General features: G+C 57.1%; 52 protein-coding genes and 1 other annotated feature (1 of these 53 running past the window's edge). Of the genes, 19 read left to right on the top strand and 33 right to left on the bottom strand.

Annotated features, from left to right (window positions below; genetic code table 11):
• The 6 genes from dapB to ribF form a co-directional block, all read right to left on the bottom strand.
• Positions 1 to 152, bottom strand: the beginning of a protein-coding gene (gene dapB, locus N1689_RS13640; RefSeq protein WP_161731682.1) for a 4-hydroxy-tetrahydrodipicolinate reductase. 664 nt of this gene lie to the left of the window's left edge; the window shows 152 of its 816 coding nt (coding positions 1–152); the start codon lies at positions 150 to 152; its stop codon lies beyond the left edge, outside the window.
• Positions 153 to 375: 223 nt separating this feature from the next.
• Complete coding sequence (gene ispH / locus N1689_RS13635; protein WP_003854823.1) at positions 376 to 1,329, bottom strand: 4-hydroxy-3-methylbut-2-enyl diphosphate reductase; 954 nt, start codon at positions 1,327 to 1,329, stop codon at positions 376 to 378.
• Positions 1,310 to 1,780: an FKBP-type peptidyl-prolyl cis-trans isomerase gene (gene fkpB, locus N1689_RS13630; protein ID WP_161731685.1), complete on the bottom strand. Its 471-nt coding sequence runs from the start codon at positions 1,778 to 1,780 to the stop codon at positions 1,310 to 1,312. Before fkpB ends, ispH begins: the two co-directional genes overlap by 20 nt.
• Before the next feature lie 3 nt (positions 1,781 to 1,783).
• Entirely contained in the window at positions 1,784 to 2,290 is a 507-nt protein-coding gene (lspA, locus tag N1689_RS13625) for a signal peptidase II (protein ID WP_003854827.1), read from the bottom strand.
• The gene (gene ileS, locus N1689_RS13620; RefSeq protein WP_161731687.1) at positions 2,290 to 5,106 is read right to left on the bottom strand and encodes an isoleucine--tRNA ligase; all 2,817 of its coding nucleotides are present in this window, start codon (positions 5,104 to 5,106) and stop codon (positions 2,290 to 2,292) included. Before ileS ends, lspA begins: the two co-directional genes overlap by 1 nt.
• A gap of 29 nt (positions 5,107 to 5,135) precedes the next feature.
• Positions 5,136 to 6,065 carry a bifunctional riboflavin kinase/FAD synthetase gene (gene ribF / locus N1689_RS13615; RefSeq protein ID WP_013356724.1) on the bottom strand — a complete coding sequence of 310 codons (930 nt, stop codon included), beginning with the start codon at positions 6,063 to 6,065 and terminating at the stop codon, positions 5,136 to 5,138.
• Positions 6,066 to 6,371: 306 nt separating this feature from the next.
• Between ribF and rpsT the strand changes: the two genes are divergently transcribed.
• Entirely contained in the window at positions 6,372 to 6,635 is a 264-nt protein-coding gene (gene rpsT, locus N1689_RS13610; RefSeq protein WP_008925553.1) for a 30S ribosomal protein S20, read from the top strand.
• Between the two features lie 36 nt (positions 6,636 to 6,671).
• Here rpsT and nhaR read toward each other — a convergent pair whose 3' ends face one another.
• From nhaR to dnaK, 4 genes are all read right to left on the bottom strand, one after another.
• A complete protein-coding gene (gene nhaR, locus N1689_RS13605; protein ID WP_161731688.1) occupies positions 6,672 to 7,580 on the bottom strand; it encodes a transcriptional activator NhaR in 909 nt (302 codons plus the stop codon).
• A gap of 8 nt (positions 7,581 to 7,588) precedes the next feature.
• Positions 7,589 to 8,761, bottom strand: a complete 1,173-nt coding sequence (nhaA, locus tag N1689_RS13600) for a Na+/H+ antiporter NhaA (protein ID WP_260059154.1) — start codon at positions 8,759 to 8,761, stop codon at positions 7,589 to 7,591.
• A 164-nt stretch (positions 8,762 to 8,925) separates the two neighbouring features.
• Positions 8,926 to 10,071: a molecular chaperone DnaJ gene (dnaJ, locus tag N1689_RS13595; protein WP_135910149.1), complete on the bottom strand. Its 1,146-nt coding sequence runs from the start codon at positions 10,069 to 10,071 to the stop codon at positions 8,926 to 8,928.
• Positions 10,072 to 10,175: 104 nt separating this feature from the next.
• Complete coding sequence (dnaK, locus tag N1689_RS13590) at positions 10,176 to 12,086, bottom strand: molecular chaperone DnaK (protein WP_013356720.1); 1,911 nt, start codon at positions 12,084 to 12,086, stop codon at positions 10,176 to 10,178.
• A 303-nt stretch (positions 12,087 to 12,389) separates the two neighbouring features.
• On the opposite strand from dnaK, the gene satP reads away from it, so the two are divergent.
• On the top strand, positions 12,390 to 12,959 hold the full coding sequence (gene satP / locus N1689_RS13585) for an acetate uptake transporter (protein ID WP_260059151.1): 570 nt from the start codon (positions 12,390 to 12,392) through the stop codon (positions 12,957 to 12,959).
• Between the two features lie 51 nt (positions 12,960 to 13,010).
• Here the strand turns inward: satP and N1689_RS13580 are convergent, their stop codons facing one another.
• The 3 genes from N1689_RS13580 to tal form a co-directional block, all read right to left on the bottom strand.
• Positions 13,011 to 14,318 (bottom strand): MFS transporter, encoded by a 1,308-nt coding sequence (locus tag N1689_RS13580; RefSeq protein WP_222924587.1) that lies wholly within the window; start codon positions 14,316 to 14,318, stop codon positions 13,011 to 13,013.
• Positions 14,319 to 14,424: 106 nt separating this feature from the next.
• The gene (gene mog / locus N1689_RS13575; RefSeq protein ID WP_161731695.1) at positions 14,425 to 15,012 is read right to left on the bottom strand and encodes a molybdopterin adenylyltransferase; all 588 of its coding nucleotides are present in this window, start codon (positions 15,010 to 15,012) and stop codon (positions 14,425 to 14,427) included.
• 125 nt (positions 15,013 to 15,137) lie between these two features.
• Entirely contained in the window at positions 15,138 to 16,091 is a 954-nt protein-coding gene (gene tal / locus N1689_RS13570; RefSeq protein WP_013356716.1) for a transaldolase, read from the bottom strand.
• A 209-nt stretch (positions 16,092 to 16,300) separates the two neighbouring features.
• Here tal and yaaA point away from each other — a divergent pair, with 209 nt between their 5' ends.
• Positions 16,301 to 17,074 (top strand): peroxide stress protein YaaA, encoded by a 774-nt coding sequence (gene yaaA / locus N1689_RS13565; protein ID WP_260059148.1) that lies wholly within the window; start codon positions 16,301 to 16,303, stop codon positions 17,072 to 17,074.
• A gap of 62 nt (positions 17,075 to 17,136) precedes the next feature.
• Here the strand turns inward: yaaA and thrC are convergent, their stop codons facing one another.
• The 5 genes from thrC to N1689_RS13540 all read right to left on the bottom strand — a co-directional run bounded on the left by thrC (position 17,137) and on the right by N1689_RS13540 (position 22,863).
• A complete protein-coding gene (thrC, locus tag N1689_RS13560) occupies positions 17,137 to 18,420 on the bottom strand; it encodes a threonine synthase (protein ID WP_260059146.1) in 1,284 nt (427 codons plus the stop codon).
• A gap of 3 nt (positions 18,421 to 18,423) precedes the next feature.
• Positions 18,424 to 19,353, bottom strand: coding sequence for a homoserine kinase (gene thrB, locus N1689_RS13555; protein ID WP_161731700.1), 930 nt, complete (start codon positions 19,351 to 19,353; stop codon positions 18,424 to 18,426).
• 2 nt (positions 19,354 to 19,355) lie between these two features.
• Positions 19,356 to 21,818, bottom strand: coding sequence for a bifunctional aspartate kinase/homoserine dehydrogenase I (gene thrA, locus N1689_RS13550; protein ID WP_161731702.1), 2,463 nt, complete (start codon positions 21,816 to 21,818; stop codon positions 19,356 to 19,358).
• Between the two features lie 26 nt (positions 21,819 to 21,844).
• Positions 21,845 to 21,963: a sequence feature (Thr leader region), on the bottom strand.
• On the bottom strand, positions 21,902 to 21,970 hold the full coding sequence (thrL, locus tag N1689_RS13545) for a thr operon leader peptide (RefSeq protein WP_071822204.1): 69 nt from the start codon (positions 21,968 to 21,970) through the stop codon (positions 21,902 to 21,904). (Overlaps the previous feature by 62 nt.)
• A gap of 188 nt (positions 21,971 to 22,158) precedes the next feature.
• Positions 22,159 to 22,863, bottom strand: coding sequence for a tRNA/rRNA methyltransferase (locus tag N1689_RS13540; protein WP_161731704.1), 705 nt, complete (start codon positions 22,861 to 22,863; stop codon positions 22,159 to 22,161).
• A 609-nt stretch (positions 22,864 to 23,472) separates the two neighbouring features.
• Here N1689_RS13540 and arcA point away from each other — a divergent pair.
• A complete protein-coding gene (gene arcA, locus N1689_RS13535) occupies positions 23,473 to 24,189 on the top strand; it encodes a two-component system response regulator ArcA (RefSeq protein ID WP_010253677.1) in 717 nt (238 codons plus the stop codon).
• Positions 24,190 to 24,260: 71 nt separating this feature from the next.
• On the opposite strand, the gene creA is transcribed toward arcA, so the two are convergent.
• Positions 24,261 to 24,734 (bottom strand): protein CreA, encoded by a 474-nt coding sequence (gene creA / locus N1689_RS13530; protein WP_161731706.1) that lies wholly within the window; start codon positions 24,732 to 24,734, stop codon positions 24,261 to 24,263.
• A gap of 194 nt (positions 24,735 to 24,928) precedes the next feature.
• On the opposite strand from creA, the gene robA reads away from it, so the two are divergent.
• Entirely contained in the window at positions 24,929 to 25,810 is an 882-nt protein-coding gene (gene robA, locus N1689_RS13525) for an MDR efflux pump AcrAB transcriptional activator RobA (RefSeq protein ID WP_161731708.1), read from the top strand.
• 39 nt (positions 25,811 to 25,849) lie between these two features.
• Here the strand turns inward: robA and gpmB are convergent, their stop codons facing one another.
• Positions 25,850 to 26,497: a 2,3-diphosphoglycerate-dependent phosphoglycerate mutase GpmB gene (gene gpmB, locus N1689_RS13520; RefSeq protein ID WP_161731710.1), complete on the bottom strand. Its 648-nt coding sequence runs from the start codon at positions 26,495 to 26,497 to the stop codon at positions 25,850 to 25,852.
• Positions 26,498 to 26,701: 204 nt separating this feature from the next.
• Between gpmB and yjjX the strand changes: the two genes are divergently transcribed.
• Positions 26,702 to 27,220: an inosine/xanthosine triphosphatase gene (yjjX, locus tag N1689_RS13515; RefSeq protein WP_161731712.1), complete on the top strand. Its 519-nt coding sequence runs from the start codon at positions 26,702 to 26,704 to the stop codon at positions 27,218 to 27,220.
• On the opposite strand, the gene trpR is transcribed toward yjjX, so the two are convergent.
• Together trpR and sltY are read right to left on the bottom strand one after the other, a co-directional pair.
• The gene (gene trpR / locus N1689_RS13510; RefSeq protein WP_222924588.1) at positions 27,221 to 27,541 is read right to left on the bottom strand and encodes a trp operon repressor; all 321 of its coding nucleotides are present in this window, start codon (positions 27,539 to 27,541) and stop codon (positions 27,221 to 27,223) included.
• 45 nt (positions 27,542 to 27,586) lie between these two features.
• Complete coding sequence (sltY, locus tag N1689_RS13505; protein WP_260059142.1) at positions 27,587 to 29,506, bottom strand: murein transglycosylase; 1,920 nt, start codon at positions 29,504 to 29,506, stop codon at positions 27,587 to 27,589.
• A gap of 271 nt (positions 29,507 to 29,777) precedes the next feature.
• Between sltY and atzF the strand changes: the two genes are divergently transcribed.
• From atzF to urtE, 8 genes are all read left to right on the top strand, one after another.
• On the top strand, positions 29,778 to 31,574 hold the full coding sequence (gene atzF / locus N1689_RS13500; RefSeq protein WP_161731718.1) for an allophanate hydrolase: 1,797 nt from the start codon (positions 29,778 to 29,780) through the stop codon (positions 31,572 to 31,574).
• A gap of 2 nt (positions 31,575 to 31,576) precedes the next feature.
• Positions 31,577 to 35,194, top strand: coding sequence for an urea carboxylase (uca, locus tag N1689_RS13495; RefSeq protein ID WP_260059141.1), 3,618 nt, complete (start codon positions 31,577 to 31,579; stop codon positions 35,192 to 35,194).
• Positions 35,195 to 35,203: 9 nt separating this feature from the next.
• A complete protein-coding gene (locus tag N1689_RS13490; protein ID WP_260059140.1) occupies positions 35,204 to 35,905 on the top strand; it encodes a GntR family transcriptional regulator in 702 nt (233 codons plus the stop codon).
• Positions 35,906 to 35,932: 27 nt separating this feature from the next.
• The gene (gene urtA, locus N1689_RS13485; RefSeq protein ID WP_161731743.1) at positions 35,933 to 37,201 is read left to right on the top strand and encodes an urea ABC transporter substrate-binding protein; all 1,269 of its coding nucleotides are present in this window, start codon (positions 35,933 to 35,935) and stop codon (positions 37,199 to 37,201) included.
• Between the two features lie 99 nt (positions 37,202 to 37,300).
• A complete protein-coding gene (urtB, locus tag N1689_RS13480) occupies positions 37,301 to 38,866 on the top strand; it encodes an urea ABC transporter permease subunit UrtB (RefSeq protein ID WP_260059139.1) in 1,566 nt (521 codons plus the stop codon).
• Positions 38,866 to 39,939: an urea ABC transporter permease subunit UrtC gene (urtC, locus tag N1689_RS13475; RefSeq protein WP_161731726.1), complete on the top strand. Its 1,074-nt coding sequence runs from the start codon at positions 38,866 to 38,868 to the stop codon at positions 39,937 to 39,939. Before urtB ends, urtC begins: the two co-directional genes overlap by 1 nt.
• A complete protein-coding gene (urtD, locus tag N1689_RS13470; RefSeq protein WP_260059138.1) occupies positions 39,936 to 40,727 on the top strand; it encodes an urea ABC transporter ATP-binding protein UrtD in 792 nt (263 codons plus the stop codon). The genes urtC and urtD overlap by 4 nt, the downstream gene beginning before the upstream one ends.
• A gap of 1 nt (position 40,728) precedes the next feature.
• The gene (gene urtE, locus N1689_RS13465) at positions 40,729 to 41,427 is read left to right on the top strand and encodes an urea ABC transporter ATP-binding subunit UrtE (protein WP_033769607.1); all 699 of its coding nucleotides are present in this window, start codon (positions 40,729 to 40,731) and stop codon (positions 41,425 to 41,427) included.
• A 7-nt stretch (positions 41,428 to 41,434) separates the two neighbouring features.
• Here the strand turns inward: urtE and N1689_RS13460 are convergent, their stop codons facing one another.
• From N1689_RS13460 to rbsK, 3 genes are read right to left on the bottom strand one after another with little or no spacing between them, the layout of a single operon-like run.
• Positions 41,435 to 42,448, bottom strand: a complete 1,014-nt coding sequence (locus N1689_RS13460; RefSeq protein WP_260059137.1) for an aldose 1-epimerase family protein — start codon at positions 42,446 to 42,448, stop codon at positions 41,435 to 41,437.
• The gene (fucP, locus tag N1689_RS13455; protein ID WP_161731731.1) at positions 42,445 to 43,770 is read right to left on the bottom strand and encodes an L-fucose:H+ symporter permease; all 1,326 of its coding nucleotides are present in this window, start codon (positions 43,768 to 43,770) and stop codon (positions 42,445 to 42,447) included. The genes N1689_RS13460 and fucP overlap by 4 nt, the downstream gene beginning before the upstream one ends.
• 9 nt (positions 43,771 to 43,779) lie before the next feature.
• Complete coding sequence (gene rbsK / locus N1689_RS13450; RefSeq protein ID WP_161731733.1) at positions 43,780 to 44,697, bottom strand: ribokinase; 918 nt, start codon at positions 44,695 to 44,697, stop codon at positions 43,780 to 43,782.
• Positions 44,698 to 45,076: 379 nt separating this feature from the next.
• On the opposite strand from rbsK, the gene deoR reads away from it, so the two are divergent.
• Positions 45,077 to 45,841, top strand: a complete 765-nt coding sequence (deoR, locus tag N1689_RS13445; RefSeq protein ID WP_161731745.1) for a DNA-binding transcriptional repressor DeoR — start codon at positions 45,077 to 45,079, stop codon at positions 45,839 to 45,841.
• 180 nt (positions 45,842 to 46,021) lie between these two features.
• The gene (gene ettA, locus N1689_RS13440) at positions 46,022 to 47,689 is read left to right on the top strand and encodes an energy-dependent translational throttle protein EttA (RefSeq protein WP_013356691.1); all 1,668 of its coding nucleotides are present in this window, start codon (positions 46,022 to 46,024) and stop codon (positions 47,687 to 47,689) included.
• Positions 47,690 to 47,743: 54 nt separating this feature from the next.
• On the opposite strand, the gene N1689_RS13435 is transcribed toward ettA, so the two are convergent.
• Both N1689_RS13435 and N1689_RS13430 read right to left on the bottom strand, forming a co-directional pair.
• Complete coding sequence (locus N1689_RS13435) at positions 47,744 to 48,121, bottom strand: type II restriction endonuclease (protein WP_260059136.1); 378 nt, start codon at positions 48,119 to 48,121, stop codon at positions 47,744 to 47,746.
• A 112-nt stretch (positions 48,122 to 48,233) separates the two neighbouring features.
• Positions 48,234 to 49,130, bottom strand: coding sequence for a LysR family transcriptional regulator (locus N1689_RS13430; RefSeq protein ID WP_135910184.1), 897 nt, complete (start codon positions 49,128 to 49,130; stop codon positions 48,234 to 48,236).
• Between the two features lie 95 nt (positions 49,131 to 49,225).
• Here N1689_RS13430 and N1689_RS13425 point away from each other — a divergent pair, with 95 nt between their 5' ends.
• Positions 49,226 to 50,227 (top strand): zinc-binding alcohol dehydrogenase family protein, encoded by a 1,002-nt coding sequence (locus tag N1689_RS13425; protein WP_161735974.1) that lies wholly within the window; start codon positions 49,226 to 49,228, stop codon positions 50,225 to 50,227.
• 45 nt (positions 50,228 to 50,272) lie between these two features.
• On the opposite strand, the gene nadR is transcribed toward N1689_RS13425, so the two are convergent.
• From nadR to serB, 3 genes are all read right to left on the bottom strand, one after another.
• Entirely contained in the window at positions 50,273 to 51,514 is a 1,242-nt protein-coding gene (gene nadR, locus N1689_RS13420; protein WP_260059134.1) for a multifunctional transcriptional regulator/nicotinamide-nucleotide adenylyltransferase/ribosylnicotinamide kinase NadR, read from the bottom strand.
• 75 nt (positions 51,515 to 51,589) lie between these two features.
• Entirely contained in the window at positions 51,590 to 52,972 is a 1,383-nt protein-coding gene (gene radA / locus N1689_RS13415) for a DNA repair protein RadA (RefSeq protein WP_010253610.1), read from the bottom strand.
• Between the two features lie 13 nt (positions 52,973 to 52,985).
• Entirely contained in the window at positions 52,986 to 53,963 is a 978-nt protein-coding gene (gene serB / locus N1689_RS13410) for a phosphoserine phosphatase (protein WP_161735972.1), read from the bottom strand.
• A 107-nt stretch (positions 53,964 to 54,070) separates the two neighbouring features.
• Between serB and N1689_RS13405 the strand changes: the two genes are divergently transcribed.
• Positions 54,071 to 54,721, top strand: a complete 651-nt coding sequence (locus tag N1689_RS13405) for a YtjB family periplasmic protein (RefSeq protein ID WP_095706238.1) — start codon at positions 54,071 to 54,073, stop codon at positions 54,719 to 54,721.
• Positions 54,722 to 54,812: 91 nt separating this feature from the next.
• Here the strand turns inward: N1689_RS13405 and yjjG are convergent, their stop codons facing one another.
• The 3 genes from yjjG to N1689_RS13390 are packed head-to-tail and all read right to left on the bottom strand — an operon-like array spanning position 54,813 to position 56,334.
• Positions 54,813 to 55,493, bottom strand: a complete 681-nt coding sequence (gene yjjG / locus N1689_RS13400; protein WP_253421013.1) for a pyrimidine 5'-nucleotidase — start codon at positions 55,491 to 55,493, stop codon at positions 54,813 to 54,815.
• 18 nt (positions 55,494 to 55,511) lie between these two features.
• On the bottom strand, positions 55,512 to 55,952 hold the full coding sequence (gene rimI / locus N1689_RS13395) for a ribosomal protein S18-alanine N-acetyltransferase (protein ID WP_161735970.1): 441 nt from the start codon (positions 55,950 to 55,952) through the stop codon (positions 55,512 to 55,514).
• Positions 55,924 to 56,334 (bottom strand): DNA polymerase III subunit psi, encoded by a 411-nt coding sequence (locus tag N1689_RS13390; RefSeq protein WP_161735969.1) that lies wholly within the window; start codon positions 56,332 to 56,334, stop codon positions 55,924 to 55,926. The genes rimI and N1689_RS13390 overlap by 29 nt, the downstream gene beginning before the upstream one ends.
• 106 nt (positions 56,335 to 56,440) lie before the next feature.
• On the opposite strand from N1689_RS13390, the gene rsmC reads away from it, so the two are divergent.
• Entirely contained in the window at positions 56,441 to 57,472 is a 1,032-nt protein-coding gene (gene rsmC, locus N1689_RS13385) for a 16S rRNA (guanine(1207)-N(2))-methyltransferase RsmC (RefSeq protein WP_033731428.1), read from the top strand.
• Positions 57,473 to 57,671 lie beyond the last annotated feature (199 nt).

Here is a 57,671-nt window from a genome sequence, read left to right as displayed (position 1 = left end):
GCTAATTCACCAGCGTCGCTGCCCGTCAGCGATGAACCCGGGCGTACCAGTGCTGCACCCAGTTCTACGCCCTCTGCCTGCTGTGTCGCCTGAATCAGATTACGGCCCATTCGGCCCGGCGCGCCCACAATAGCAATCCGGATAGTGTTCATATTTATTCATTCCTAAAGCAAATCTATGCATACAAAGCGTCATCAGGTTAACGACGAGTTAACAGTCACGCCACTATTAATCCGTGATAATAAGAATTTTATGCCAGCCGCCTGTGATTATCAGTAAAAGCAATTACGCCCGCAAACAACAGTCTTTTCTGTCTGACCAAAAAAACAAAAAAGGCCGAACAGAGTCGGCCTTTTTAGCAGATAAATCAGAACGCTACTGCACGTTGCGTACGTCGACACGTAGCTCTTTTGGCACTTCGAAGACGATATTCTCTTCACGACCAATCAGCTCAATCGCCGCTTCGCCACCCAGCTCACGCAGTCGCTGGATCACCTGCTGCACCAGAATATCGGGGGCCGAGGCACCCGCGGTTACACCAATACAGGCTACGCCTTTTACCCACTCTTCCTGAATATCATCCGCAGAGTCGATCAGCTTCGCCAGCTTACCGGCACGCTGTGCCAGTTCGGCCAGACGGTTGGAGTTCGAGGAGTTCTTCGACCCTACCACCAGCACCACTTCCGCATCTTTCGCCAGCGTACGAACGGCTTCCTGACGGTTGGTGGTGGCGTAGCAGATATCATCTTTACGCGGCCCGATAATCGCCGGGAAGCGCTGGCGCAAAGCATCAATGATGTCAGAGGTGTCATCCACCGACAGCGTGGTCTGCGTCATGAAGCTCAGATTGTTTTCGTCTTTGACGGTCAGTCTGAAGACATCTTCCGGTGACTCCACCAGATACATGCCGCCATTAGGGTTGTTGTACTGCCCCATGGTGCCTTCGACTTCCGGATGCCCCGCATGACCAATCAGTATTGCCTCAACGCCTTTACGGCTGGCGCGTGCCACTTCCATATGCACCTTGGTCACCAGCGGACAGGTGGCGTCGAACAGCATAGTCAGATTGCGCGCTTTAGCTTCGGCACGCACTGCCTGAGAAACACCGTGCGCGGAGAAGATCAGAATCGCGTTATCCGGCACTTCACTGATCTCTTCAATGAAGATGGCACCGCGCTCACGCAGGCTGTTTACCACATAACGGTTATGCACCACTTCGTGACGGACGTAGATGGGCGCGCCATACATCTCCAGCGCGCGCTCAACAATACTGATGGCACGATCAACGCCAGCGCAGAAGCCGCGCGGATTAGCTAACAGGATTTGCATCGTTGGCCTCCAGTGCGGGATCGATTTCCAGCACCTCTACATCAAACTGAATACGACGACCTGCCAGCGGATGGTTGAAATCCACAGTGATAGAGTCACCGGAGATTTCACGGATCACGCCAGGCATTTCACTGCCGCCCATGCCGCTGAACAGCATGATGGCTCCCACTTCCGGCTCACCCGCATCGATAAAGTCCCGACGCGAGAAATACTGGATCAGGTCAGGGCTGACGCCGCCAAAGGCGTCGTCCGGTTCCAGGGTAAACTGTTTAGTTTCACCCGCTTTCAGCCCCAGCAGTGCCTGCTCAAGTGCTGCAGAGAGGCTGCCATCACCGAGACGGAACAGCGCGGGCTTGCCGTTTGCACGGGTCGATTCCGCCGTCGAGCCATCTTCCAGCTTCAGCGTAAAATGCACCAACACCGCGCTTTCGCGCTGTACGCACTCAGTCATCACTTACCCTTTCTGTTTAGCCTGTTTGCCGTTCGGGCTGAAAAAGCCCTCCAGCACCACCAATGCCGCACCGATACAGATGCCGCAGTCAGCGATATTAAATGTAGCGAAGTGCCAGTTACCGACATAGAAATCGATAAAATCGACCACAAAGCCATGGTATGAGCGATCGAACAAATTGCCTATCGCGCCGCCGATGATCAGAGCATAGGCGATGTTAGCCATCTTCTGGCTGGCGTGATTGCGGTACATCATCACCACCAGCGAGATCACGATAGCCAGCGCAATACCGGCAAAGAACCAGCGCTGCCAGCCGCCTTTGTCCGCCAGGAAACTGAACGCCGCGCCGTAGTTGTGCGCGTAGAACAGATTCAGATAAGGCATCAGCGGCTGGGTTTCATGCAGCATCATGTTGTTCATCACCCACTGCTTACTGGCGAAGTCGACAACAATCACCACCAGCACCAGCCACAGCCAGCGCAATCCGGTTGATAAAATAGGTTTACGCATCAGGCAAATTCACGCTGTTCGCCGTCACCGGCTACGTTAGTGTAACAACGACCACAGACCTCAGCATGCTCAGGATTCTGTCCGACGTCGGTAGTGTAATGCCAGCAGCGCTGACATTTCTCGCCTTCCGCCTTGTGCAGCGCGATTTTCAGACCTTTCAGCAGCTCACTCTGCTGCGCTTCGTCATTCGCCAGTGCGTAATCCGCTACCTGTGCGCCAGAGGTCAGCAGCACAAAACGCAGCTCATTGCCCAGCGCCTGCAGCTTAGCAGCCAGTTCCGGATCGGCATAGAGCGTCACCGTCGCTTCCAGTGCGCCACCGATACGTTTATCCGCACGCGCCTGCTCGATCACCTTGTTCACTTCGCCACGCACTTTCAGCAGCTCAGCCCAGTAGGCGTCATTCAGCGCTTCATCTTCTGCCAGGCCAAACAGACCCTGATACCACTCTTCGGTGAAGACATACTGTGCACGTTCGCCTGGCAGGTAGCCCCAGATCTCATCCGCTGTAAAGGACATGATCGGTGCCATCCAGCGTACCAGCGCTTCGACGATATGCCACAGCGCGGTCTGACAGCTGCGACGCGCCAGGCCATCGCCTTTCGCGGTGTACTGACGATCCTTGATGATGTCGAGATAGAAGCTGCCCATCTCAATTGAGCAGAACTGCATCAGACGCTGGATCACTTCGTGGAAATCGTAGTTCTCGTAAGAGGCAACGATATCGGCCTGTGCCGCCTGTGCGCGACCCACTGCCCAGCGATCCACCACCACCATCTCTTCCGGTTTCACCAGATCGGTGGCCGGGTTGAAGCCGCTGAGGTTAGCCAGCAGGAAACGCGCGGTGTTACGGATACGACGATAGGCATCGGCAGAGCGCTTGAGGATCTCATCGGAGACCGCCATTTCACCCGAGTAGTCGGTTGAGGCCACCCACAGACGCAGAATATCGGCGCCCAGTTTGTTCATCACATCCTGCGGTGCAACGGTGTTGCCGATCGACTTCGACATCTTGCGGCCCTGACCATCCACGGTGAAACCGTGCGTCAGTACCTGACGATAAGGCGCTTTGCCCTTCATCGCCGTGGAGATCATCAGCGAGGACATAAACCAGCCGCGATGCTGATCGGAGCCTTCCAGATAGAGATCAGGCGCATGTCCGCCAAATTCAGGACGCGCATCCACCACGGAGTAGCTGGTAGAACCGGAGTCAAACCAGACATCCAGCGTATCCGGCACTTTAACGTAATGATCGGCATCGTCGCCCATCAGTTCGCGCGGGTCGAGATCCCACCAGGCCTGAATGCCATCCTGCTCAACGCGCTGCGCCACTTTCTCCATCAGCGCCAGCGTGTCCGGGTGCAGCTCTTCGCTCTCTTTATGAACGAACAGCGCCATTGGGACGCCCCACGTACGCTGACGGGAGATACACCAGTCAGGACGGTTCGCTACCATCGATTCGATACGCGCCTGGCCCCAGTCCGGGATCCACTGTACGCCTTTGATCTCTTTCAGCGACTGCGCACGCAGTCCTTTCTGATCCATGCTGATGAACCATTGCGGCGTGGCGCGGAAGATGATCGGCGTTTTATGGCGCCAGCAGTGCGGGTAGCTGTGCAGCAGTTTCTCAACGTGCAGCAGCGCGCCCTTCTCTTTCAGCAGCTCAACGATCATGTCGTTAGCTTTAAAGACGTTAATCCCATCCAGCGTCGGATATGTGCCTGGCAGATAAGTGCCATCCGGTCCGACCGGATTCGCCGTTTCGATGCCATATTTCTGACCGATGACATAGTCATCCGGACCGTGGCCTGGAGCGGTGTGAACTGCACCAGTACCCGCGTCCAGCGTCACGTGATCGCCCAGCACCACCAGCGACGCCAGCGCCAGGAACGGATGCTGGAATTTCTGCAGCTCCAGCGCAGCGCCCTGACATTCGCCCAGTACCTGCCATTCGCTGACACCGGCGCGCTTCATGACGCTCTCAACCAGCTCTTTCGCCAGGATCAGGGCACGGCCCTCGATCTGGATCAACTGGTACTCAAATTCAGGATGCAGAGAGATGGCGCGGTTAGCTGGTAATGTCCACGGCGTCGTTGTCCAGATCACCAGTGAGATTGGGCCATTGACCTGTGCTACGCCAAATGCCTGACGCACCGCGTCGGCATCGATGGCGTTGAACATCACATCAATTGACGGTGACGTTTTGTCGTAATACTCGACTTCCGCTTCTGCTAAGGCTGAACGGCAATCCAGGCACCAGTGCACTGGCTTCGCGCCTTTATGCAGGTGGCCGTTGCCGATGATTTTACCCAGCGCACGGATGATGTTGGCTTCGGTGCCGAAATCCATGGTCAGGTAAGGACGATCCCAGTCGCCCAGCACGCCCAGGCGGATAAAGTCGGCCTTCTGGCCTTCAACCTGTTCAGCAGCGTACTTGCGGCACGCGGCACGGAATTCAGCGGCGGTGACTTTCTCGCCTGGCTTGCCGATCATCTGCTCAACTTTGTGTTCGATTGGCAGACCGTGACAGTCCCAGCCCGGCACATATGGCGAGTCATAACCCGCCATGCCTTTCGACTTAACGATAATGTCTTTCAGAATCTTGTTAACAGAGTGACCAATATGAATGCTGCCGTTCGCATACGGAGGGCCATCATGCAGGATAAAGGTTTTTTTCCCTTTTTTGGCTTCGCGGATGATGCCGTACAGGTTGTCGGCATACCAGCGTTGCAACATTCCCGGTTCGCGTTTGGCCAGATCGCCACGCATCGGGAATCCCGTTTCCGGCAAATTCAGGGTAGATTTATAGTCACTCATCAGATTCTCGATTCCGTTTTTCGCTCAGGTTAAAGCAGCCCAAAGAACTGCCGGGCCGTTACCACATCGTTCGCAATTTGTTCTTTCAACGCCTCCAGTGAGGCAAAGCGCTGCTCGTTTCGTATTTTCTGTTTCAGCACCACATCAATGTGACGACCATAGAGATCCATATTGATGTCGAGCAGGTGAACTTCAAGCTGCTGGCGTAAACCTTTTACGGTCGGGCGAGTGCCGATATTGGCAACACCCGGCAGTGGCTCAGGCGTCAGACCCTGTACCTCCACCGCATAGACCCCTTTCACCGGTGAGACGCTGCGGCGTAAAGGAAGGTTCGCAGTGGGGAAACCCAGCGTGCGTCCCAGTGCATCACCGTGCACGACGCGGCCGGAAATGGTGAATGGATGACCTAACAGCGACTGCGCCAGCGCTAAATCATCTGCGGCCAGCGCCTGACGCACGGCGGTGCTGCTGATTCGCTTCCCGCCGTCACAGAAGGTTTCGGTGCTCACGACCTCAAAACCATACTCCGCACCGGCTTTCTGTAATAACAGGAAATCCCCCTGGCGACCAGCGCCGAAGCGGAAATCATCGCCTACTGCGAGGTACTTTACGTCCAGCTTGTCCACCAGCAGGTCACTGATAAAACGCTGGGCGGACAGGGCTGCGAAGCGACGGTCGAACCGCACACACAGCACTTTATCGACGCCGGCTTCAGCCATATAGCGCAGTTTTTCACGCAGGCGCGTCAGGCGTGCCGGGGCTTTATCACCGGCAAACAGCTCCAGCGGCTGTGGCTCAAACACCATGACCACGACCGGCAGATTACGCTTACGCCCCTCTTCACACAGCCGGGACATCAGCGCCTGATGCCCGCGGTGCACGCCATCGAAATTACCAATGGTCAGAACGCAGCCGCGATGCTGCTCGTTAAGATTATGAATACCGCGGATAAACTTCATGGCTGGCCCAAACCGGTGGAAATCGGCGGATTATACCCTTGAAAGCGACTCAGGTTAACCCGTCAGCACGCCTTTCATGCTTTAGGTGCTGCATTTCCTGTTGCAGATGCGCATGTTAAGAATTTTGTCGCGAAATACTGTATTCAGCGAGGGGAAGCTGGTAGAATCTTGCGCCATCAAATACGTAACCGAGTGCTGCTCATAGAGCGACGCTTATTTGCACAAATCCATTGACAAAATCAGGTTAGAAGGGCATAGTCCTCGGCCTTTGATTTGTCTCTATAGAACACATTTGGGAGTTGGACCTTGGCTAATATCAAATCAGCTAAGAAACGCGCCGTAACATCTGAGAAACGCCGCAAGCATAACGCTAGCCGCCGCTCAATGATGCGTACCTTCGTTAAGAAAGTATACGCGGCGATCGCTTCAGGCGACAAAGCTGCTGCGCAGAACGCATTCAATGAAATGCAACCACTCGTGGATCGTCAGGCCGCTAAAGGTCTGATCCACAAAAACAAAGCTGCACGTTATAAATCAAACCTGACTGCACAGATCAACAAACTGGCTTAATCGCCCGTTGTTTATCGCTTTGTTAAAAAAGCCGGCTTACGCCGGTTTTTTTTCGTCTGTACTCTGACGGGGAAAGAGTCCGCTGAAGTCAGCGTGACAGAGACGCTGCACCGCCGGATGCTGAATCATCCGCTCGGCGAAGAGTATATGGTACTCCTCTGACACCGCATCGAGCCGGCCGACTTCATAACTCCCCTCCTGCTGATCCCTGTCCAGCGCTGCTGCTACAAAAACCGCCTTCTGACGCGCACCAAATGCGTTCATCAGAGCTGCATCATCAAACTCACCGAGAATCTCCACCTGCAGCCCCTGGGTTGTGATCCAGTTGAGGATTTTGCGCCCCAGCATCGAGCGGCGACCCGGAATCAGCAGGGGGCGCGTCTCAAGACAAGCCGGAAAAGAGAGATCGGTGATCGGCTGCGCGGACCAGAAACTGATCGGGCACTCCCCCAGCTTCACCGAAAACAGCCCTTCCTGCTGGGTGGGATCGATGGAGCAGTCAGAGATAATCATATCCAGCTTATGCTGACTGAGCTGTTCCAGCAGCATTTCGTGGGTCGACTCAAAACAGCGCAGGTGAATCTTCTCCTCTGCAACCACTGCGGTCTCCAGTACCTTACTGACCAGTTGCTTAGAGAGCGCATCTGCCACGCCAACATCCAGCAGCAGATGAGACTCTTTGCGGTAGTTAACGATATCCAGCATCTCCTGACCCAGCATAAACATGCGGTCAGCGTAGCGGAACACCAACTGTCCCAGTTCCGTCGGTACGAGACCCCGTCCCTGACGCCGGAACAGCTTGCCCTGCAGGCGCTCCTCCAGTGCCTTAATCTGCCCGGTAATGGTCTGTGGCGTCAGGGAGAGTGCCTCTGCCGCCGCCGTAATCGATCCCGCACGGCAGGCGTGCCAGAAGTAGTAGAGATGATTGTAATTAATGTGCGCCATAGGATGCCCTACGCCGCACGCTGCTTAAGACGCCAGCCAAGGATCACATAGCCCAGCACCGCCGACAGAATCGAGCCTGACAGAATCCCCAGCTTCGCCAGCGTCATCAGTTCAGCACTGATGTCGCCGTAGGCCAGCGAGGCGATAAATATCGACATGGTGAAGCCAATACCGCACAGCACCCCCACCGCCGCAATATCTTTGATGTGAGTATTTTCCGGCAGTCTGGCTATGCCGGTTTTATCTGCCAGCCAGCAGAACAGCGTAATGCCCAGTGGCTTACCGATCAGCAGACCGGCCATGATGCCCAGCGGCAGCAGCGAGAAGAGGCTACCGAACGAGACACCCGTCAGCGACACACCCGCATTAGCAAAGGCAAACAGGGGCAGGATCACCCAGCGCACCCAGGGATGCAGCGCATGCTCAAGATGAATCGCCGGAGAGTGTCCCTCTTTCTTCGCCAGCGGAATCAGGAAGCCGACCACGACACCCGCCAGCGTCGCATGAACACCCGACTTCAGCACCGCCACCCATAGCACCAGCCCCACCAGCAGATAGAGACCGGTGTTGCGCACGTTGAGCAGGTTCATCAGCGCCAGCAGGGCAATGGCAGCGGCGGCAACGCCCAGCGAGGCCATCGAAAGGTGATGCGTGTAAAACAGCGCGATAATCACGATTGCCCCGAGATCGTCGATGATCGCCAGCGCCATCAGGAAGATTTTCAGAGCAGGCGGCACGCGGCTTCCCAGCAGCGCCAGGATGCCCAGCGCAAAGGCGATATCGGTGGCGGTCGGGATCGCCCAGCCGCTGCGGGTGGCGGCATCGGCACCGTTAAACAGCAGAAAAATGATCGCCGGGGCGATCATGCCACCCAGCGCCGCAATCAGCGGGAACAGCGCCTGTTCACGTTTAGCCAGCGCGCCCATCACCAGTTCGCGTTTGACCTCAAGTCCTACCATCAGGAAGAACAGCGCCATCAGCGCATCGTTAATCCACAGCAGCAGGTCTTTGCTGATATCGAGACTGCCAAAGCGAAACTCCACCGGAATGGCCAGCAAATCGCGATAGCCCTGCTGCGTCGCTCCGCTATTGGCCAGTACCATCGCCAGCGCAGCCGCAATAATCAGCACCACACCGCCGGTAGCGTCGCTTTCAACTATTTTTTTTAATCTGATATTCACACGCGTTGTCCTTAATCCAGAGATCAATCAAAGTCCCTAAGAGTAACGGTAATAACAGCTCGAAAAAAACAGTTTATTTAGCGGGGATTGTTCGGAAATAACGAAGCGTTGATCGCAGGTAAAAAAAAGCCAGCGGCAGGCGCTGGCTTTCAGCGTGGATGAACTTAACGGGTTAAGTCATCAAAGAATTTTTTCACGCCGTCGAAGAAGCTCTTTGAGCGCGGGCTGTTATGCTCGCCGCTCGGGCCGCCAAAACTCTCTTCCAGTTCACGCAACAGCGCTTTCTGTTTCTCATTCAGGCTGACCGGTGTTTCCACCACGACGCGACATAACAGGTCGCCGACCGCGCCGCCACGTACCGATTTGACGCCACGTCCGCGCATGCGGAACAGCTTGCCGGTCTGCGTTTCTGACGGCACTTTCAGCTTCACGCGACCATCCAGTGTCGGCACTTCAATCTCGCCGCCCAGCGCCGCCATCGCAAAGTTGATTGGCACTTCGCAGTAGAGATTGTTCTCTTCACGCTCGAAGATCGGGTGTTTCTTCACCGATACCTGAACGTAGAGATCGCCGGCTGGTGCGCCCTGCTCGCCCGCTTCGCCTTCGCCACTCAGACGAATACGATCGCCGGTGTCAACCCCAGCAGGGATTTTCACTGACAGCGTCTTCGACTTCTCAACGCGGCCATGGCCATGACAGGCGTTGCACGGATCTTTAATCACCGAGCCGCGACCATGACAGGTCGGACAGGCCTGCTGGACAGTGAAGAAGCCCTGGCGCATCTGCACCTGGCCTGCACCATGACAGGTTGAACAGGTTTGTGGCTGCGTTCCCGCTTTCGCGCCGCTGCCGTGGCAGACATCACACTCTTCCAGGGTTGGAATGCGGATCTCTTTGGTCACGCCGCGTACCGCTTCTTCCAGCGACAGCTCCATGTTGTAGCGTAAATCGGCGCCACGTGAGGCGCGCTGACGGCGTCCACCACCAAAGATGTCACCGAATACGTCGCCAAAGATATCGCTGAAGTCTGCACCGCCGCCACCAAAGCCGCCGCCGCCGAATCCACCGCCACCCATACCGCCCTGTTCAAAGGCTGCATGACCATACTGATCGTAGGCCGCACGCTTCTGCGCATCGGTCAGGATTTCGTACGCTTCCTTAACCTCTTTGAATTTAGCTTCGGCCTCTTTGTCACCGGGATTGCGGTCCGGGTGAAATTTCATTGCCAGGCGTTTGTAAGCCTTTTTGATTTCACGCTCGTCCGCGGATTTGGCGACGCCTAAAATCTCGTAGTAATCACTCTTCGCCATGTTTTTTTAGCCCTTAACATGATCGCACGGGCGTGGAGAGATCTCCTACGCCCGTGCTGGTTTCAACGGCTGTCAGGCCAACCGTCGCGCCCGGTCAGGGGCAATTATTTCTTGTTGTCTTTCACTTCTTCGAATTCAGCATCGACAACGTCATCATCTTTCTTCGCTGACGCGTCACCGGCATCCGCTGCACCCGCCTGAGACTGCTGTGCTGCTTCCATCAGTTTGCCGGACACTTCCATCAGCGCCTGCATTTTGGCGTCGATTTCCGCTTTGTCTTCGCCTTTCAGCGCAGTTTCCAGCGCGGCCAGTGCGGCTTCAATTGGCGCTTTGTCATCAGCTGACAGTTTGTCGCCTGCTTCATCCAGCTGCTTACGTGTGCTGTGGGCAATCTGGTCACCCTGGTTACGCGTCTGAACCAGCTCTTCGAACTTACGGTCAGATTCAGCGTTCGCTTCTGCATCACGCACCATTTTCTGGATCTCTTCATCGCTCAGACCTGAAGAGGCTTTGATGGTGATCTTCTGCTCTTTACCGCTGTTCTTATCCTTCGCCGACACGTGCAGGATACCATCCGCATCGATGTCGAAGGTCACTTCGATCTGCGGCATACCGCGTGGCGCATTCTGAATACCGTCGAGGTTGAACTGGCCCAGTGACTTGTTGTCATTGGCGCGCTTACGCTCACCCTGCAGCACATGAATGGTCACGGCTGACTGGTTATCTTCAGCCGTCGAGAAGACCTGGCTGTGCTTGGTTGGGATGGTGGTGTTCTTGCTGATCAGCGAAGTCATCACGCCACCCATGGTTTCGATACCCAGTGACAGCGGGGTAACGTCCAGCAGCAGCACGTCTTTCACGTCGCCACCCAGTACACCACCCTGAACCGCAGCACCAACGGCAACGGCTTCGTCCGGGTTCACGTCTTTACGCGGCTCTTTACCGAAGAATTCGGTCACTTTCGCCTGAACCAGTGGCATACGGGTCTGACCACCCACCAGGATAACGTCGTTGATGTCTGATACAGACAGGCCCGCATCCTGCAGCGCAACTTTCAGTGGCGCGATTGAGCGTGCAACCAGATCTTCAACCAGTGACTCCAGTTTAGAGCGGGTCACTTTGATGTTCAGGTGCTTAGGACCGGTCGCATCTGCCGTGATGTATGGCAGGTTAACATCGGTCTGCTGTGCAGAAGAAAGTTCGATTTTCGCTTTCTCTGCCGCTTCTTTCAGACGCTGCATTGCCAGTGGATCGTTGTGCAGATCGATGCCCTGGTCTTTCTTGAATTCAGCAACCAGATAGTTAATCAGGCGGCTGTCAAAGTCTTCACCACCCAGGTGGGTGTCACCGTTGGTCGCCAGAACTTCAAAGGTTTTTTCGCCGTCAACTTCGTCGATCTCGATGATTGAGATATCGAAGGTACCGCCACCCAGGTCATAAACCGCGATGGTGCGGTTGCCCTGGCCTTTGTCCAGACCGTATGCCAGTGCAGCAGCTGTCGGTTCGTTAATGATACGTTTGACTTCCAGACCCGCGATACGGCCGGCATCTTTGGTCGCCTGACGCTGCGCATCGTTGAAATAAGCCGGTACGGTGATGACCGCTTCGGTCACTGGCTCACCGAGGTAATCTTCGGCGGTCTTTTTCATTTTCTTCAGCACTTCAGCAGAGATCTGCGGTGGTGCCATTCTTTGGCCTTTCACTTCCAGCCAGGCGTCGCCGTTGTCAGCGCCGGTGATTTTGTACGGCATGATTTTAATATCACGCTGCACTTCTTCGTCCTGGAAACGACGACCAATCAGACGCTTGATTGCGAACAGGGTATTCTGCGGGTTAGTCACTGCCTGACGTTTAGCCGGTTGACCGACCAGAATTTCGCCATCCTGTGTATACGCAATAATTGAAGGCGTGGTGCGATCGCCCTCGGCATTTTCCAGCACGCGTGCTTTAGTGCCATCCATGATCGCAACACAAGAGTTGGTTGTACCCAGGTCAATACCAATAATCTTACCCATCTAAACATCTCCCACTTAAATTCGTTGCCAATTTGGGTTGTGAACCTGTTATGTGGGCGGGTTGTTTGCATTCAACCTGCCAGCACATGCTTTTTTTCCAACGTTCACAACGCTCGATGACAAGTAAATGGGGCCGCTTCGATGCGCATCAAGGGCTAAACCAAAAAAATTTTTCTACCTCTGGCCCTGCCGGGATCAAAGAACACGGTTAACCCACTGAATATGATGCGTCGCCTTACTCCTTTCTGTGAGCAGGCTGAAGTCCTTTTATTTCATTAACGATCAACTGACTGCCGAGGAACTATGGCAAATTCAACGCTGGCTAATCCTGCCCCGCTGGGCTTAATGGGATTTGGCATGACAACCATTTTGCTGAACCTGCACAACACGGGTCTGTTTGACATGGACGTGGCAATTTTAGCGATGGGGATTTTTTATGGCGGAATCGCGCAGGTGCTGGCCGGTCTGCTGGAATTTAAAAAGAACAACACTTTTGGGCTGACAGCCTTTACCTCTTACGGCATGTTCTGGTTAAGCTTTGTGGCGATTCTGCTGTTACCGCAGATGGGTCTGGCGAAAGCGCCTGATGAACGCTTCCTGGGTGCCTGGCTGGCACTGTGGGGCATCTTCACGCTGTTTATGTTTATCGGCACGCTGACAGGTGCGCGGATGCTGCAGTTTGTCTTTGGCTCGCTCACGCTGCTGTTTCTGCTGCTGGCCGTGGCTCACCTTATGCACCTGCCTTCGCTGGAGGTGTCTGCGGGCTGGGTCGGCATACTTTGTGGTGCCAGCGCCTGCTATCTGGCAATGGGTGAAGTGCTGAACGACACCTTTGGCCGCACTCTTCTGCCGATTGGCGCGAAATCGCTTTAAGCCTGCCTTTACGCCTGAAAAAGACGCGGAGCCTGTCTCCGCGTCCCCGCATTACAAAGAGTTTATTCCCTGCTGCAGGCCAGGCTCGTGGCTGACATCACGCCGCAGCCAGATCCCCGTCAACAATCCCACCAGCGCCAGCGCCATCACATACCAGCAGGGTGCCATCACTGAGACGTTCATCAGCAGCGACACAAAGATGGGTGTCAGCCCGCCGAAGATCGCGTAGGAGAGGTTGTAGGAAAACGAGAGGCCGGTAAAACGCACCTCTGCCGGGAAGGCGCGCACCATCACAAAGGGCACGACGCCGACAATACCGACGCTCAGGCCCGCCACGCCATAGAGCAGGAACAGCTGCTGCGGATAGAGAGCGGTCAGGTGATAGAACTGCCAGCTACAGATTGCCAGCAGCAGGCTGCCGACACATAAGGTACGACTGGCACCAACGCGATCGACAGCGAGTCCGGCAATAATGCAGCCGATGCAGAGCATCACGGTGGCGATACTGTTGGCCTGCAGGGTCAGCGCGGGCGCGATGCCCAGCTGCTTCTGCAGCCAGACCGGCGACATCAGGATCACGACCACGATGCAGGCGGAGAGCAGCCAGGTCAGCAGCATGGAAATCACAACCGACTTTTTATGCTCCGCCAGCACGGTCTTCAGCGGCAGGGTTTCAGCCAGCGCTTTACGCTGCTGCATCTCAACAAAGACCGGCGTCTCATGCAGCCAGCGCCGCAGGTACATTGCGATAAGACCAAACACGCCACCGAGGAAGAACGGAATACGCCAGCCGCCGTCATGAATCGCCTGCTGCGACATCGAGGTATTAATCAGTGTCGCCACCAGCGACCCCAGTAAAATGCCGATGGTCAGCCCGGCCGTCAGCGTGCCACAGGCGATGCCGATACGTTTGTAAGGCACGTGCTCAGCGACAAACACCCACGCACCCGGCACTTCGCCGCCAATCGCTGCGCCCTGCAGCATCCGCATCAACAGCATCAGCAGTGGCGCAGCAATGCCAATCGTCTGCCAGGTAGGCAGAGCGCCCATCATCAGGGTTGGCAGCGCCATCAGCAGAATACTCAGGCTGAACATCTTTTTGCGTCCGAGCTTGTCGCCAAAATGCGCCATCACGATGCCGCCCAGCGGGCGTGCCAGATAGCCTGCGGCAAAAATGGCAAACGTCTGCAGCTGACGCAGCCATTCCGGAATATCTGAAGGGAAAAAGAGTTCGCCAATTACGGTGGCGAAGAAGACAAAGATGATGAAGTCGTAAAATTCCAGCGCGCCGCCCAGCGCGGCCAGCGCCAGAGTTTTGTAATCCTTACCGGTCAGACGCTGCGTGTAAGTCGGATTCATAATAGTCCAGAGGCAAAAGAGACAAGGTTGTAAAGATACTCTTACTATATCGTCAATCTTTTGCCACACCAGCAGGGCTATAGCTTATGCCTGAAATGCGCAATATTTAGTTATTTATCTCACGTATCGCGCTTTTAGGGCGAAATGCTGCTACTACCTCAGAATGCGTCTCGACGTAAGGCCCTTCCAGAAGCTGTAAACAATAAGGTACAGAAGCAAAGATGCCGTGCACTTTTACGTTGCCCTGCTCATCCTTCAGCCCTTCCAGCGTCTCTTTGATCGACTTCGGCTGACCCGGCAGATTGAGGATAAGCGACTGTTTGCGGATCACCCCGACCTGACGCGACAGAATCGCGGTCGGCACGAACTGCAGGCTGATCTGACGCATCTGCTCACCAAAGCCGGGCATTTCCCGATCGGCCACGGCTAAGGTGGCATCGGGCGTGACATCGCGTCGGGCCGGACCGGTGCCGCCGGTGGTTAACACCAGATGGCAAAAGCGTTCATCGACCAGCTCGCAAATGGCGTGCTCAATCATCGGCTGCTCGTCGGGCACCAGCCGGGACTCAATCTCAAACGGGCTGCTGATTGCGCTGCCAAGCCAGCTCTCCAGCGCGGGGATCCCCTGATCCTGATAGATGCCGTTCGCGGCGCGATCGGAGACCGAGATCAGGCCAATGCGTAATGTATTCATGATGAGCTTCGCTGTGATTTACCGCGGTGCGGTGGAGTAAAAGGGGAATAGCAGAAAGGATAATATAAAGTGAAAGGGTCGGAAAAGAGAAAACCGTGGCAGCCTGCGCCGCCACGGTCAGCAGTTTACAGCAGTTCTGCCAGCATTTTCTCAAGTTTGCCCTGATCAACGGCAAAGTTGCGGATACCTTCTGCCAGCTTAGCTACCGCCATGGGATCCTGGTTGTGCTGCCACAGGAACTCAGACTCGGTCATGCGGGCCGGACGCGCTTTCACTTCGCCGCTGTAGCTCAGTTTACGCTCCAGGGTGCCTTCGCTCTCTGCCAGCTCTTTCAGCAGCGCAGGCGAAATGGTCAGACGGTCACAGCCGGCCAGCTCGATGATTTCGCCAACGTTACGGAAGCTCGCGCCCATCACCACGGTTTCATAGCCATGCTGCTTGTAGTAGTTGTAAATTTCAGAGACTGAAACCACGCCTGGATCTTCGTGCGCGGCATACTCTTTCTTGTCGGTGTTGGCTTTGTACCAGTCGAGGATACGGCCAACAAACGGAGAGATCAGGAACACGCCCGCTTCAGCACAGGCACGCGCCTGAGCAAAGGAGAACAGCAGGGTCAGGTTACAGTTGATACCCTCTTTTTCCAGCTGCTCTGCAGCACGGATGCCCTGCCAGGTAGAGGCCAGTTTGATCAGGATGCGGTCATTGCTGATACCGGCATCATTGTAGAGTTTGATCAGGCTGCGGGCTTTAGCGATGCTGCCTTCCGTGTCGTAAGAGAGACGCGCATCGACTTCAGTCGAGATACGGCCTGGGATCAGCTTCAGGATTTCCAGACCAATGTTTACGGCCAGCTTGTCAGAAACCAGCTGCAGTTGCTCTTCTTTGTTGCTGCTCTGCTCACGCGCCCAGCCGATCGCTTCATCGATCAGTTTACGGTATTCAGGAATTTGTGCGGCGTTAAGAATCAGAGAAGGGTTGGTGGTAGCGTCCTGCGGCTGATACAGCTTCATGGCTGCAATATCACCGGTGTCGGCGACGACGGTGGTGAGCTGACGCAGGGAGGTAAGTTTGTCCGTCATGTTCTTTTCTCTTAGTTAACTGTCAGTGTGAAAAAAGGCTGTTGGGATAATATCACGCGCCAACGGTCGCGCAAGGTCAGGGAATGCCGTTTACGATAGCGCGAACAAATAGGTGTGATTCGTCATTCTTTGCGGCTTTTTTGGTACACTGCAAAGCCTGATAAGCAGCCAATGCCCTGTTAAACCAGGCATTAACCGAGGAAGCAACAATGTTGATGGTGATCTCTCCTGCCAAGACGCTCGATTATGAAAGCCCGCTGGCGACCACGCGTTTCACCCAGCCTGCGCTGTTAGAAAAGTCACAACAGCTGATTGAGATTGCGCGCGAGCTGTCACCCGCCAGCATCGCCTCGTTAATGGGCATCAGCGACAAACTGGCACACCTCAATGCCGAACGATTTAACAGCTGGCACCCCGATTTTTCCCCGCAGAATGCCCGTCAGGCCATCCTGGCGTTCAAAGGCGATGTCTACACGGGCCTGCAGGCCGAAACCTTCAATGATGAGGATTTCAATTTTGCTCAGCAGCATCTGCGTATGCTGTCAGGCCTCTATGGCGTGCTGCGTCCGCTCGATCTCATGCAGCCTTACCGACTGGAGATGGGCATTCGTCTGGCCAATCCGGCGGGCAAAGATCTCTACACATTCTGGGGCGATGTTATCACTGAACGGCTGAATGCCGCGCTGGCGGAACAGGGTGATGAGGTACTGATTAACCTCGCCTCGGACGAATATTTCAGAGCAGTTAAGCCGAAGAAGCTGAAAGCACAAATGATTAAGCCGGTGTTCCTCGATGAGAAGAACGGCAGTTATAAAGTGATTAGCTTCTATGCCAAAAAGGCGCGTGGATTAATGAGCCGCTATGTGATTCAGCAGCGCCTGACAAAGCCGGAGCAGCTTAAAGCGTTTGATCTGGATGGCTATCGTTTTGATGCAGCCAGCAGCAGTGAGAGCGAGCTGGTCTTTAAGCGCGCGGAGCAGTAATACCCCGCGCGTAATGTCTCTCCGCGAATAGGCTTCCCGCCGCCGGGAAGCCATTTACAGAACTACTTCAGCAGGAAGGCCCGCAGTGTGGCGAAGTCCGCCGTCATCTCGTGCGACAGGAGCGGCAGATCAGCGCGCTCCGCTAACTCTGGTGGCAGTGTCAGAGTCTGTTCAAGGATCGCTTCCACGCTTTCGCGGAATTTCGCAGGGTGCGCGGTACCGAGGAACACACCATATTCCCCTTCCTGCAGCTGATCGCGCAGCAGACGCCAGGCGATGGCAGCATGCGGCTCGGAAACATAGCCAATCTGAGCCAGTTCACGCATGGCGGCGCGCGTGGTCTCATCAGAGACCGCACCACAGGCGAGATCGGTTAAGCGCCAGGTTTTACGGCGGAACAGCTCTTCCACACGCGGCCAGTTGTTCGGCTGGCTGACATCCATCGCATTCGACAGCGTAGAGACCGTCAGGTTAGGCTGCCATTCGCCGTTGCCAAGGAAGCGCGGCACCGTGTCATTGGCGTTGGTGGCGGCGATAAAGCGTTTGATCGGCAGGCCCAGCGATTTCGCCAGCAGACCGGCGGTCAAATCACCAAAGTTGCCGCTCGGCACGGATACCACCAGCTGATTACGTTTTTCCTGCGGCAGCTGCGCGACTGCTTCAAAGTAGTAGCAGATCTGCGCGAGCAGGCGGCTGATGTTGATAGAGTTTGCCGAGTTCAGACCAATCGTCTTTTTCAGCTCTTCATCATCAAACGCCTGTTTGACCAGCGACTGGCAGGCATCAAAATCGCCGTCGATAGCGATGGTTTCGATGTTACCGCCCAGGGTACAGAAGAGTTTCTCCTGCAACGGACTGATTTTGCCCTGCGGATAGAGGATCACCACGCGCACGTTCTTCATGCCGTAGAACGCGTGCGCCACGGCCGCGCCGGTATCACCGGAGGTGGCGGTCAGAATGGTGATCTGCTCATCTGAGCCTGAAACATACGACAGCATCTGCGCCATGAAACGGCCGCCGAAATCTTTAAACGCCAGCGTCGGACCGTGGAACAGCTCCAGACAGGCGATATCTTCGCTGACCTGTTTCACCGGGGCCGGAAAAGCAAAAGCGGCTTTAACACGCTCATGCAGCTGATGGGCCGGAATCTCGTCACCAATGAAAGCCGAGAGAATTTTGCTGCTGCGGCTGACAAAATCCATCTCCAGCATCGCGTCGATGTCGGTCAGTTCAAACTCCGGCAGTTCCAGCGGAAAGAACAGACCCTGCTGCGAACCCAGACCCTGTTTCACCGCCTGGGCGAAGCTGACCTGCTCGTTGTGATCCTTAAGATTGTAGAGTTTCATGCGTTATCCCAATTGTCGTGCGCCAGCCGTGTCGAGACGGCAGATATGGACGAAGCCTTCATCATTCTGCAGATAGTGCTGGCTCAGCCAGTCAGCCATCCGCTGTGCCGTTTCCATCTGATTGCAAACGGCGAAAAGTGTCGGACCAGAGCCGGAGATGCCGCACGCCAGTGCGCCAATCTCTTTCGCGGCCTGCCGCGCCTCGGCGAAACCTGGCAGCAGCCGGGTCCGATAAGGTTCGGCAATCACATCCTGCATAAGTTTAGCTGCCAGCTGCGGCTGACGCGTATGGCAGGCGTGAATGAAGCCGGCCAGCAGGCGGCCATGCTTAATGCAGTCTTCTTTACGGTACTGCGCCGGTAAAATGGCGCGTGCTTCTGCGGTCGACACTTTAATGCCCGGATAGGCCATTACCCACAGCCAGTCGTCAAAGCCTGGCACCGCCTGGCTGATGATGTCATTCTCCTGAAGCATCAGTTGAATGCCGCCGAGGAAGCAGGGAGCGACATTATCATAATGTACGCTGCCGGAGATTCGCCCTTCCAGCTCACCCATCAGCGTCAGTAGCGTGCTGTCGCTGAGAGGCTTGCCGCAAAACTCGTTCATCGCCATTAAACCGGCCACCACCGAGCAGGCGCTGGAACCCAGCCCGGAGCCAATGGGCATATTCTTCTCCAGCGTCATCGCCACCGGGATCGCTTTGCCAATCGCCTCGCAGAAACGCTGCCAGCACTGATAAACGATGTTCTCTTTGGGATCGGCGGGCAGCTTACTGACAAAACGTCCGGCGTTGGTCAGTGAAAACTGCTCTGCCGCTTCCACGGAGACGCAGTCACCCAGCAGGGAGCCATCTACCGGCGAAACCGCCGCGCCCAGCACATCGAAGCCGACGCTGACGTTACCAATCGAGGCCGGTGCGTAAATTTTTACCATGATTAAACTCCCAACTTCCATGACAGCGTACGCAGCAGGTCGGCAAAGACACCGGCCGCTGTAACATCATTTCCTGCACCGTATCCGCGCAGCACCAGCGGAATCGGCTGATAGTAGCGGCTGTAAAACGCCAGCGCGTTCTCACCGTTTTTCACTTTATAGAGCGGATCGTTGCCGTCAACGGCGTCGATCTTCACTTTGCAGACGCCGCCCTCTTCAATCACGCCCACGTAGCGCAGCACTTTGCCCTCACTCTGCGCCTGTGCAACGCGGTCAGCAAAGGCGTTATCCAGCTCAGGCAGACGCTGCATAAACTGCTCCACATCCTGAATTTCGACAAGGCTGGCGGGCAGCAGCGGCTCGATCTCAATATCACTCAGCTCAAGCTGATGACCCGCTTCACGCGCCAGAATAAGCAGCTTACGCGCCACATCGGTGCCGGCGAGATCGTCTCGCGGATCGGGTTCGGTAAAGCCCATTTCACGCGCCATGTTAGTGGCTTGCGACAGCGAGATCCCTTCGTCCAGCTTGCCGAAGATGAACGACAGCGATCCGGAAAGAATACCGGAGAAGCGCAGCAGTTCATCACCCGCGTTCATCAGGTTCTGCAGGTTCTCAATCACCGGCAGTCCGGCACCGACGTTGGTATCATAAAGGAATTTACGTCGTGAGTTGGCGGCGGCGGCGCGCATCTGCTGATAGTAATTCCAGGAGGAGGTATTCGCCTTTTTGTTCGGCGTTACCACATGGAAGCCTTCGCTGAGGAAATCCGCGTACTGATCGGCAACGGCCTGGCTGGAGGTACAATCCACAATGACCGGATTAAGCAGGTGATACTCTTTCACCAGACGGGTCAGGCGTCCGAGATTGAACGGCTCTTTCGCTTCGGCGAGTGCCGCCTGCCAGTTGCTTAAATCGATGCCGTGGACATTTGTTAACAGCGCATGCGAGTTCGCAATGCCGCAGACCCGCAGATCGATGTGCTTCTGCTTCAGCCACGCCTGCTGGCGATGTAACTGATCCAGCAGCGCACCGCCGACACCGCCGACACCGACCACAAACACTTCGATCACCTGATCGGTGGCGAACAGCATCTGATGCACCACACGCACGCCAGTGATTACTTCGTCATTATTTACCACCACCGAGATGGAGCGCTCAGAGGAGCCCTGTGCAATCGCCACGATATTGATATTGGCGCGTGCCAGCGCCGAGAAGAATTTCGCTGAGATGCCACGCAGCGTGCGCATGCCATCGCCCACCACCGAGATCACCGCCAGGTTTTCAATGATATCCAGCGGATCCAGCAGGCCATCTTTCAGCTCCAGGTAGAACTCTTCTTCCAGCACATGACGCGCCCGCGCCAGCTCGCTCTGCGGCACGCAGAAACTGATGCTGTATTCGGAAGAGGATTGAGTGATCAGCACCACAGAGATACCGGTGCGCGACATCGCCGCAAAGACTCTGGCCGCCATTCCAACCATCCCTTTCATGCCGGGGCCGGAGACGTTGACCATCGCCATATTATTCAGATTGGTGATGCCTTTTACCGGGCTCTCATCCTGTTCGCCTTCAGCACCAATCAGGGTGCCGGGCGCCTGCGGATTAGCGGTGTTTTTGATCAGGCAAGGGATCTGGAACTGGGCGATAGGCGCGATAGTGCGGGGATGCAGCACTTTGGCGCCGAAATAGGAGAGCTCCATCGCCTCCTGATACGACATTGACTTCAGCAGGCGTGCATCCGGCACCTGACGCGGATCGCAGGTATAGACGCCATCCACATCGGTCCAGATTTCGCAGCAGTCGGCACGCAGACAGGCGGCCAGCACGGCAGCTGAATAATCAGAGCCATTACGGCCCAGCACCACCAGCTCGCCGCGCTCGTTACCGGCGGTAAAGCCAGCCATCAGGATCATGTTCTGCGGCGGGATTTGACTCGCTTCAATACGGCGGGTTGATTCAGGGATGTCGACTGTCGATTCGAGGTAGTGGCCGACCGCCAGCAATTTCTCGACCGGATCAATCACGCTCACCTCATGACCGCGCGCCTGCAGCAGCGCTTCCATGATCGCAATCGAGAGTTTTTCACCACGACAGATAATCGCTGCGTTGACGCTGTCCGGGCACTGGCCCAGCAGGCTGATGCCGTGCAGTACCTGTTTTAGCTGAGCAAACTCCAGATCAACGCGGGTTTTCAGTCGATCGAACTCAAAGCCCGGCTGCGCGTCAGCGAGCCCCTGCAGCAGCTCGCTGAAGATGCGTTCGGCGTCGCTGATATTCGGTAAAGCGTCCTGACCACTGATGGTTTTTTCAATCATCGCCACCAGATGGTTAGTGATCTTCGCAGGTGCAGAGAGCACGGTTGCAACCTGTCCTTGTTGCGCATTGCTTTCCAGAATGTCAGCGACGCGAAGGAAACGCTCCGCATTCGCTACCGAGGTCCCGCCGAATTTCAGCACTCGCATAATATTAACTCTCCTGAATTTAAGCCGAAAAAAAAGCCCGCACTGTTTAGGTGCGGGCTTGTTTTCTGTTTTTCCTGTATGCGTCAGCCCGCACCGTTACCTGAGGTAATGGTGGTGGTAATAATTGTGGTGTTCAGGCTGATTTTACGCATTTAGATTTATTTTCTGTCTGTTTTTGTCTGTCCGTCTTGCTTCCAGAAGTAAAGCAAAGCGCACATTAAGTCAACCCGATTTGTCCGGCGGACAGTTTTACACCACTGCGCACAGCCTCCGGTCAAATCGCAAAACGCTGTTCGATCGTTTGCGATGCAGAAATTCCCTGCGATCTGTTGCTGTAAAATCAGCTTTTTGCCGAGGATTTATCTGTGAGTTTTTTTTCAATATCGTGCAGCAGACGATGCAGCATCGCGCTGTCACGCTGTTCCAGCAAACCCACTCGCTGATCGATCCAGTCTGACAGCTTCTCATCATCACTGACATCGAGTTGCGCCAGCAGCTGATGGAAACGCTGACGCAGCGCCTGCAGCTGCTGCCCGTCGGCAGCGGACGCGACCGGCGCTTCAACCTGATTCAGCTTCGACAGCTGATAGCAGTAAACCATCACTGCCTGACCGAGATTCAGTGAAGGATAATCATTTGCCATCGGGATGCCGGTCAGCAGATCGACCTGCTCCAGCTCCTCGTTGGTCAGCCCGCTATCTTCGCGGCCAAACACCAGCGCCATGCTGTTGACCCACTGACGCTTTTCCAGCAGTTGCGTTTCAACCTGCTCGGGTGTGGCATAGTAACGGAACTTTGCCCGGCTGCGCGCCGTCGTCGCGACCGAAAAATCGATATCCGCTAAAGCCTCGGCAAGCGTAGTAAAGGCCTGAACATTATCGAGGATCTCACCTGCGCCATGGGCTACCCGGCGCGCTGCCGGATCCTGCCAGGCGTCGCTGGCAACGATGCGCAGCTGGCTGAACCCCATAGTTTTCATGGCACGCGCCGCAGCGCCGATATTTTCTGGCCGCGCGGGCGAGACGAGAATCAGGGGAAAAAGCATATTTATTCCATTGGTCCATTTACATAACGCCATATTAACATGACTGTTAATGATCCAGTTGTCAGAAGGCGACAAGAAAATCGGGTGTTAACAATGTTAAAACCAGTGAAAAGTGATGCCCTGAATATTTTTATCCCCGAAACCCGCCTTATTAAAGAAATCATTATTAATTTATTTAACTTCAAAGAGATAGAATGTGATTACCCGCTGGTTTCATTTTGGGTCACAGGCGTGATAAATGTAACGTAAATGATGCTTTTTGTGAGCTAAACAGGCATTCTGCGAGAAGTTTTTCACAAAAGTGTTAACGTGCTACAATTGCATTTGATATAAGTCAACGAAGCGTTGTTTTTATGCTTATCGGTTGTAGTTGGTGCTGTTAGGTTGCTGTTAATACAGTTAGGATATGCGCCATTATCATTAACGCCCGGGGCATGCAATTTTCATCCTGACTGGCTGAGCTAATACTGTTGTTGACGTTGATAGATGGCTTATCAAAATATGATTTCGTACAACGGTTCAGCGCGGCCCGCCGCTCTCGATGATGGAGAACGCCATACCGCTGTACGCCCTGTTTTCAATTTGTTGGCAAATTTTAGGTAGCTAAACATGCAGACCCCGCACATTCTTATCGTTGAAGACGAACTGGTCACGCGTAATACCCTCAAGAGCATTTTTGAGGCGGAAGGTTATGTGGTGTACGAGGCGACTGATGGCGCTGAAATGCATCAGGTGCTGACTGACAATGACGTTAACCTGGTCATTATGGACATCAACCTGCCCGGTAAAAACGGCCTGCTACTGGCCCGTGAACTGCGTGAGCAGGCCAATGTCGCTCTGATGTTCCTGACTGGCCGTGACAACGAAGTCGATAAAATTCTTGGTCTGGAAATTGGCGCTGACGACTACATCACCAAACCGTTTAACCCGCGTGAGCTGACTATTCGTGCCCGCAACCTGCTGTCGCGCACCATGAACCTGGCGATGCCAGGCGAAGAGCGCCGTCAGGTAGAGAGTTACAAATTCAACGGTTGGGAGCTGGATATCAACAGCCGCTCACTGATCAACCCGAACGGCGAGCACTACAAATTGCCACGCAGTGAGTTCCGCGCCATGCTGCACTTCTGCGAAAATCCAGGCAAAATTCAGACCCGTGCCGATTTGCTGAAAAAAATGACCGGCCGCGACCTTAAGCCGCACGATCGCACCGTTGATGTCACCATCCGTCGTATCCGCAAGCATTTCGAATCTACGCCGGACACGCCTGAGATCATCGCCACCATCCATGGTGAAGGTTATCGCTTCTGTGGTGATCTGCAGGATTAAGCAGCTGTCAGATGCGATAAACAATAAACGCCCCTGCGGGCGTTTTTTTTGCGCTCAATACAGCAGGTTAATCAGTGCCACGGCATAATCGGCACGGCACTGAGCGCATTTTTCGGTGAACCGTCGACCACTTTATCGGAGTAGGTCAGATAGACCAGAGCATTGCGCTTTTTGTCGAAGAAGCGTACAACCTGCAGCTTCTTGAAGATTAGAGAGGTACGCTGGCGGAAGACCACTTCTCCCTCCGCTTTGCCCTGCGCAATTTTATCACTCAGTTCGACCGGACCGACCTGCTGACAGGAAATCGCGGCATCAGAGGTATCTTCTGCCAGCCCCAGTCCGCCTTTAATACCGCCGGTCTTCGCCCGGCTGATATAACAGGTTACATTTTTAACGTCCGGGTCATCGAATGCTTCAACAATGATTTTGTGGTCAGGCCCGAATATCTTGAATACCGTATCAACAGAGCCAATCTGTTCGGCAAGCAGCGGGCTGGAAAAGGTCAGCGTGGTCAGCACAGCGATCATAAGACGCGTTATTGTCATGGAGTTACCATTGCAAATGGAATAGATGAGAATGTAATGTACTGTCAAACGAATTAATGACCAAACTAAAACGGGTTTAAGCCCGTACTGATTTAGCACAACCTTCCCCGGAAAACGGCCCACGTCTTTTGAGCAATGAGTGCTAATATTCTTCGAATGCGTTTAGCTGCACCACCAGAGTATGAGGATGTTTTATGGACCAAGCCGGTATCATTCGCGATTTGCTTGTCTGGCTGGAGAGCCATCTGGATCAACCCCTTTCACTGGACAATGTTGCCCAGAAAGCCGGTTACTCTAAATGGCATTTACAAAGGATGTTCAAGGACGTAACCGGTCACGCAATAGGTGCCTATATCCGTGCGCGTCGTCTGTCGAAAGCTGCTGTCGCGCTGCGGCTGACCAGTCGCCCGATTCTGGACATCGCCCTGCAGTATCGTTTTGATTCACAGCAAACTTTTACTCGCGCATTCAAAAAGCAGTTTGCTCAGACTCCGGCCTGGTATCGTCGCTCTTCCGACTGGAACTCATTCGGTATTCGTCCCCCGATTCGCCTGGACGATGAGACGCAGCCGGAACCGGCTTTCGTTACCCTGCCGGAAACGGTACTGGTGGGACAAACCCAGAACTACACCTGTATTCTGGAGCAGATCTCCAGCTATCGCGACGAGATGCGGATTCACTTCTGGAAGCAGTTCCTGCTGGAAACGGACACGGTTCCGCCGGTGCTGTATGGCCTGCATCAGGTGCGTGCCAGCCAGGACAAAGATGATGAGCAGGAGATTCTCTACACCACGGCGGTGCCTGCTGACAGCGCGGTCAACCTGCACTCCGGCCAGAGTGTTATTCTGGAAGCGGGCGATTACGTGCAGTTCACCTACAACGGCCCGCGCGTCAATCTGCAGGAATTTATCCTGCTGCTTTATGGCACCTGCATGCCAACGCTGGGACTGACCCGTCGTCAGGGACAGGACATCGAACGCTTTTATACTCATGGCGGTAAAAAGCTTAGCGAGCCACCGACCGAGATTCGGTGCGAATATCTGATTCCGATTCGCCGTCAGACTGTCGCCAGCTAAGATCAGGGCTGCCGTCTGTGGACGGCAGCTTTCACGACATCAGCGTTGCAGCTCGTCGAGCGCAGGCGCGTCAAGATGGGAAATATCCCCCGCCGTCTCCACAATCCACCCTTCTGCCAGCCAGGCACTCTGCTGATAATCGACACGTGAGATTGAGCAGTTACGCAGACGCAGGCGACGTTCCGCATACGCGGGCAGACCGAGAATCGTACTGACCAGCGATCCCAGTGCCATACCGTGACTGACCAGCAGCGGACGGCTTCCGACAGGCAGTTCGCGACAGGCATTCAGCGCGGCGTGCATGCGCGTCGCCATCTCCGTCATCGACTCGCCTTCTGGAATGCGACCGCCTTCGGTGCCGTTGACCAGCGTGGCGCGCCACTGCTCTTCCTCCGCCGTTAAACCATCCAGCGGACGCTTCTCCAGTACGCCCATATTCAACTCACGCAGCCGCGGATCCAGCGTCACTGCGCATCCGCAGGCGTCCGCAATAATCTCCGCGGTGCGGCGCGTACGTCCCAGATCGCTGGCAATCACGTGCGTGATGCCCAGATGTTTGACGCGCTCACCCACCTGATAAGCCTGTTGCTCACCTTTTTCCGTCAGCGGACTGTCGGATTGCCCCTGAATGCGGCGTTCCGCATTCCATACCGTTTCACCGTGACGAACAAGATAGACCTGTAGCATGTTAGTTTCCGTTATACTGCGACAAAAATCGTCTCAGAGCCTGTCCCATCAGGCGTCATTGTTGCAGACAGTCTGGACACGGAGCGTGCGGAATAATCCGGCGTACACGGAGTACGCGAGGATCGTGGCACTGCCCAGGTTCAGACCAGCCCATAAAATCGCCTGATGGGCCAGGCTCTTAATCACCTGAGGGTTCAATCAATTATGTACCATGTTGTCGCAGCCACAACCAACCCAGCGAAGATTCACGCGATTGCTCAGGCTTTCAGCGACGTTTTCGGCGAGGGATCCTGCCATATTGAAGGGGTCGAGGTCGATAGCGGCGTAGCAGCACAACCGTTAACCCATCTGGAAACGCGAACAGGCGCACGTCAGCGCGTCATGAATGCCCGACAGGTCCGGCCTGAAGCGGCGTTCTGGGTAGCGATTGAGGCAGGCATCGAAGATGACACCGCATTTGCCTGGATGGTCGTGGAAAACCAGAAGCAGCGCGGCGAATCGCGCTCGGCCAGTTTTACCCTGCCGCCAGTCGTGCTGGCAGGCCTGCGTGAAGGCCGTGAGCTGGGCGACGAGATGGCGCGGTTAACCGGCATCGACAATATCAAACACCAGGGTGGTGCTATCGGGGCGTTCACGAACGGCCTGCTCAGTCGCTCCAGTGTCTATCATCAGGCACTGATTCTGGCACTCTGCCCGTTCGTCCATCCGCTTTACCAGCAGTGATCAGGTGCGTCCCAGATGCGCTTCCAGCCAGCGTTTCAGCTCTGGGGGCGCCTCTTTCAGGCTGTTAGAGCCACGGGTAATGGTTGCGATGCCGACGCCGAGCTCATTTTTCAGCTCGCGCTGGCTCATTTCGCCGTTCATCAACTCTTCGATAATCCGCAGTCGGGTGCCGAATGCTTCCCGCTCATCAGGCGTCATCATCAGTTGCATCAGGGGCAATGCATGACCATCGGCAAAGGCCTGCTGCATCAGCACGACAAAGCGTTGCCAGCTATCTTCTGGCGAATGCGCATCGGTAGAAGGGGAATCAGAATGGGTCATGAAGAGGCTTCCGTACTCGCTAAAGAGTACGGAAGCTTAGCACAGCTAGTAACGGCGATTCCACTCAGCATCTGACAGGATCTTGTCAGGCTTGCCCATGAAGTGACGATAGTAGGCGTCATACGCCAGCACATTCTTCACGTAGCCGCGCGTTTCAGAGAACGGAATGGTCTCAATAAACGCGACGGCGTCGAGATTGCCTGCACTGGTTTTCTGCCAGCTTCGCACCCGGCCCGGCCCGGCATTATAGGCGGCGGAGGCGAAGATCCGGTTCTGGTTAAACTGTTGATAGACATATTCCAGATACTGCGTGCCGATCTGGATATTGGTTTCCGGATCCAGCAGCTGGCTGGTATTGCTGTAGCCAGGAATGTTATACATCTTCACGGTGTGCGCCGCGGTGGCAGGCATAATCTGCATAAGACCACTCGCCCCGACCGGCGAATGCGCTTTTGGGTTCCAGGCGCTTTCCTGACGCGAAATCGCCATCGCATAGCTCGGCGGGATCTGTTTGACCTCGGTGTTACGCTCATAGACGCTCTGCCACGCCAGCGGGAAGCGCTCTTTCAGGCTGTCCCACATTTTTGCGGTGATGGTCGCCTGCACGCTGAGATCCCACCAGTCCTGCTCATTGGCGTAACGCGCCAGCATCTGCTGCTGCGTGTGGGTGCGGCTGGCAATCAGATTGCTCCACTCGCTGCGTGCCAGATTATCCAGCCCCCAGTACATCAGTTCGCGCACGCGGGCCAGCTCCGGTCCCTGCACAGTGGCACTGTCAGGCTTCGGCGCTTCATCCACCTGCAACGGGTAGTCAACGCCAAGCCGCTGGGCGGCCACCATCGGATAGAAGCCACGCGCCTGCATCAGCTTACGCAGAATCTCTTCCGCTTCCTCTTTACGATCTTTCTCAAATAGCAGGTCAGCCTGCCAGTACTGCCACTCATCTTTCTCTTTGGCCTCCAGCGGCAGACGGGCGATCCAGGTGTTCAGACCGCGTCTGTCATGCTGAGAAAGCGCCAGGCGCACCCGGCGTTCCACCAGCGCGGTTGACTCACTGTTCATCACCACCGCATCGCGCCAGCGCGCCTGCTCAGAAGTGAGATCGCTGCCCATCATGCGCCAGACCACAATCTCTTTCAGCGCCTGCTCATCTTCCGGCCCCATCTTCTGCGCCCGGACCAGTATCGGAATCAGGCTGCGGGCATTTTCCATGTCCTGCCGCGCCACGCGCGTAAAGGCGTAAATCGTGGCCTGACGGGTGAAGTCGGTTGGCCCAACGGCGCTGGCAAACGTGCTGACCGTTAACGGATCCTGCTGCAGGGACTGTATCGCGTCAGACATGGTCTGATAGTCAGCAGGTAACGTTTTCGCCAGATAACTCACCAGGCTGTCGTTGCCCGCTTTCATCGCCAGCCGGATACGTTCCAGGATGGTAATAGGCGAAACCTGACCGGAAGCCTGCCATACCGAGAAGAGCTTATCGCAGTCGGCGGGCAGGGCTGTGCCACGCAGCCAGATCTGCTTTGCGCCATCAAACGCGGCCTGCTGCTGACCGGTGGCCCACTTGGCGTAATACCAGTTACATCGTGCCTGCACCGGCTTGGGTTCGGTCGGACTGAAGTTCAGCACGCCCTGCCAGTCCTGACGCCAGGCCAGCACATTGATAAAGCGGGTACTGAGCGAGCGTGCGGGTGGCAGCGTCGGATACTGGCGAATAAAGTTCTGCACGGCCAGGGCGGTTTCCTGATCGAGATCCTGTGCCAGCAGGCGATATTGCAGATAAGGGTAGAGCGGATAATCCTGGAGCGTCGGCAACAGCTGATCCACAGTCGCCATCTGATTACTGTCCCAGGCCTGTTTAATTTGTTGATAACGTTGCCGTTGTTGATCCAGCGAATCGGCCCATGCGCTGCTGGCCGAACCGACCAGGCAGATCCCTATCATCCAGTTACGCCACTTCACCACGTAAATCTCCTCTGTTGCTGGGCGCCGGCGAGTTGCCAGACAGTCTTTCATGCTAACCGGGCCACCGGACTCTTGCCATGTTCTTCGCAAAATTTACGCATACGGACATTAAACGCACCGTCATCGCTCAGCGTGCGCGCCGTCATTGTGCAAATTATCATCAGAAAATCTTATCACTGAATGCATTAAACTGTTGAATCATCGTCTTAAAAAAGTGGCACACCCTTTGCTCTGTTGAATCCCATCTTGTATACCAGCTGGAATTCTTCCTATGACTTCAACCCTCGGCCTGACACTTGCCGCCTGGCAGCAGCGCTATCAGCAGGCTCCGCAACAGATAACCTCACTGCTGAGCGCACACCTGGCAGCGATGGATACCCGTGATAATGCCTGGATCTATCTCGCGACCCCGGATCAGTTAGCGGCACAGATTGCGCCACTGCTGGCGGACTATCAGCGCGATCCCGGCTCGCTGCCGCTGTTTGGTGTGCCCTTTGCGGTCAAAGACAATATTGATGTGGCGGGCTGGCCCACCAGCGCTGCCTGCCCTGCCTTTACCTATACCGCCAGCGAAGACGCGGTCGCCGTCGCCCGGCTGAAAGCCGCTGGCGCCGTCGTCATCGGCAAAACCAACCTCGATCAGTTCGCGACCGGTCTGGTGGGAATCCGCTCGCCTTATGGTGCGGTCAGTAACACCTTTGATGCTGATTATGTCAGTGGCGGCTCCAGCTCCGGCTCGGCATCCGTGCTGGCGCGCGGGCTGGTCGCTTTTTCGCTGGGCACCGATACCGCTGGTTCGGGCCGTGTGCCGGCAGGCTTTAACAATATAGTCGGCCTCAAGCCGACCAAAGGCTGGTTCTCTGCGCGCGGCGTGGTGCCCGCCTGTCGCCTCAACGACACCCTTTCGGTGTTTGCGCTGACGGCAGAAGATGCGTTTAGCGTCGCCAGCGTCATGGGAGGTTATGATGCCGGTGACGCCTATTCGCGTGTGAATCCGCGCACCGCCCCGGCCAGCCTGCCGGTTCATCCCCATTTTGCTGTACCTTTGAACCCGGAATTTTTTGATGATGCTGCGGCCGAAGCAGCCTGGGATCAGGCGCTGGAGGCATTACAGACGGGCGGCGCAACGCTGCACCCTATCGACTTCACCCCGTTCAGCAAGCTGGCTGAACAACTCTATTACGGCGCCTGGGTCGCCGAACGCACGGCGGCGGTGGGCGGGATGCTCGATCATCCGGCGGAGATGGACCCGGTGGTGCATGAGATCGTCGCCAGCGGCCTGAAATACAGCGCGGTCGATGCTTATAAGGCGGAGTATCTGCGGGCGGAGCTGACGCGCCAGATACACCAGACGCTGGCACAGTTTGATGCGCTGGTCGTGCCGACCTCGCCCACCATCCACACCCTGGAGGAGATGAAGCAGGAGCCGATTCTCTACAACTCACATTTCGGCACCTATACCAACTTCACCAATCTTGCCGACCTCTCAGCGCTGGCGCTGCCCGGCCCGTTCCGCAACGACGATCTCCCGGCTGGCATCACACTGATTGCGCCAGCCTGGCACGATCGGGCGCTGGCGGAATTTGGTCTTCGCTGGCAGCAGCAGCTCGCGCTGCCGCTGGGCGCGACCGGCCAGCCCTTTCCGACCCGGCGCACTTCGCTGCCCGCTTCACCCGACCACGTCCGGCTGGCGGTCGTGGGCGCGCATCTGACCGGCATGCCACTTAATTTCCAGCTCACTGAACGCAAGGCCGTCTGGGTCGAAGAGACGCAGACCGCGCCACACTATCGCCTCTTCGCCCTGCTGGAGGGCGCGATCAAAAAGCCCGGCCTGATGCGTGACGAACAGGGCGCTGCGATCACCGTTGAACTGTGGGATATCCCGGTCGCGCGTTTTGGCGAGTTTGTGGCGGAGATCCCCGCCCCGCTGGGTATCGGCAGCCTGACGCTGGCTGATGGCCGGGTGGTGAAAGGCTTTATCTGCGAAGGCTCGGCGCTGAAGACCGCGCTGGAGATTACTGAAACAGGCGGCTGGCGCAACTGGCTGGCATCACAGGGGAGTCACTGAGCATGTTCACCACCATACTGATTGCCAACCGCGGCGAAATTGCCTGCCGCGCCATCCGCACTCTGAAGCGCCTCGGGGTGACAAGCGTCGCAGTCTACTCCGACGCTGACCGCAACGCGCAGCACGTTAAGCAGGCCGATATCGCTATCGCGCTGGGCGGCGACAAAGCCAGCGACAGCTATCTTCGTATCGACAAAATCCTGGCGGCGGCGCAGCAGAGCGGCGCGCAGGCGATCTGGCCAGGCTACGGTTTTCTTTCTGAAAGCCAGCCGTTTGCTGACGCCTGCGACGCGGCGGGCATCGCCTTTGTCGGCCCTACCGCGCAGCAGATTGGTGAGTTCGGCCTGAAGCACCGCGCCCGTGAGCTGGCAGCCAGCGCGGGTGTCCCGATGACACCAGGTACACCGCTGCTCGCCTCGCTGGAGGCGGCGTTACAGGCCGCCGATGAAATAGGCTATCCGGTGATGCTGAAAAGCACGGCGGGCGGCGGCGGCATTGGCCTGACGCGCTGCGCCGATGCCGATGCGCTCGCCAGCGCCTGGGAGAGCGTGCGCCGTCTGGGCGAACAGTTCTTCAGTGATGCCGGCGTTTTTCTGGAGCGCTGTATCGATCGCGCCCGCCACGTTGAAGTGCAGATTTTTGGTGATGGCACCGGCACCGTGGTGGCACTGGGCGAACGCGACTGCTCACTGCAGCGCCGCAATCAGAAGGTGGTGGAAGAGACGCCGGCACCCGGTTTATCGCAGGCGACGCGTGACGCCCTGCTCGCCTCGGCGGTTCGGCTCGGCGAGCGGGTTAACTACCGCAGCGCAGGTACCGTGGAGTATATCTACGACGTCGACCAGCAGACCTTTTACTTTCTGGAAGTGAACACCCGTCTGCAGGTGGAACATCCGGTCACAGAATGCGTCACCGGACTCGATCTGGTCGAATGCATGTTGCAGGTGGCGGCGGGCGATGCGGTGGACTGGGCACGTCTGCAGCGGCCTCCAAAGGGCGCGGCCATTGAGGTGCGGCTCTACGCGGAAGATCCGCTGAAGAACTTTCAGCCCAGCCCCGGCCTGCTCACCGGCGTTACCTTCCCTGACGGCGTGCGGGTCGACAGCGGCATCGAAACCGGTAGCGAGGTCTCCAGCTTCTACGATCCAATGATCGCCAAGCTGATTGTGCATGCCAGCACCCGCGATGCGGCGCTGGAAAAACTACACCAGGCGCTGGATGCCACGCAGCTGCATGGCATCGCCACCAACCTCGACTATCTGCGCCAGATCACCACCAGCGACGCTTTTCGCAGTGGCAACGTCTGGACGCGCTACCTCGACAGCGTCGTCCCTGCCTCCTCCGTAGTGGAAGTGCTGCAGCCCGGCACCTTCAGTTCGGTTCAGGACTACCCTGGTCGCCTCGGCTACTGGGATATTGGTGTGCCGCCTTCCGGCCCGATGGATGACCTCGCGTTCCGGTTGGCGAACCGCATCGTCGGTAACCATGAATCAGCCGCAGGCCTGGAATTTACTCTGCAGGGACCGACGCTGCGTTTCCACTGCGATGCCATTCTGGCGCTGACCGGCGCGGACTGCAACGCCCGGCTTGATGGTGAACCGGTCAGCACCTGGCAGCCGCTGGCCGTGAAAGCGGGACAGACTCTGGCGCTGGGACGCGCGCGGACCGGCTGCCGCAGCTATCTGGCGGTGCGTAACGGCTTCGACGTGCCGGAATATCTGGGCAGCCGCAGCACCTTTTCACTGGGACAGTTTGGCGGTCACGCCGGACGTACCCTGCGCGTGGCCGATATGCTGGCGATCTCACAGCCTGAACGGGCAGCCTGCACCACGCCTGCGCCAGTCAGCGATCCGCAGCCGCTCGATACCGCACTGATTCCGCACTACGGCAGTGAATGGCGCATCGGCGTGCTCTACGGCCCGCACGGCGCACCAGACTTCTTCACCCAGGCTGCCATCGACGAGTTCTTTGCCAGCGACTGGCAGGTGCACTACAACTCCAACCGCCTCGGCGTGCGGCTGGTTGGCCCGAAACCGACCTGGACCCGCGCCAACGGCGGCGAAGCGGGCCTGCACCCCTCCAACGTTCACGACTGTGAATATGCCATCGGCGCGGTCAATTTCACCGGCGACTTCCCGGTGATCCTGACGCACGATGGCCCGAGCCTGGGCGGCTTTGTCTGTCCGGTAACTATCGCCAAAGCCGAGCTGTGGAAAGTGGGTCAGGTCAAACCTGGCGACACCATCCGCTTCCATCCCATTACGGCAGACGATGCGCTGGCGCGGGAAAAAGCACAGATGCACCTGGTCGACACCCTGCGACCGGAACATCCACCAACCTTTGCCGTGCCGTCGCTGGCCGAAACCGCTCACGGCTCCGCCACGATTCTGGCCGCCATTGAGGCTACCAACAGCACGCCAAAAGTGGTCTATCGCCAGGCGGGCGATAAATATGTGCTGATTGAGTATGGTGACAACGTGCTGGACCTGGCGCTGCGCCTGCGCGTCCATCTGCTGATGAATGCGCTAACGGCGCAGGCGGAGACGGGTGTCGGGGAGCTGTCGCCTGGTGTGCGTTCGCTGCAGGTGCGTTACGACAGCCGCATCATTAGCCAGTCCCGGCTGATGTCACTGCTGCTGGCGCTGGAAGCGACGCTGGGCGACGTCAGCACGCTGAAAGTGCCCTCCCGCGTGGTGTGGATGCCGATGGCATTTGAAGACAGCGCCACGCTGGGTGCGGTCAGCCGCTATCAGGAGACGGTGCGTGCCAGCGCGCCCTGGCTGCCCAACAACGTCGATTTTATCCAGCGCATTAACGGTTTAAGCAGCCGCGATGAGGTACGCGACACCCTGTTCGACGCCAGCTATCTGGTGCTGGGGCTGGGCGACGTCTATCTTGGCGCACCCTGTGCCGTGCCGATCGATCCGCGCCATCGCCTGCTGAGTTCCAAATACAGTCCGGCGCGCACCTTCACCGCCGAAGGCACCGTCGGGATTGGCGGCATGTATATGTGTATCTACGGCATGGATTCGCCCGGCGGCTATCAGCTGGTGGGCCGCACGCTGCCTATCTGGAACACCTTCCTGAAAAACCCGCAGTTCGCGCCCGATGCGCCGTGGCTGCTGCGCTTCTTCGATCAGGTACGCTTCTATCCGGTAAGTGAAACCGAACTGAACCAGCTGCGCGAAGATTTCCGGGAAGGTCGTGCCAGCCTGCGTATTGAAGAGACGCAGTTTGATTTTGCCGCCCACCAGCAGTTCCTCGCCGACCACGCCGCTGAGATTGCCGCGTTCCGCCAGCGCCAGGCCACCGCCTTTGAACAGGAAGTGCAGCTCTGGGCGCAGGAAGAGCAGAACGCAACGCAGGCGGATGACACGCCTGCCAGCGTCATCGAAGAGGAGGAGAACGGGCTGCCGGTGCAGGCGGACCTCAATGGCAACATCTGGAAAGTGCTGGTGCAGCCGGGCGACGCAGTCAGCGCCGGGCAGACGCTGATTATCGTCGAGGCGATGAAGATGGAGCTGGCGATTGTCGCCCCGCAGGCCGGTCGGGTAACGCGGATTGCCTGTCAGGCGGGCCGTCCGGTCAGTCCTGGCGACACCCTGCTGTGGCTGGAATAAGGAGCGCCGATGACAACCCAACCTCAATCCCCTAAAGCGCGCCCGGAAGCGCTGGCCGAACGGGTCTATCAGGCGCTGAAGGCCGATATTTTCGCCTTTCGCCTGATGCCGGGCGATCGTTTCAGCGAAAGCGAAATCGCCGGACGGATGGCGGTCAGCCGCACGCCGGTGCGCCAGGCGCTGTTCCGGCTGGAGCGCGAAGGCTTTGTCGAAGTGTGGTTCCGCAGCGGCTGGCAGATTAAAAATTTCGATTTCGCCTGGTTCGAATCGCTGTATGACCTGCGCACGGTGCTGGAGTGCGAGGCGGTAAAACGCCTCTGCGCCCTGCCTGCGCCGCAGTCTGGCGCGCTGTTAAGCGAACTGAATCAGTTCTGGTGTGAGGCAGAGGCGCTCACCGAGGGCCTGGTGGTGTCGCAGCATGACGAGGCGTTTCACATGACGCTGGTCGCGGCAGCGGGTAACCCGGAGATGGCGCGCATTCACGCCGAACTCACGGAGAAGATCCGCATTATCCGTCGGCTCGACTTCACCCGTGATGACCGCGTCTGTGCCACTTATCAGGAACATGCGCAGATTTTACAGGCGATCTTTCAGCAGCAGACCATCGAGGCACAACGCATCCTGACCGATCACATCGCCGTCAGTAAGGCGGAGGTCAGGAAGATCACCCTGCACCGCCTCCAGCAGGCCCGGCTCCAGCTTACCGAATAACATAACAACCACCCAGGGGTTTAAATGATGAAAAGACGTTCGTTGATCAAGGCTTTCGCCCTCTCCGCCACCGTTATCAGCATGGGGTTCGCCTGGAGTGCGCAGGCGGCTGACACCATCAAAGTGGGTATCATGCATTCGCTCTCTGGCACCATGGCGATTTCTGAAACGCCACTGAAAGATGTGGCGCTGATGACCATTGATGAGATCAACGCAAAAGGCGGCGTGCTGGGGAAAAAGCTGGAACCGGTGGTGGTCGATCCCGCCTCTAACTGGCCGTTATTTGCCGAGAAAGCGCGGCAGCTGCTGACTCAGGATAAAGCGGCAGTGGTGTTTGGCTGCTGGACTTCAGTGTCACGCAAATCGGTACTGCCGGTGTTTGAAGAGCTGAACGGCCTGCTGTTCTATCCGGTGCAGTATGAAGGGGAAGAGATGTCACCCAACGTCTTCTACACCGGCGCGGCGCCTAACCAGCAGGCGATTCCGGCGGTGGAGTACCTGATGAGCGAAGATGGCGGCAGCGCGAAACGCTTTTTCCTGCTGGGTACCGACTACGTCTATCCGCGCACCACCAACAAAATCCTGCGCGCCTTCCTGCACAGCAAAGGCGTGGCCGACAAAGATATCGAAGAGGTCTACACGCCGTTTGGTTACAGCGACTACCAGACCATCGTGTCCAACATCAAAAAGTTCGCGGCAGGCGGTAAAACGGCGGTGGTCTCGACCATCAACGGCGACTCCAACGTACCGTTCTACAAAGAGCTGGCGAACCAGGGCATCAAAGCTACTGACATTCCAGTGGTCGCCTTTTCGGTGGGCGAAGAGGAGCTGCGCGGCATCGACACCAAACCGCTGGTGGGTCAGTTAGCGGCCTGGAACTATTTCGAGTCGATCGATAATCCGACCAACGCGAAGTTCGTCGCCGATTACCGCGCCTACGCCAAAGCACACAACCTGCCGAATGCGGCTACCGTCGTCACCAACGACCCGATGGAAGCAACTTATGTTGGCATCCATATGTGGGCGCAGGCGGTGGAAAAAGCGGGCACGACGGATGTGGACAAAGTACGCGCGGCGATGGCCGGTCAGACCTTCAACGCGCCGGATGGCTTTACCCTGACCATGGATCAGACCAACCATCATCTGCATAAGCCGGTCATGATTGGCGAAGTAGAAGAGAACGGTCAGTTCAGCGTGGTGTGGCAGACCGATAAGCCGGTGCGCGCACAGCCGTGGAGCCCGTACATTGCCGGTAACGACAAGAAGCCCGATCACCCGGTGAAGACCGCGCAGTAAGCGCGCGTTGCTGATGAGAAAGCGTCACCCGCTGTGACGCGGCAGCACGGCAGCACTCAACAGGCTGCCGTGCTGACCTTCCCAAACGAGGCTCCTTTTATGAATCTATGTCGCTGCTTTTTCAGCCTGCTGCTGCTGCTCCCGCTGTTTGCGAGTGCCGGACCGGCGGCTGATTTTGCCGCCGCCAGCCGCAGCCAGCAGGCCACGCTGCTGCAACAGTGGGCCACCGCACCGGACAGTCATCGCCTGCCGCTGCTGGAAGCGCTGCATGCCGAAACGGTGGTCATCGACCAGAATAAACAGCCGTTCAGCCAGCAGGGATCCACGCTGCAGCCGCTGGATGCGGTGGCGCAGCCCACAGGAAACCTGAAAAAGCTGTTTATGAACAATCGCCTGCGCGTGCTGGTTAACAATGCGCTGGCCGCCCACCAGCTGGTGAGCAGCGATGCGGCACTGCGCCTGCGCGCAGCGCAGCAGTTGCAGAATGGGGGTGCCGCTGACCAGTTGCCGCTGCTGGAACAGCGCCTGGCCGCCGAACAGGACAGCCGGGTGCATGCCGCATTAGCGCTGGCGCTGGCGAACCTGCAACTGGCGGATGACGAGCCGATGGTGCGCCTGCGGGCGGTAAAACTGCTGGGCGAATCCAGCGATCCTAACACGCAGGCCAGTCTGCAACGCCTGACTCAGCCCGCGAATGAGCCGGACGCCACGGTGCGGGCAGCCGCGGCGGAAAGCCTGCAACAGATTCAGAAACGGCTGATGTGGGGCGATCTGCTGGGGCAGGCGTTTAGCGGCCTGTCACTGGGCTCCATCCTGCTGCTGGCTGCGCTGGGCCTGGCGATCACCTATGGCCTGCTGGGGGTGATCAACATGGCGCACGGTGAAATGCTGATGCTCGGCGCGTACGCCACCTGGTGGGTTCAGAGCCTGTTCCAGCAGTTTGCACCGGACTATTTAGCCTGGTATCCGCTGCTGGCGCTGCCGGTCGCCTTTATGGTCACTGCCGCTATCGGTATGGCACTGGAGCGCACCATCATTCGCCATCTCTATGGCCGTCCGCTGGAGACGCTGCTTGCTACCTGGGGGATCAGCCTGATGCTGATCCAGCTGGTGCGGGTGCTGTTCGGGGCGCAGAACCTGGAGGTGGCGAACCCGTCGTGGCTCTCCGGCGGCTTACAGCTGCTGCCTAATCTGGTGCTGCCGTGGAACCGCATCGCGGTAATCCTGTTTGTGGTGTTTGTACTGGCGCTGACCTGGCTGCTGCTGAACCGGACCCGCCTTGGCATGAACGTGCGCGCCGTGACCCAGAACCGCACCATGGCGGAGTGCTGCGGCGTGCCGACCGGCCGCGTCGATATGCTGGCATTTGGCCTCGGTTCGGGCATTGCCGGGCTGGGCGGCGTGGCGCTGTCACAGCTCGGAAACGTCGGGCCGGAGCTGGGTCAGGGCTACATCATCGACTCGTTCCTGGTGGTGGTGCTGGGTGGCGTCGGCCAGTTAGCGGGCACCGTGGTTGCCGCGTTCAGCCTGGGGATTCTGAACAAAGTGCTGGAGCCGCAGATTGGCGCGGTGCTGGGCAAGATCCTGATTCTGGTGATTATCGTGCTGTTTATTCAGAAACGCCCGCAGGGGCTGTTTGCGGTTAAAGGAAGGGTGACTGACTGATGACGCAACCCATCACGCTTCGCGTGGCGCGCACCGCGCCGCGCCTGACGATCGGCATCGGCGTGGCGATCACTCTGGCATTACTGGTGATGCCATTTCTGGCGCTGCTGCCCGCCACGCATCCGCTGGCGATCTCCACCTATACCCTGACGCTGGTCGGCAAAATCCTCTGCTATGCGGTGATCGCGGTGGCGCTGGATCTGGTGTGGGGCTACGCCGGACTGTTGTCGCTGGGTCACGGCCTGTTCTTTGCCCTGGGCGGATATGCCATGGGCATGTACCTGATGCGCCAGGCTGCCGGTGAGGGTTTGCCCGCCTTCATGTCCTTTCTCTCCTGGCGTGAACTTCCCTGGTTCTGGACCGGCACCGACTATTTCGTCTGGGCGCTCTGTCTGAGCATGCTGGTGCCGGGCCTGCTGGCGCTGGTGTTTGGCTTCTTCGCCTTTCGCTCGAAGATCAAAGGCGTCTACTTCTCCATCATGACCCAGGCGCTGACCTACGCCGGAATGCTGCTGTTCTTCCGCAACGAAACCGGTTTTGGCGGCAACAACGGCTTTACCGGCTTTACCACCCTGCTCGGCTTTTCGGTGACGGCGACCGGCACCCGCATCGGGCTGTTTATCGCCACTGTGTTGCTGCTGCTGCTGAGCCTGGGGATCGGCTTTGCCCTGGCGCGCAGCAAGTTTGGCCGGGTGCTGACCGCAGTACGCGATGCCGAAAACCGTCTGATGTTCTGTGGTTACGACCCGCGCGGCTTCAAGCTGTTTGTCTGGACGCTCTCCGCCGTGCTGTGCGGCCTGGCCGGGGCGCTCTATGTGCCGCAGGTCGGCATTATCAATCCGGGTGAGATGTCACCGGCCAACTCGATAGAAGCGGCAATCTGGGTGGCGCTGGGCGGACGCGGCACGCTGATAGGCCCACTGCTGGGCGCGGCGATTGTGAACGGCGCGCGCAGCTTCTTCACCGTCGCCTTCCCTGAATACTGGCTCTTCTTCCTGGGACTGATGTTTATCCTGGTCACGCTGTTTCTGCCGCACGGCGTGATTGGCCTGCTGCGTCGGAGGAAAAAATGAGTGATGTCCTGTTTACCCAGACTCAACTGGCGGATCGCCATCGGGCGCAGCGCGATCCGGTGCTGCAACTGGAGAAAATCAGCGTGTCGTTTGACGGCTTCCGGGCGCTGACCGATCTGTCGCTGCAGATCAGCGTCGGTGAACTGCGCTGCGTGATCGGCCCTAACGGTGCGGGCAAAACCACGCTGATGGATGTGATTACCGGCAAAACGCGTCCTGACGCTGGCCGGGTGATCTACGACCAGGACAGCGATCTGACCCGCCTTTCACCGGTGGAGATCGCCCGCGCCGGGATCGGCCGTAAGTTCCAGAAACCCACGGTGTTTGAGGCGTTAACCGTGTTCGAGAATCTGGAGATCGCGCTCAAAGACGACAAATCGGTCTGGGCCAGCCTGCGCGCCCGCCTCAGCGGCGAACAGCGTGACCGCATTGATGAGGTGCTGAAACTGCTGCGGCTGGGCGGCGAACGCCAGCGTCGCGCGGGCCTGCTGTCACACGGCCAGAAGCAGTTTCTGGAGATCGGCATGCTGCTGGTGCAGGAGCCGCATCTGCTGCTGCTGGATGAACCGGCCGCGGGTATGACCGATGCCGAAACGGCCTACACCGCCGAGCTGTTCCGCAGCCTGGCGGGCAAGCATTCGCTGATGGTGGTGGAGCATGACATGGGCTTTGTCGAGACTATCGCCGACCATGTCACCGTGCTGCATCAGGGACAGGTACTGGCCGAGGGTTCGCTGCGCGACGTGCAGTCCAACGAGCAGGTTATCGACGTTTATCTGGGGCGCTGAAATGTTACAGGTTACTGAACTGAATCAATATTATGGCGGCAGTCATATTCTGCGCGGCCTGTCATTTGAGGTTAAGATTGGCGAAATTACCTGTCTGCTGGGGCGCAACGGCGTGGGGAAAACCACGCTGCTGAAATGCCTGATGGGGCTGATTCCGGCGAAGTCAGGCGAGATTCACTGGCAGCAGCAGCGCATGAATGGCCGCAAGCCGCACCAGCGGGTGCAGGCGGGCATCGCCTATGTGCCGCAGGGTCGGGAAATCTTTCCGCGTCTGACGGTGGAAGAGAACCTGCTGATGGGCCTTTCACGCTTTCCGGCTGCCCAGGCACGTGAAGTACCGGAGGAGATCTACCAACTTTTTCCGGTGCTGCTGGCGATGAAGTCACGCCGGGGCGGCGATCTCTCAGGCGGTCAGCAGCAGCAACTGGCGATCGGCCGGGCGCTGGCCTGCCGGCCACAGCTGCTGATCCTCGACGAGCCGACCGAAGGGATCCAGCCTTCGGTGATCAAAGAGATCGGCGCGGTAATCCGCCAGCTGGCGCAGCGGGGCGATATGGCGATCCTGCTGGTGGAGCAGTTTTATGACTTCGCAGCGGAGCTGGCGGACAGTTATCTGGTGATGTCGCGCGGGGAGATCGTGCAGCGTGGCCGCGGCGACACCATGGAAGCTGAGGGTGTGCGCGGCCTGGTGGCGATTTAAATCCGGCTCAGAGCAGGCCGGTCTCGACGGAGAAGTGCCGCTCTTCGCCGCTGGCCAGGGCGATCAGCGTACCGGCCTGCTGCGCGGCCAGAAAGCCCTCTGGACGACAGGTGGCGGGCAGAATGTAGGCCGCCACCTGCTGATCGTGGTTATGCAGCAGCCAGCGGGTCGCGTGCGGAAACTGCGCGGTAGAGAAGCGCGTCATCAGCGCATAGCCCTGCGGCGAATGCAGCTCAAACTGCACGTCATCGCCATACTGCGGCAGATCGTCCGCGAAGAAGACGATCTCCGGATCGCAGAGTTGCGGCTGATCGAGCTGTTGTAACGCCTGTGGATCGCGCGATAAGTGATCCGTGTACTCGCGCCAGGCAGGTGTGGGTTTAAGGTGTGCGGGGATCGAGCGACGCAGCTGGAATGCCCGATCGGGAATCGACTGCCGGAAGCGTCCCTGGTCGATCCACGCGCTGTTGAGGTGACACATATACTGCAGCGGCATCGCCGCGCCCGCCAGATTAGTCACCGTCATCGCTATCGTCAGACGGGGCCGATCGGCCTGAAGGCGGACGGCAGGTGCCGCAAGGTAGTGATGGCCGAAGCCTTTAACATATTCACACTCCCCTTCCAGCGACAGCGTCTGATCCTCCAGCACCAGCCAGGCGCTGTCCATGCGGGCGCAGGCCATCTCACCGTGCAGCGGATGATCGTCCTCTGGTGCGGGACAGCCGTTGGCCAGCAGTCCCGAATGAAAGGCAAAACAGCCGTAAGTGTCGATGATCGACTTGGCGGGCAGCGGCTGTTTAAAACTGTGGCCCATGGTCAGATTGTGCTCGTCGAACTGCACGTCCCAGACCATCTGTCCGAGAAATGGCAGCACGGTCACGCTGCCGCGCCGGTTATGAATGCGCACCGCCTCAATTCCCGCCGGATAGCGAAACAGCTCAACCCGGAAGTCATCGCTCTCTAACAGCACCCAGGGTGTGGTGTGAAACTGTTCACGGGCTAAAGGTAAACGGGTTTTCATGGTGACTCCTCCGCCAGACGACCGGTCGCAACCAGCTGTTTTTTATGGCGCAGTTCGCCATAGAAGTAGAATCCGACCCAGGCGAAACAGAGCAGCGAGACGCCAAATGCCCGCTGCATCGAACCCAGTGAGTCCGAAACCAGGCCCTGCAGCGCCGGGACAAAGGCCGCACCGACAATCGCCATCACGATAAACGCGCCTGCGACTTCGGTGTATTTGTTATCGACCGTCGCCAGCGTTCCCGCGTAGATCGTCGCCCAGCAGGGACCAAACAGCACGCTGACAAACACAGCGGCGTAGACGGCGGTAAAGTTCGGCACCAGCATCACATAGGCCAGCGTCAGCACGCCCAGCACCGAATAGGCGATCAGCACTTTCTCGGCACGGAAGCGGGTCATCAGGAAGTTCGCCACGAACTTACCGATAAAAAAGCAGACGAAGCTGTAGATCATAAAGTTAGAGGCGTGACGTTCGTTGGTCGCCCCCAGCGTCAGCGCCAGACGAATGGTAAACGACCAGACCGCGACCTGCATGCCAACATAGAGGAACTGGGTCACAATGCCGCGTTTAAAGTGACGATTAGCGGCCAGATAGCGGAAGGTCTCGCCCAGCGAGGGGCGCGATCTCTCATTACTCTCAGGTTTGCAGCGCGGATAGCGGGTGAACATAAACAGCAGCATCACGACTACCAGCACCATCACCAGATATTTGTAAGGCTCCAGCGTGTGCTCCAGCATCGTCAGACGGAAGGCATGCGCCTGCTCTGCCGTCATCGTCGCCATCTGACTCTCCAGGCTGTCGCCCTCCTGGAACACCAGATATTTACCCAGCACGATCCCCATTAGCGCACCAATCGGATAGAAGGTCTGGCTGACGTTGAGGCGCAGCGTCGCATGGTCACGATGACCAATCATCGAGCTGTAGGTATTGGCCGCAGTTTCCAGGAAGCTCAGGCCGATGGCGATAGCAAAGATCGCCGCCAGGAACATGGTGTAGGTCGCCATGTGCGAAGCGGGATAAAAGGCGATACAGCCAGCGATATAGAGTGCCAGGCCGATCATGATTGCCATCTTGTAACTGGTTTTACGGATCACCAGCGAGGCGGGGATCGCAATCAGAAAATAGCCGCCATAAAAGGCGCTCTGCACCAGCGCACTGGCAAAATCGCTCAGGGCGAACACGCTTTTAAACTGGGTGATCAGGATATCGTTAAGACTCGCTGCACAACCCCAGAGCGGAAAGAGGCACGACAGCAGAATGAACTGGAACAGCGGCGTTTTATTCAGATAGCCATCAGATTGCTGAACAATTTTCTGTTGCATAGCAGAACCTCAGTTACGGTTGAGAAAACGCTGGAAACACTCGGCGTCGGGATAAGCGCGCTGGGTGCCGCGCCCGGTGACGCTGCAGGCGGCATAAGCAGAGGCCTGGGTCATAGCGGCGACCACATCGCCGGTTTTCACCAGCAGATACGCGAAACAGCCGATAAAGGCATCGCCCGCACCGCTGGTATCCACCGCCTGAACCGGCGTGGCGGCCACGCGATGGATCTCGTCGCCGCTCATCCAGACCGAGCCCCGGCTGCCCAACGTGATAATCAGATTTTTAAGGCCATGCTTCAGCAGCGACTGCCCGGCCAGGATCACCTCTTCATCAGTGTTGACCGGCAGGCCGGTGAGGATCTCCAGCTCGGTTTCGTTCGGCATAAAGAAGTCGCATTTGCAGGCGTAGTGAATATCCAGCGTGGCGACGGCCGGCGCCGGATTCAGGATCACGCTGATCTGATGCTGGCGGGCAAAATCGATGGCGTAATAGACCGTTTCCAGCGGGATCTCCAGTTGCAGGATGATCAGCTCACAGGCTTTCAGCGCCTCTGCCGCGTCGTCGATATCGGCCGGTTTCAGCTGCTGGTTGGCCCCTTTGATGATCAGAATGCGGTTCTGCGACTGGTCATCGACAAAAATCGGTGCCACGCCGCTGGAGACGCCTGTTGCAGTAGTGACAAAGCGCGTGTCCACGCCCTGCTGCTGCAGATTAGCAACGGTGTTGGGAGCAAAGAGATCGTCGCCGACCTTGCTGACCATCATTACGTTGCCACCCATTTTCGCGGCCGCGACCGCCTGGTTAGCGCCTTTACCGCCGCAGCCAATGGCAAAGTCGGGCGCTTCAAGGGTTTCGCCCGCTTTCGGCAGGCTGTTGGTATAGGTAATCAGATCGACCATGTTTGAGCCGATAACCGCAATTGTCATGACAGAACTCCCGGATGTTTTCACACTTAAAATGTTATTAAATTAACAATAACCTTTCTTAAAGGTTAAATATGTGACAAAAACCACATCCTGAAGTGGCAGATACCGGCGGTAAACGGCATAAAGGGGGATTTAAAGTGTTACTATTATAACAAGATAACATCAGGGGCCATGACGGCTGAGAGATGTTACCGCCAGTGATGATGGGCCGGGATCACCGCACGGCGGAGGTTTGCGGCTCTTACAGATTGCGGGTAAGATTGACTGCCAGCCTGGCGGATGAGACGCAACTCATTCAAATCTGTGAGGTTTGTCGCGATATAGCGTCGATTCCGGCGTTCCTGCTCCGCACTACAGGATAGGTAACAGAGAGATGACCATGGAAACCCGGCGCGACGAACGCATTCACAAGCTGACCCAGGCGCTTAAACGCACCGACAAACTGCATCTGAAAGATGCGGCCCACTTGTTAGGCGTCTCAGAGATGACGGTTCGCCGTGATTTAACCGAGCCAGGCTCCAGCGTGGTCCTGCTGGGCGGCTATATCGTCAGCGACCCGAAAAGTCATGCCGGTCACTATTTTGTCAGCGATCAGCATGGGCAGAATGCCGCCAGAAAGCAGCGGCTGGCGCAGACGGCAGCCAGCCTGATCAGCGAAAACGATACGGTCTTCTTTGACTGCGGCACTACCCTGCCCTATATCGTTGATGCCATTCCTGACACGCTGTCATTTACTGCCATCTGCTGCGCCATGAACACCTTTCTGACCCTGAAAGAGAAACCGGCCTGTAGTGTGATTCTGAGCGGCGGTGAATTTCATGCCGACAATGCGCTGTTTACGCCGATTGGCGTGCATACCCTCCTGGACGATCTCTGTCCGACGCTGGCCTTTATCTCTGCGGCGGGCATCGACAAAGATCAGGGGGCGACCTGCTACAACACCAATGAGCTGATGATGAAACATCACGCCATGCTGCGTGCCCAAAAGTCGGTGCTGGTGGCGGACAGCAGTAAATATGGCAAAGTGCTGCCCGCCCGCATCGCCGGGCTACAGCGCTTTGATCTGCTGGTGAGTGACAGCGCGCCCGACCAGGCATTGCAGAACTGGCTGGCACAGCAGGCGATACCACTGCGCCTGCCCTGAGGCCTGCCCCGGTACTATCGTCAGCAATTGAGCGCGGAAATCAGTCAGTTATCCCGCACGCCGTCCGGCATCCCTTCTGCCCGGCGAATATTCGCCGCCCCCTGGCTGGGATTAAACGGTGAAAAAGGCTAAACTTCGACATCATTCCAACGACCAACAGACCCAGAGGCTCAAACCAACGTGGCTCAATTCGTCTATAGCATGCATCGCGTCGGCAAAGTAGTTCCGCCGAAGCGTCATATCCTGAAAAACATCTCGCTCAGCTTCTTCCCTGGCGCAAAAATCGGCGTACTCGGCCTGAACGGTGCGGGTAAATCTACCCTGCTGCGCATCATGGCCGGCATCGATAAAGATATCGAAGGGGAAGCGCGTCCGCAGCCAGGCATCAAGATTGGCTACCTGCCGCAGGAGCCGCAGCTTAACCTTGAACACACCGTGCGTGAGTCGGTTGAAGAAGCACTGTCAGAAGTGGTTGGCGCACTGAAACGTCTCGACGAAGTCTATGCGCTCTATGCCGAAGAGGGTGCAGACTTCGACAAGCTGGCCGCCGAGCAGGGCCGTCTGGAAGAGATCATCCAGGCACACGATGGTCACAACCTGAATACCCAGCTGGAACGTGCTGCCGATGCGCTGCGCCTGCCAGACTGGGACGCGAAAATCGCCACCCTTTCCGGTGGTGAACGTCGCCGCGTCGCCCTGTGCCGCCTGCTGCTGGAAAAACCAGACATGCTGCTGCTGGACGAACCAACGAACCACCTGGACGCCGAATCTGTCGCCTGGCTGGAGCGTTTCCTGCATGACTTCGAAGGCACCGTCGTGGCGATCACGCATGACCGTTACTTCCTGGATAACGTGGCAGGCTGGATTCTGGAACTTGACCGCGGTGAAGGTATTCCGTGGGAAGGCAACTACTCCTCCTGGCTGGAGCAGAAAGATGCGCGTCTGGCGCAGGAAGCCTCTTCTGAAGCGGCTCGTCGTAAGTCGATTGAGAAAGAGCTGGAGTGGGTTCGTAAAGGACCAAAAGGCCAGCAGTCTAAAGGCAAAGCCCGTCTGGCACGCTTTGAAGAGCTGAATAACACCGACTACCAGAAGCGTAACGAAACCAACGAACTGTTCATTCCGCCAGGTGCCCGTCTGGGTGACAAAGTGCTGGAAGTCAGCAATCTGCGTAAGTCCTATGGCGACCGTGTGCTGATTGACGATCTCTCGTTCTCTGTGCCAAAAGGCGCGATTGTCGGGATTATCGGTCCGAACGGCGCGGGTAAATCCACCCTGTTCCGTATGATGTCCGGTCAGGAACAGCCTGATTCCGGCAGCATCGTGCTGGGTGAGACCGTTAAGCTGGCCTCCGTCGATCAGTTCCGCGACAGCATGGACAATTCCAAAACCGTGTGGGAAGAAGTTTCCGGTGGTCAGGACATCATGCGTATCGGTAACACCGAGATGCCAAGCCGCGCCTATGTCGGCCGCTTTAACTTTAAAGGCGTCGATCAGGGCAAACGCGTGGGCGAACTGTCGGGTGGTGAGCGTGGTCGTCTGCACCTCGCGAAGCTGCTGCAGGTTGGCGGCAACATGCTGCTGCTCGATGAGCCAACCAACGACCTGGACATTGAAACCCTGCGCGCGCTGGAAAACGCCCTGCTGGAGTTCCCGGGCTGTGCGATGGTGATCTCGCATGACCGCTGGTTCCTGGACCGTATCGCCACGCACATTCTGGATTATCAGGATGAGGGCAACATCGAATTCTTCGAAGGTAACTTTACCGAATATGAAGAGTACAAGAAGCGTACCCTCGGCGCCGACGCGCTGGAGCCGAAGCGCATCAAGTACAAACGTATGACGAAGTAATCGCAGTCTGATTAATACTAAAAAGGGAAGCGGATGCTTCCCTTTTTTATTTTTTTAAAGCGGCATCCATTCTTCAACATGCCCTTGATGCTCATCATCATGTGTTTTAAATAAAATGCAGGTTAATTTACTTTTTTTATCATAACCAATGACAATATTATCACCAGGCACTGCGAGCTCCATTACCGGATTGCCTTCATAATAAAGCCGAAATTCAGACCGGCTTTCATGTGACTTTCTGGCATCATACCAAGTCAGTGATGCACTACAGCTGACATCACTGCCCCTGAGTACAAAATCTGCTTCGATATCTTTATTTTCATTACCTAAAATATTTTTAAGAGCTGCTACACCATTAAACTCTCTTTGATCATAAAGTTCACTTTTTGATAAAGTTTTAATACATGCACTTTTTAAATTTTGAGCTTTCATAACATTTCTCTTCCTTTGAGAAGAACGGGAAATGCCATCGTAATTAATGCAATGTAATTTTCTGCTACGGGTGTCAAAGTTACAGGTTGCGGTTATAACTTTTATTTTAAGTTCAGCGATAAAACTCCCTGAACACCGGTGACTGCAGCGCGAACTCAATAAAGCGCGCCAGCGCAGGTGAATTCAGTTTACGGCCCGGATAGACCAGCCACAGCTCATTCCCCTCGATTTCCCATTCCGGCAGTACCGGCACCAGTCGGGGATCCGCCATCGCCCCGTCGGTCAGAAAGTGCGGCAGCAGCGTAATACCCGCATCGCCCAGCGCCGATTCGCGCGCATAGAGTAAATTGTCGGTGAGATGGCCTGGCGGCAGCAGCCAGCGATAGAACTCGTCATCGCGCTGCAACACCCATTCATTCCAGGCGCGATGCGCAATACAGCGGTGGGCCGAGAGCTGCTGTGGGTGAAGCAGCGGTGGATGCTGATTAAGATAGTGCTGAGAAGCCACCAGCAGTCGCGGGCAGTTGCCTATCCGGCGGCCAATCAGCGAGGACTCCTGCGGCTGACCGGTGCGCAGCGCCACATCAAAGCCCTCCTGTACCAGATCGCGCATCTCATCGGAGATCGAGACATCCAGCGTCACATCAGGATAAAGACGTAAAAACTCTGCATTACAGCGCGCCAGCAGCGTGGCACCAATGCCTGCCGGGCTGGTAATGCGCAGGCGCCCGCTGGGGTTTTCCCGCAGGCTGGCAATCGCCTGATCGGCGCGCTCACTGGCCTGCATCATCTCCTGGCAATGCAGCAGATAGCGCTCACCGGCAAAGGTCAGGTTGAGCTGGCGGGTGGTGCGATTCAGCAGCCGGATCCCCAGCCGCTGTTCCAGCTGACTGATGCGCTGACTGACGCTCGATTTGGGCAGACCCGCGCGTTCTGCCGCGCCGGTAAAGCTGCCGCATTCCGCCACCAGCGCAAACAGCGCCATATCCTGCCACTGACGAAATGCCATTGTTCACCTCAGACGAACACTCTATGAGAGATTGTCCATCTTATCACCGCTAAAATCAGGTTCTACACTTAAGACACTGACCAAGGAGAATCTTTATGTCTATTCGCGCTATCGCAGTTAATCCCGAAAATCCGGAAAACTTTACCGAAATTTTTCCTGAAACCCCTACGCCAGGTGAGTATGACCTGCGGGTCGAAGTCAAAGCCGCGTCGGTCAACCCGGTCGATACCAAGGTGCACAAAGGGGCGAAGAAGAACGGCTTACAGCAGCCACGCATTCTCGGCTGGGATGCCAGTGGCGTTGTGCTGGAAGTGGGCAGCTCAGTCAGCAACTTTAAGCCTGGCGATGAAGTCTTCTATGCGGGCGATCTGACCCGCCCTGGCAGTAACAGCACCGAACAGCTGGTTGACTCACGCATCACCGGTCACAAGCCAGAGAGCCTGGACTGGGCGCAGTCGGCGGCGATCCCGCTAACGGCCCTGACCGCCTGGGAAGGCCTGTTTGAGCGACTGAACCTGGAGACCGCAACGGAAGATCAGACGCTGCTGATCGTCGGCGGCGCGGGCGGTGTCGGATCGCTGGCGATCCCGCTGGCGAAACTGCGCAGCAAGGTGAAGATCATTGCGACAGCCTCGCGTGAAGATTCCGCCCAGTGGTGCCGCGATCGCGGAGCCGATCTGGTGATCAACTACAAAGATATGATCGGTGAGCTGGAGAAACAGGGCATTAAGCAGGTCGATTATATCTTCTGCCTGAATGACACCGACGGTCACTGGGAAACCATGGCGAAGCTGATCGCTCCGCAGGGTCATATCTGCACCATCGTGGAAAACGAACATCCCCTGTCGATGGACCAGCTGAAGCTGAAGAGTGCGGCACTGCACTTCGAGCTGATGTATACCCGCAGCATGTTCAATACACCGGATATGGCGCGTCAGGGCGAGATTCTGGATGCGGTATCGGCGTTGCTGGATGAAGGTAAGCTGCAGACCACGCTGAGCGAAACACTGCATGGCTTAAGCGTTGAGACTTTAACCGCCGCCCACCAGCGCGTGCTGGAAGGCCACATGCGCGGCAAAGTGGTGATGGTCTATTAATGCCCTGACCCGGCTGCCGTGCGGCAGACCGGGCCAATGCATGCGTTACGGCTGGGCGTTTTTCTCGCCCAGCATCGCTTTCACCAGCTCAATACAGCGCAGGAAACGGGCGTCATAATCATCTTCCTTCACGTGCAGGAAGTCGATGTTATTTTCCCGCAGCATCGTGACCAGCATCGACTGAAACTCCCGCCGATCCACTGAACTGCCCAGGCTGCGCAAGCCATCCGCGACCCAGGGCACGTTGTTTTCCAGCAGGATCACCAGATCAAAACGATACTCATCGATCAGCGCCTGCACAAAGGGATGTTCACGCCCTTCATATTTGAGACAAAACGCCTGCGTGGTCACAAAGTCGGTGTCGATAAACGCCACTTTATTCGCGTATTTGACGGCGAAATCGATGTACTGCGCCTGTCCCAGCGCGATCTTGTCGTAATCGGAATATTGCAGCGCCATTTCGTCACCGCCCAGATGGGAAAAGACATAGTCGCGGCCATATTCCCAGGCACTGGTAGTGTTGAAGATGTTGGCGAGTTTATTCACCAGCGTCGATTTACCGCTCGACTCTCCGCCGAGGATCGCCACGGTACGCACAAAGAACGGTTTCACTTCAGTCGGGATGTAGTCCCAGAAGCGGAACGGATCCTGACGAATCTGCGCGCCGCTGATGCTCATAAAGGATCGGTTGGGATCGACCAGCACGGTCTGAATGCCCAGGTGCTGCTGGTACATCTCCGCATCGGGCGCTTCGCTGGTGTAGATGCAGTCCGGCGCAATGCCGTGCTCGCTGAGAAACGCGCTGACGCCTTTACTCCACACATCCCAGCCGTGCGGATAGGGTTCGATCCCCTCTTCATCAAAGGCGTGAATACGAATATTTTTCTGATACTTAAAGGTCTGCAGCAGCCAGCGCAGGCGATCGCTGACTGTCGGCTGCTGTGACATCGCGCTGTTCTCAAACAGCTCGCGGTCGCGCGGCTCGTCATAACCCATAATGATATGCAGCTCATCCACCTGACTACAGGCGCGCTGAATCAGATAGATATGGCCGGTATGCAGCGGATAGAACTTACCAAACACCACGCCCACCGTTTTATCGCGGCGCGGAAACTCCAGTCCCAGAAAGCGGTGCAGCGCCTCCAGCTTTTGCGCGCTGGGGCTTTTGATTTTGGCATTGAGTAACTGGCTCAGATAGCCTTTGGTCATGCCGCTGGCATCAGCGACCTGTTGCAGCGTATGGCCCTGCTGGCGAATGGCCGTTTTCAGATAATCAAACGACGACATGTCGTGCCTCCTGCATCAATGCGGTTAAGGTGGGAGCGGCCAGCCAGCGGCTTTTCGCTGGCGGCCGCAGGCGCGTTACAGATCGTCCAGAATCGCCAGCGCATCGGCCAGCTTCTTCGCGCTGAAAACCTGCATCCCGGCAATCGGTTTTTTCGGTGCATTCCCTGCCGGCACAATGGCGCGTTTGAAGCCATGCTTCGCCGCTTCAGCGATGCGCTCCTGCCCGCTGGGCACCGGACGGATCTCACCGGCCAGTCCTACTTCGCCGAAGATCACCAGATCCTGCGGAAGCGGACGATCGCGCAGGCTCGACACCATCGACAGCATCAGCGCCAGGTCTGCACTGGTTTCGGTGACTTTGACGCCGCCCACGACGTTAACGAACACATCCTGATCGGCCATCTGCAATCCGCCGTGACGGTGCAATACTGCCAGCAGAATCGCCAGGCGGTTCTGCTCCAGACCCACTGCCACGCGGCGTGGATTGCCCATCATCGAATGATCGACCAGCGCCTGAATCTCCACCAGCAGCGGTCGCGTTCCCTCCCACAGCACCATCACCGAACTGCCCGAGGTGATCTCTTCGCCGCGCGACAGGAAAATAGCTGACGGGTTGCTGACTTCACGCATGCCCTGCTCGGTCATGGCAAACACACCCAGCTCATTCACCGCGCCGAAGCGGTTTTTATGGCTGCGCAGCGTGCGGAAGCGGGAATCAGCATCGCCATCCAGCAGCACTGAACAGTCGATGCAGTGCTCCAGCACTTTCGGCCCGGCCAGCGAACCATCTTTGGTGACGTGGCCGACCATGATGATCGCCACGCCGCGCGTTTTGGCGAAGCGCGTCAGGTAAGCGGCGGTTTCACGCACCTGAGCAACGCTGCCCGGCGATGACTGGATCTCCGCCATGTGCATGACCTGGATCGAGTCGATCACCATCAGTTGCGGCTGCTCCTGCTCGGCGATCAGGCAGATCTGCTCAATGCTGGTTTCCGACAGCATATTGACATTTTCGGTGGGTAATCCCAGACGATGGGCGCGCATCGCCACCTGTTGCAGTGACTCTTCACCGGTGACGTAAAGGGTTTTCATCCCTTCGGACAACCGGCACATCACCTGCAGCAGCAGCGTGGATTTGCCCGCGCCCGGACTGCCGCCAATCAGAATAGCGCTGCCCGGCACGACGCCGCCGCCCAGTACCCGGTCAAACTCTTTGAAGCTGGTCGAGAAGCGCGGTAACGCCTCCAGGCTGATTTCAGAGAGCTTCTGCACCCGGCTGGTGCCAGCGCTGCCGGCATAACCACTCAGGCGCTCGTTACGCGCAGCGGCGGGCGAGGCGGCGATGCGCACCTCGGTGATGGTGTTCCAGGCGTGACAGGCGCTGCATTGCCCCTGCCAGCGTGGGTAATCTGCGCCACATTCGTTACAGACAAATGCGCGTTTTGCCGCTTTGGCCAAATCAATACCTCTGTTAACGCTCTTCGTGGATCAGGCTGCCGGTGAGGATGCAGAACACCCCCATTAAATCGGCATGGCGAATGGTGACCGCAGTCTGCTCATTCACCTTAGGTTTAGCATGGAACGCAATGCCCAGCGCTGAGGCTTTGATCATCAGCAGGTCATTGGCCCCATCGCCGATCGCCACCGTCTGTTCCGGCGCGATGTCAAAACGCTGCGCCAGCTTCTTCAGGGTATCGGCTTTGTATTGTGCGTCGACAATCGGTCCCAGCACGTTGCCGGTCAGTTTGCCGTCGCGAATTTCAAGTTCATTCGCGACCACCGCCGACAGATGCAGCTTGTCGCGCAGGTATTCGGCGTAGTAGGTAAAGCCGCCAGACGCGATGGCAATCTGCCAGCCCAGCGCCTGCAGCTTCTGCGTCAGGGTGGTTAAGCCTGGCATCAGCGGCAGGGCATCACGCACCTGTTTCAGAATATTGGCGTCCGCCCCCTGCAGCGTGGCCACGCGCTGACGCAGGCTGGCGGTGAAGTCGAGTTCGCCGCGCATCGCGCGTTCCGTGACTTCCGCCACCTGCTCGCCGCAGCCCGCCAGTTTTGCAATCTCATCGATGCACTCGATCTGAATCGCGGTGGAGTCCATATCCATCACCAGCAGGCCTGGCGTTTTGAGATGCGGGATTTTTCCAAGCGGTGCCACGTCCAGCCCGGCGTCGTGCGCCAGCTTGCTGGCAAACGGCGTCAGCGATCCCGCCAGGCGAATCACCTGATACTCATCGACGTTCCAGGCGCTGACGATCACCATCGCCGCACCCAGCTGGTGCTGGTAATCGGTCAGCCGCTGCTTATCCAGACCGCGGCCATACAGCAGCCAGCCGGTACGGCCAGCACGATAATCCAGCGGCATCACTTCATCACCGCTAAGAGAAAGGGGCAAACCCGGCCAGAGGGAGACATCGGCGGGAAGATCGCACCAGGTTAAACGATTTGGCATCAGAGCTCCTGTAGGGACAACAAAACCACGCAAGAGGCTACCTTGTCTGCGTCGCTTCTGGCAACATAATCTCCAGGCTTTCTGTTGTGATATGACCCGGATGATTAATGGCTAAAACCGCACTGAAATTTCGCTTACATCGTACCGTGATTGTTCTTATCTCGATGGCGCTGCTGGTCGTGCTGATGCAGGGCGCCTCCTGGTTTAGTCTCGGCCATCAGACGGCGCGTTCTGAGCAGGTCGAGGAGTTGGCGCATACGCTGACCAGCCAGGTGGCGTTCAGCCTTAAGCCGTTGATGGACAACAGTGAAAATAACCGGAATCAGATCGAAGCCATCCTTAATCAGATGACGGCGAACAGCCGTATTCTGGATGCATCCGTGTATGACGGAGACGGCAGTCTGGTGGCGCACAGCGGTGAAAACATCAATGTCCGCGACCGGCTGGCGCTCGACGGCAAGCGCGCGGGCAGCTATTTCAACCACCAGATTGTGCAGCCGCTGGCCGGAAACGATGGCCCGCTGGGCTTTTTGCGCGTAACGCTGGATACCCACGTGCTGGTCACCGACTCACATCAGGTCGATAACACCACCAATATTCTGCGTCTGATGATGCTGCTGGCGCTGGCGATCGGCATTATTCTCTCCCGTACCCTGCTGCGCCATCGCCGCACCCGCTGGCAGCAGTCGCCGTTTCTGCTTACCGCCAGCACTCCGGTGAAAGAGGATCGGGATGAGGACGACGAGAAGAAAGAGTAACGCGCCTGCGCTGCGGTAAAGATAAAACGAGAAAGGCCCGCTGTGCGGGCCTTTTTTACAGGAAAGTTGCGGATTTGCGAGGCAGCTTCCATCAGCCGATCAGCAGCGCTTCCAGCTCACCCAGCGATTTGACCTGCCAGGTTGGTTTGATATGTTCTGGCAGCGGCCGGGTGCCATGATTGAGCCAGCATGTTTTCACGCCAGCATTCATGCCGCCCAGAATATCTGATTCTGGTGTATCACCCACCATCAGCACCCGCTGCCGATCCGGATTGCCCATACGTTCCAGCGCATAATCAAAGATCTCTGCCGCCGGTTTAGGCACGCCGACCTGCTCAGAGATCACCAGCACCGGGAAGTAATCGCGGAAACCGGTGCGCTCCAGACGCGTCTGCTGCAGCGCGGTAAAGCCATTGGTAATGATCCCCATCTTTACCTTGCCATGCAGTTGATTCATCAGGCTGACTGCACCCGGCAGCGGCGTGCAGATCTCGCCCATCGCGCTGAGGAAGCCGCTGTTGAGGATCTCTGGCGCCACGCTGAGCTTTTCGCTCCAGTGGTTAAAACGCTGAGTCTGCAGCTGTAACGCTGAGATGGTGCCGTTCTGATAATCGACCCACAGCGGTTTGTTGACAGCCTGATAATCGCTGTAATCCTGGTCGGTGAACTGCACGTCATAACCCGCAAACAGGCGCTGTAAACCAGCATAGGCGTCGAAATGAAAAAGGGTATCGTCCGCATCAAACAGGATGCAGTCCCAGTTATCGATCATTAAAGCTCCTTAACACCACTACGGCGTCAGGGCCATGAGAATGGCATCTTCACGGCCGCTGGCGGTGGGATAATAGTTGGGGCGACGACTGACCTGATTGAATCCAAGCTGCTCATAGAGCGCAATGGCGGGCTGGTTCGAGGCCCGCACTTCCAGCCACAGCGTCAGCACGTCGCGTTTAATCAGTTCATCGATCAGATGCTGCAGCAACTGGCGGCCCAATCCCCGGCGCTGAAAAGCGGGATCGACCGCGATGTTAAACAGCGAGGCTTCGTCCAGTACCACCTGCGTAATCGCAAAGGCGGCCATTTTGCCGTCAACATCGAGACGTAAATTGATAAAGCGCTCGCCCTGATTGCTGGCAAACGTCTTTTCACTCCAGGGAAACGCGTGACTACGACACTCAATGGCGTAGGCCTGCGCCAGATCGTCAGGGGTGAGTAAAGAGATGGCTGTCATGGTTACACATCTGTTGCCAGAGCGCGCGTTTGGCGACGCCGCTGCTGATTAGTTCATTGAAAGAGGCGCTGGTTAATGCTACGCCATTGAAAGTCTGTTCGCTCTCTACGCCGAGCAGCCAGCCCGCGCAGTTCAGCGTCTCCGGCAGCATTTGCAGCTGATCCGGCGTCACGGTCATGACCTGTTCGGGTTGCAGATTGAGAGCATGCAGCACGTCGCGCATCAGCGGTTCATGCAGACCGGGCGGTGCGTCAGCGACAATAATTAACTGCGTGTCCGGTGCCAGCGTGACGGCAATTTCGCCCTGAAGCACGCGCGGGCGGCGCAGCTGGTACTGTGTAATTCCCATTTGCTGTAAAAGCCAGTCGCGCCTGGACGTCATGGTGTTACCTGTTCTGCTGCCTGAATGCGTCGCTATGCTAGCAAACCCATCGAACATGCGCCAACAAACCACTATAATCCCCGCTCAGATCTTACAGGAGCCCTACATGTCTGCTTTAACCCCGGCCAGCGAAGTCATTCTGCGCCACAGTGATGAATTTACCGCCCGCCATGTTTTATTTGCTGGCGATCTGCAGGATGACCTGCCCGCTCAGCTGGAAACCGCCTCGTCGCGCGTTCACACCCAGCAATATCATCACTGGCAAAACCTCAGCCGTCGTATGGGCGAGCAGGCGCGTTACGGCATGGTTGCGCAGGCAGAAGATGTGCAGGGCTGCGATACGCTGGTCTACTTCTGGACCAAGAATAAGCCGGAAGTGCAGTTCCAGCTGCAGAACCTGCTCTCTCTGCTGCCGGTCGGCTGTGACGTGTTCGTGGTCGGTGAAAACCGCAGCGGCGTGCGCAGTGCTGAAGGTATGGTGGAGTCGTGGGTGAAACTGGAGAAAATCGACAGCGCGCGTCGCTGTGGTCTCTACCATGGTCGTCTGGACAAACAGCCTGAGTTTGATGCCAGCAGCTTTGGTCATCAGTATCAGCTGGATGGTCTGACGATTCATACCCTGCCTGGCGTCTTCAGCCGTGACGGCCTGGACAGCGGCAGTGCCCTGCTGCTCTCGACCTTTACTCCACATACCAAAGGTAAAGTGCTGGATATGGGCTGTGGCGCAGGCGTGATTGCCGCCTCTCTGCCGGCCCGTTCGCCTAAAGTACGTTTGTGGCTGTGCGACGTGCACGCGGCTGCCATTGAAGCGAGTAAATTGACGCTGGCCGCCAATGGCATTGAGGGCGAAGTCTTCGCCAGCAACGTCTTCTCTGACGTCACGGGGCGTTTCGACATGATTATCTCGAACCCGCCGTTCCATGAAGGTACCCAGACCAGCCTCGACGCCGCCCAGGCGCTGATCCGTGGCGCAGTGAAACACCTGAACACCGGCGGTGAACTGCGTATCGTCGCAAACACCTTCCTGCCCTACCCGCAGGCGCTGGATGAAGCCTTCGGCAGTCACGAAGTTATCGCGCAGACCGGTCGTTTTAAAGTTTATCGTGCTGTTTACGGTCGCGGAGCCAAAACGCGCTAAGCGCTTTTCCCGGCGTTAACTGCGTTGCCGGGCTGAAAACGTTGCTTTTTACAGCGATCGTTTCAGCCCGACGAAATAGTTGTTGACGCAAAGAGTAAAATCTCTAGAATGCGCCTCCGTGGTTGTAACATTCTCAGGATGTTACGGGTATGCGAAGGTGGCGGAATTGGTAGACGCGCTAGCTTCAGGTGTTAGTGTC

Source organism: Pantoea sp. XY16, from assembly GCF_025153065.1.
GTDB classification, from domain to species: domain Bacteria; phylum Pseudomonadota; class Gammaproteobacteria; order Enterobacterales; family Enterobacteriaceae; genus Pantoea; species Pantoea alfalfae.
Note: the sequence above shows the minus strand (reverse complement) of the source record. Positions and strands in the feature narration are given on the sequence as shown.

Bases quoted from the DNA above. Each gene is read 5' to 3' on its own strand.
- atzF (WP_161731718.1), top strand. From the start codon at position 29,778: ATGACTTCAACCCTCGGCCTGACACTTGCCGCCTGGCAGCAGCGCTAT.
- fucP (WP_161731731.1), bottom strand. From the start codon at position 43,770: ATGCAACAGAAAATTGTTCAGCAATCTGATGGCTATCTGAATAAAACG.
- lspA (WP_003854827.1), bottom strand. From the start codon at position 2,290: ATGCGTAAACCTATTTTATCAACCGGATTGCGCTGGCTGTGGCTGGTG.
- ribF (WP_013356724.1), bottom strand. From the start codon at position 6,065: ATGAAGTTTATCCGCGGTATTCATAATCTTAACGAGCAGCATCGCGGC.
- tal (WP_013356716.1), bottom strand. From the start codon at position 16,091: ATGACGGACAAACTTACCTCCCTGCGTCAGCTCACCACCGTCGTCGCC.
- ileS (WP_161731687.1), bottom strand. From the start codon at position 5,106: ATGAGTGACTATAAATCTACCCTGAATTTGCCGGAAACGGGATTCCCG.
- urtE (WP_033769607.1), top strand. From the start codon at position 40,729: ATGTTACAGGTTACTGAACTGAATCAATATTATGGCGGCAGTCATATT.
- N1689_RS13435 (WP_260059136.1), bottom strand. From the start codon at position 48,121: ATGAAAGCTCAAAATTTAAAAAGTGCATGTATTAAAACTTTATCAAAA.
- gpmB (WP_161731710.1), bottom strand. From the start codon at position 26,497: ATGCTACAGGTCTATCTTGTTCGTCACGGTGAAACGGTATGGAATGCG.
- dnaJ (WP_135910149.1), bottom strand. From the start codon at position 10,071: ATGGCGAAGAGTGATTACTACGAGATTTTAGGCGTCGCCAAATCCGCG.
- trpR (WP_222924588.1), bottom strand. From the start codon at position 27,541: ATGACCCATTCTGATTCCCCTTCTACCGATGCGCATTCGCCAGAAGAT.
- urtA (WP_161731743.1), top strand. From the start codon at position 35,933: ATGAAAAGACGTTCGTTGATCAAGGCTTTCGCCCTCTCCGCCACCGTT.
- nadR (WP_260059134.1), bottom strand. From the start codon at position 51,514: ATGTCGTCGTTTGATTATCTGAAAACGGCCATTCGCCAGCAGGGCCAT.
- N1689_RS13580 (WP_222924587.1), bottom strand. From the start codon at position 14,318: ATGAATCCGACTTACACGCAGCGTCTGACCGGTAAGGATTACAAAACT.
- robA (WP_161731708.1), top strand. From the start codon at position 24,929: ATGGACCAAGCCGGTATCATTCGCGATTTGCTTGTCTGGCTGGAGAGC.
- yjjG (WP_253421013.1), bottom strand. From the start codon at position 55,493: ATGATCGATAACTGGGACTGCATCCTGTTTGATGCGGACGATACCCTT.
- thrA (WP_161731702.1), bottom strand. From the start codon at position 21,818: ATGCGAGTGCTGAAATTCGGCGGGACCTCGGTAGCGAATGCGGAGCGT.
- N1689_RS13390 (WP_161735969.1), bottom strand. From the start codon at position 56,334: ATGACGTCCAGGCGCGACTGGCTTTTACAGCAAATGGGAATTACACAG.
- dnaK (WP_013356720.1), bottom strand. From the start codon at position 12,086: ATGGGTAAGATTATTGGTATTGACCTGGGTACAACCAACTCTTGTGTT.
- yjjX (WP_161731712.1), top strand. From the start codon at position 26,702: ATGTACCATGTTGTCGCAGCCACAACCAACCCAGCGAAGATTCACGCG.
- uca (WP_260059141.1), top strand. From the start codon at position 31,577: ATGTTCACCACCATACTGATTGCCAACCGCGGCGAAATTGCCTGCCGC.
- N1689_RS13425 (WP_161735974.1), top strand. From the start codon at position 49,226: ATGTCTATTCGCGCTATCGCAGTTAATCCCGAAAATCCGGAAAACTTT.
- N1689_RS13405 (WP_095706238.1), top strand. From the start codon at position 54,071: ATGGCTAAAACCGCACTGAAATTTCGCTTACATCGTACCGTGATTGTT.
- fkpB (WP_161731685.1), bottom strand. From the start codon at position 1,780: ATGACTGAGTGCGTACAGCGCGAAAGCGCGGTGTTGGTGCATTTTACG.
- serB (WP_161735972.1), bottom strand. From the start codon at position 53,963: ATGCCAAATCGTTTAACCTGGTGCGATCTTCCCGCCGATGTCTCCCTC.
- N1689_RS13430 (WP_135910184.1), bottom strand. From the start codon at position 49,130: ATGGCATTTCGTCAGTGGCAGGATATGGCGCTGTTTGCGCTGGTGGCG.
- rbsK (WP_161731733.1), bottom strand. From the start codon at position 44,697: ATGACAATTGCGGTTATCGGCTCAAACATGGTCGATCTGATTACCTAT.
- rimI (WP_161735970.1), bottom strand. From the start codon at position 55,952: ATGACAGCCATCTCTTTACTCACCCCTGACGATCTGGCGCAGGCCTAC.
- N1689_RS13460 (WP_260059137.1), bottom strand. From the start codon at position 42,448: ATGAAAACCCGTTTACCTTTAGCCCGTGAACAGTTTCACACCACACCC.
- urtB (WP_260059139.1), top strand. From the start codon at position 37,301: ATGAATCTATGTCGCTGCTTTTTCAGCCTGCTGCTGCTGCTCCCGCTG.
- thrC (WP_260059146.1), bottom strand. From the start codon at position 18,420: ATGAAACTCTACAATCTTAAGGATCACAACGAGCAGGTCAGCTTCGCC.
- mog (WP_161731695.1), bottom strand. From the start codon at position 15,012: ATGAATACATTACGCATTGGCCTGATCTCGGTCTCCGATCGCGCCGCG.
- N1689_RS13540 (WP_161731704.1), bottom strand. From the start codon at position 22,863: ATGCTTTTTCCCCTGATTCTCGTCTCGCCCGCGCGGCCAGAAAATATC.
- nhaR (WP_161731688.1), bottom strand. From the start codon at position 7,580: ATGGCGCACATTAATTACAATCATCTCTACTACTTCTGGCACGCCTGC.
- rsmC (WP_033731428.1), top strand. From the start codon at position 56,441: ATGTCTGCTTTAACCCCGGCCAGCGAAGTCATTCTGCGCCACAGTGAT.
- yaaA (WP_260059148.1), top strand. From the start codon at position 16,301: ATGTTGATGGTGATCTCTCCTGCCAAGACGCTCGATTATGAAAGCCCG.
- ispH (WP_003854823.1), bottom strand. From the start codon at position 1,329: ATGCAAATCCTGTTAGCTAATCCGCGCGGCTTCTGCGCTGGCGTTGAT.
- N1689_RS13490 (WP_260059140.1), top strand. From the start codon at position 35,204: ATGACAACCCAACCTCAATCCCCTAAAGCGCGCCCGGAAGCGCTGGCC.
- satP (WP_260059151.1), top strand. From the start codon at position 12,390: ATGGCAAATTCAACGCTGGCTAATCCTGCCCCGCTGGGCTTAATGGGA.
- creA (WP_161731706.1), bottom strand. From the start codon at position 24,734: ATGACAATAACGCGTCTTATGATCGCTGTGCTGACCACGCTGACCTTT.
- urtD (WP_260059138.1), top strand. From the start codon at position 39,936: ATGAGTGATGTCCTGTTTACCCAGACTCAACTGGCGGATCGCCATCGG.
- thrB (WP_161731700.1), bottom strand. From the start codon at position 19,353: ATGGTAAAAATTTACGCACCGGCCTCGATTGGTAACGTCAGCGTCGGC.
- arcA (WP_010253677.1), top strand. From the start codon at position 23,473: ATGCAGACCCCGCACATTCTTATCGTTGAAGACGAACTGGTCACGCGT.
- deoR (WP_161731745.1), top strand. From the start codon at position 45,077: ATGGAAACCCGGCGCGACGAACGCATTCACAAGCTGACCCAGGCGCTT.
- urtC (WP_161731726.1), top strand. From the start codon at position 38,866: ATGACGCAACCCATCACGCTTCGCGTGGCGCGCACCGCGCCGCGCCTG.